The sequence below is a fragment of the Salinivibrio sharmensis genome, assembly GCF_001995985.1.
In the GTDB taxonomy this organism is placed as follows: Bacteria; Pseudomonadota; Gammaproteobacteria; order Enterobacterales; family Vibrionaceae; genus Salinivibrio; species Salinivibrio sharmensis.
The window spans coordinates 173014-230684 of sequence record NZ_MUFC01000003.1; the positions used below are offsets into that span (position 1 = coordinate 173014).

Below are 57671 nucleotides of genomic sequence, written 5' to 3' on the forward strand. Positions count from 1 at the left end.
GCCCAATGATTTTTACCCCTTGCGCCGCCAATTTATTCAAAAACTGGTGTTCGGCATAACAGGTCGGGCACCAGGTGGCCCAGACATTAAGCAGCAAGGGCTCGCCCGTGAAAATGGCTTGATCGTATTCCTTGCTCGGAGTTTGTAGGTCCTCAAGGTGAAAAGCGGGCACGGGCTTACCCACTAACACTGACTCTAGCTTGGTAGGATCGTCGCCTTTAGCATTCTTATCGAGCTGGGCAACAAAAAAACCTGCCAACGCGACAAATGCCAACAACGGCAGAAACCAGAAGAGCTTCTTCATGCCTTTGCCTCCTGCTTATAAGACAGCGTGCGACGGAACCGATAGCGCTTATCACTGATCGCTAACGCACCACCCAGCGCCATGACAATGGCACCAAACCAAATCCAACGCACAAAGGGTTTGTAGTACAGTCGCATTGCCCATGAGCCATCAGGCAACTCTTCACCCATGGCGATGTATAGGTCACGGGTTAAGCCACGATCGATAGTCGCCTCAGTCATCATCGAGCGCTGCACTGAATAGAACCGTTTTTCGGCATCCAAGTGATTGATAAAGGTGTCACCACGGTATACATCAAATGAGGCCACGTAACCTTGGTAGTTGGGGCCTTGTTTTTCCGACAAATCGGTGAAGTTAAACGTATACCCTTGCAAAGTAACACTGCTGCCTGGAGCCATTTTAACGTCGCGCTCAATGTCATAGTTCTCGACCATTGCCACCCCAATAATGGTGATGGCTAAACCGATATGGCCCAACACCATAGCCCAGTGGCTGCGTCCCAGTTTTTTGATTCCCACGCTAAATGGATGACGGTGGGTGGCACGTAAATGAAGCTCATAGCCATGTAGGAAGGTGATCCACAGCGCCATGGTCACGCCCATCGCCGCCATCGCCTTAAAGCTATCGGCTAAGATTGCGATGGCACCAACACCTAAAATGACAGCAGCAATACCACTGATAATCATCGGTTTGGCTAAGGTTGACAGCTTGTCACGCTTCCAACGAATCAATGGTCCAATCCCAAGGAAAAAGGCAAATGGCAGCATCAGCCACGCAAACAGGAAGTTAAAGAAGGGCTCGCCAATCGACACTGAGCCAAGGCCCAACTGCTTGTGCACAAGCGGCAATAAGGTACCAATCAAGACAATCACAAGCGCGGTCATCAACAAGGTATTGTTGACCAACAAGGCGTTCTCACGAGAAATGAACGACACTTTGGTTCGCCCTTTGATCTCGGAGGCACGCAGTGCATAGAGCAACAGTGAGCCACCAATCACCACCACAAGAAAGCCAAGAATGAATAGGCCACGCGCCGGGTCGGAGGCGAACGAATGCACCGATACCAGCACCCCGGAGCGCACCAAGAATGTCCCTAATAAGCTGAGTGAGAACGCAGAAATGGCGAGTAATACCGTCCACGCTTTAAAGGTGCCACGCTTTTCTGTCACCGCTAAAGAGTGCATCAAAGCGGTTCCCGCCAGCCACGGCATAAATGAGGCGTTTTCGACCGGATCCCAGAACCACCAGCCGCCCCAGCCAAGCTCGTAATAGGCCCACCAAGAGCCGAGCGCGATGCCTAAGGTTAAGAAAAGCCATGCAGCCGTGGTCCAAGGACGCGACCAACGCGCCCACGCGGTATCTAAGCGTCCCGCGAGCAATGAGCCAATGGCGAAAGCAAAGGCGACCGAAAAACCTACATACCCCATGTACAAAATAGGTGGATGCACAATGAGTCCAGGATCTTGCAACAATGGGTTCAAGTCACGGCCATCAACAGGGAAGTATGGCAGAGTGCGGTCAAACGGGTTCGAAGTCAGGATAATAAACAACAAGAAGCCGACCGATATCATGCCCATCACGGCGAGCACACGCGCGACTGACGATAACGGCATACCGCGGCTAAATACCGCCACCGCCACGGTCCAAAGCGCCTGAATCAGCACCCACAGTAACAGTGAGCCCTCGTGCGCCCCCCAAACTGCGGTTAAGCGATAGTACCAAGGCAAGGCACTGTTGGAATTACTGGCGACATAGGCCACCGTAAAGTCATTGGTATAAAACGCCCAACTTAACGCAACAAAAGAAAACAGCAGCATGGCAAACATCCCCAAAGAGAGAGGACGCGCCATTTTCATCATTCCTTCATGGCCCTGGTTGGCACCGTACAGTGGATAAAAACTGAGTAGCAGCGCCAGTCCCAATGCGAGGATCAACGCGTAATGCCCGAGCTCAACAATCATAACTGACTACCTTGTTTTTGCTCTTCTGTGTATTCAAGCGGCTGATGGCTCTTTTCCATCGCCTCTGCTATCTCAGGCGGCATGTATTCTTCATCGTGCTTAGCCAACACCTCGCTTGCTTTTACCGTGCGAGCGTCAACCAATACCCCCTGAGCCACAATACCTTGTCCCTCCCGAAAAAGGTCCGGCAAGATGCCCTCATAGGTCACGGTGACCGCTGGGCCAACATCGGCGACATCAAACTGAATAAGCAAAGACTCTTGATCGCGTTTCACCGATCCTTCCACCACCATGCCGCCAATGCGCAGACGCTGGCCGACTTCCGGCTTGCTTCCATCGGGCTTACCTTGCACGATTTCAGTCGGAGTGTAGAACAGATCCATGTTTTGATTTAAGGCATACAAAACCAGGCCGATAGTGGTCGAGACACCAATTAGCAACGCTAAAGTGATCCACAACCGTTTTTTGCGTCGAGGCGTCATAATGTGTTCTCCAGTGCTTGTGCATCTTTTATTCGCTGCTCACGTGCGATTTGTTGTTTAACCGCTTGCAGACGTTTTTTATGTGTACGCCGGTAACCAACAATGAGTGCCAACATGGCCGCCGCGGTGATACCGAATGCGCTCCATACATAGGCGGCGTAGCCTCCCATCGCTAAAAACGCACTAAAACTGTCAAAATGCATTAGTTACCCTCCACCAAAGCGCGCACCCAAGGCCGATGAGACTCTCTTAAGAGAATTTGATTTCGCAGTCCCATCAAGGTCAGGGTGACAAAAAAGCAGGCAAAGCCTAATAAACAAACAAGTAACGGCCAAAGCATCCCAGGGTCGATTGAAGGGCGAGCGAATTTGGTGATGGTGGCGCCTTGATGCAAGGTATTCCACCACTCTACGGAAAAATGGATGATAGGCAGGTTAATCACGCCCACCATCGCCAAAATCCCAGCGGCTTGTGAGGCCGTGCGCGCATCGTCGAAGGCGTTATACAAAGCCATGACGCCAATGTAGAGGAACAATAGAATCAACTCTGAGGTAAGGCGAGCATCCCATACCCACCAAGCGCCCCACATGGGCTTACCCCAAATCGCACCGGTCACTAGGGCAATAAAGGTAAACACCGCGCCGACCGGCGCGATCGCTCCCACGGCCCAATCGGCCATTTTTAGCTGCCAAACACGGCCAACAAACGCCGCGATCGCCATCGACATATACGCACCCATCGACCAAATGGCAGCGGGAACATGAATATAGATAATCCGAAAACTATCGCCTTGTTGGTAATCGGCCGGCGCGAAGGCTAAGCCCCAAACCATGCCCGTAACCAAACTCAAGCCTGCCAACACAGCAAACCAAGGGAGGAGTTTTCCACACAGCCGATAGCTTACTTCCGGCTTTGCGTAAGGGTGAAGCCACTTCCACATGACAATTGCTCTACTTCCTGATTAATAATTAGTTCACGCTCACACGCAACGCGGCGGCGATAGCAAAGGGGGCCAAGGTGACGGACCCAACCAGCATGGCGCCCAGAATAGCCAGCTGTCCATTGATGTCTGCACCGAATCCCGCCATATCAATGGCTGAGGTAGCAAAAATCAGTACAGGGATATAAAGCGGGAGGATCAGCAAGCTCAGAAGAACACCTCCCTTACGCAGCCCTACTGTCAGAGCTACCCCGATCGCACCGACAAAACTCAATGTTGGGGTCCCCAACAACAAAGTCATTACCACCGCTTGATACTGGATAACATCGAGTGACAGTAATAACGCCAACACCGGGCTGACTAACAATAAAGGCAAACCAGTCAGTAGCCAGTGTGCGATCACCTTAGCGATCACGAGTAAGGGTAAGGGAACGGGCATCAGCATCATTTGCTCAAGCGATCCGTCCAAATAATCGTCTCGGAACAAACGCTCCAAGGACAGCAGCGCAGAGAGTAATGCCGCGACCCAGATAATACCGGGTGCGATGGTCTGCAGTAACTGAGGACCTGGCCCGACACCAAGCGGGAATAAGGTGATCACAATGATAAAGAACCACAACGGATTCAGGCTATCAGCCGGCTGGCGAAACGCCACTTTCAGCTCTCGGCGAATAATCAACCACATCGCTTTGATCATTGCGCCCCCAAACGAATACGACGCAATAACGGATGGCCGACAAACATATCTTGATGAGTGGTAAAAAGTACCATCCCTCCTTGCTGTACGTGTCGCTCAAACACAGCTTCAAGCACTTTTACCCCTTGTTTATCAATCGCAGTCAGGGGCTCATCAAGAATCCACAATCGGCGGTCGCTTAGCCACAGTCGCGCGAGCGCAACGCGCCGATTTTGTCCCGCTGACAGCTGCCCGGCGGGAATATCTTCACGCCCGGCTAACCCCACTTTAGCCAGTGCTTGCCAGATCGCATCATGATCAGTGCGGCCGTGCATCTGCATGTAGTAGGCCAAGTTTTCGAAGGCCGTCAGCTCGCGCTTAACCCCTGTGGTGTGGCCTAAAAATAGAAGATCGCGATAAAAGGCGTCGCGTTGTAGGGTGATCGCCTGCTGCTGCCAACAGACCTCCCCACTGTCCGCGAGCCCCAGACCCGCGATAATTCGCAATAACGTGGTTTTGCCCGCTCCGTTTGGGCCTTCTATTTGAACAAGATCACCGGGAGACAGAGAGAATGTCAGCGCATCAAACAACACTCGGTCATCACGAACACAGCAAAGCTGTTTCACTTCCAACATGACAAATGTTGCATCCTGCTTGTGTTACAAAAGTGGACGCATAGTACCACAATGGTCAAAATGACTGTTAGTTACCACAGGGTTGCAAAGTGTGACTCGCGTAAATAATTGTGAGAAACCATGAAGATTGCCCCAACGAATCCACAACAACTGGTGATAAAGCCGGCGGGTTTAGCCTCACCGTCCTTGCCATCAATCGATGGCCGTGCACTGTCGCAAGCACAGTTTACCCTTATACATACCGCGGCCAGTACAGGGTTGGCCGATGTGTTAGCCCAGTTACATTTGTTGCCTGCACTGACTGCCACCATGAGACAACAGCCCGCGTCGAGCCAAACGTTAATGCAATCACTACTTACCGCTTGGACGCTTCCCACTCCCGGCCATCAACAGGGACCCAGTTCTGAAACAATTGCCCAGTGGCTCACCCAACGCCCTGCCGATAAGTTGCTTGCCACACTCCTAAGACAATGGCTCTCGCCCCAGTCAGAGGGCGATAATCTTACGGGGGCATTAAGACTGATGGCAGAGCAAAGAGTGGCAGAATCATCACGCCCGGGTGAGTGGCAATGGGTCTTACCCTTTTCTGACCCACAACGCCCCCCTGTTCGTGTCACTGCACGTAAACAAACCGGACAATCGGCGTCTCCCTCAGAGGATAAGGTTCAGTGGCAAGTTCGGCTTTACCTTCCTGTCGGCCATCAGTTTGTCCGGGCTGATTTATCGCTATCAAAGGAAGAAAGGGCGCTGACACTGACCGCACCGACCGCTAAGCTTAAGCAACGCATTCATCAAACACTTGATTGGCTCAATGAACGGCTTATACATCAAGCGATTACCTTGGATGTAGACGTTAATGAAGACATCGACGAAACCGGGCCGGCGTCAGAGGATGACGTGCTCGCCGCTGGCATTTCTATGAGGGTTTAGTGATGAAAGATAAAAAACGAGCGGTCGCTCTCGGATATGACGGCTACCATGCCCCCAAGGTCAAAGCAAAAGCCACTGATAGACTCGCGAATGAACTGATCGAGGCCTTAAGTGAACAAGGTGCGCTCATTCATCAAGACGCCCATTTGCTCGCCTGGCTAGATCGACTGGATAAAGATGATGAGATCCCACCCGAGCTCTATCGAGTGATTGCCGAGTTGATTGCTTACGCTTGGGTATTGGAGGGAAAGACCCCGCCAGGTTGGCAGGGACACACACCTATCGATACGTTGGTGTAGGATAGGCTTAGCGGTTAGCGCTGCTGATTGGCAGCTTGCCGCTTACGCAGATTAAGCAGCAATTCAGCCTCTGCTTTGGGGAGATCACACTCTTGCATTAACTCGTCAACATCCGCGCCCAAGTCAACCATCTTGCTCGCCCGACTATAGAGGCGACTTTCCGAGTCTTGCATCTCGAGCTCGACGTGCTTTTCTAGCAACTCATCCACATTGGTCGACAAGTCCGCAAGTTTTTGCCCCATCCCCATGCTACCTGCTCGCAATTCATTGAATTGCTTAGCAAGACTGTCATGACGCTGGCGTGCACTTTTTAGCACGGTTTCCATCGCTTGAAGCTTATTCTCGAGCCGTTGCCGGGCACGCTTTTCCGCACGCAGACGCCACAATGCAACGATGGCAAACACCACCGTTACAACTACCGGCGACCACGTCAGCACAAGCTCCATCATTACAGCATTGCCATCTCATTCCATTCTTCGTCGGTCAACAGCTTGTTGAGATCAACCAAGATAAGAAGCTCGCCATTGCGGTTGCTCACGCCTTGAATAAACTTAGCGCTTTCTTCAGTGCCAACGCTTGGCGTGGTATCGATTTCTGATGTTTTTAGATACACCACTTCCGCGACGCTATCAACCATAATACCAATCACCTGGGTCTCGGCTTCGATAACGATCACGCGGGTATTATCCGTCACTTCGGTAGAGGCTAAGCCAAAACGTGAACGCGTGTCGATCACGGTGACGACGTTACCGCGCAAGTTGATAATACCTAATACATAGTCAGGGGCGCCCGGTACGGGTGCAATTTCAGTGTAACGCAGCACTTCACGCACCTGCATCACATTAATGCCGTAGGTCTCTTCTTCAAGCTGAAAAGTAACCCACTGCAACACCTCGTCATTGACGCCTTCTTTTTGAACTTCAGCTACCTGAGACATTGATTTTCCTCTTTACGCGCTGTGTAACTAGTTATTACGCCATCGCCTTGGCGTCAATCCCCTGATTTAACATAGCAATAAATGCTTGAACATGGATCAGAGCACACATTTTTTCTTTTACCATGCCCGCTAGCCAAGGCCGTTTCCCGGCTTGCTTTCGCCAGCGAATCGCTTTGCCACTGAGCGCTTGGGTGCCGAGTAACTGATCACATGCCAGCCCCCACTTACTATCGCCCAGAATCACAATATAATTATAGTCGTCCCTATGCTGATTATCTGCCAGTTTTTCTGGCATCACCCAACGAGCAGTATCGACAACATCAAGCTGTTGTTGCTTTTCTGTCTGCAATCCTAGATACCAATCTGGCCGGCCAATAAGGCGATTGCACTCGCCTAATTGGTGAATGCCGCCAAGTTCAGCTAAAGGGACCGCATAGGTCACGCCCATACTTTCAAAGAATAATACCTGAAACTCTGCTTCCGTTTCAGCATTTTCCCACTGGGTAGGAGGAAGATCTTCGCCCGCTTGGGTGTCAGCCTCCACTGTTTCCTGCGTGTCCGCGACTTGCTCAACCTCTTCAGCCACACCGATATCAACATCGGGGGCAACGGCGTCGGCCTCTACACTGACCTCGGTCTCGGTCTCGGTCTCGGTCTCGGTCTCGGTCTCGGTCTCGGTCTCGGTCTCGGTCTCGGTCTCGGTAAGAGTTTCTACCTCAGGGACCGCCTCGTCTACCTCTACCTGCTCCTCAACATCCAGGCCCCAATCGGCCATGGTATAGGTTTCAAGGGTTTGCTCTTGTGCTTGTTCAACAACAGGGTCGGCAACGTCCTCAACCGTATCTTGGGTAACGTCTTCCTTGGTTTGGGTCGCTGTTTTCGCTTCGAGCTCGGCCTCTTCATCGACTTTCAGTTGCGCGAGCAGTCGCTCTACTTCTGCCAAATCACGCTCGGGTTCAGCATACGCCACCGGCTCAGGTGTTACCGCATCCATCACTGGCTGCGGCTGTGGCTGCAACCGTGGTGACGCTTCATCAAGATACGATGCTGACGATACATGCGGTTTATCTCGTCCAGGCTCACCAGGCTGCTCGCTTGGTTGTGCCACCTCACCTAAGTCATCCAGCAGAGCCTCAAAGTAATCGTCGAGCGCTTGACCACTGGATAGGGCATTATGCTTGTTCATCCTGCTCCAGTCGCTCCAAATAGGTTAATAGAGTTTTGTAGGCAAAGACACCGCGGCAATTTTTCGCATAGAAAGACGCTGGCATATGCTTTAAGCTCGCATCTCGAAATTTAGTATCGATGGGCACGGCTGATGCCCAGACCTGATCGCTATAGCGAATTTTAAGCTCCTGTAAGGTTTCCAGCGATGCCCGCGTACGCTTGTCGTACATGGTTGGAATGATAGTGAGATTAAAGTTAGAACTACGAGACTTTTGCATAATCTGCAACGTGCGCATCATACGCTCTAGCCCTTTCATCGCCAAAAATTCGGTCTGAACGGGGATCAATACACGGTGGCTGGCCGCCAAGGCGTTGACCATCATCACCCCTAAAATAGGCGGACAATCGATTAACACATAGTCATAATCGTCAGCCAATGCATCCAGCGCTTTTTTAAGCACCAACCCCATACCACCCCGGTTTCCCATCACACGGTCTAAGGTCGCCAGCGACATGTGTGCAGGAATTAAGTCCATGTTCTCAAACTGTGTTTTGACAATCAGCGGCTTGACCGTCTCTTTATTGACGGTTTGTAGTTGAAACAAATCAAACAAGCTCGCGGGTAGCTGCTCTGAATCAAAATTCAAATAGGTTGAGAGAGAAGCGTGTGGATCCGTATCCACTAGCAGGACACGTTTCTTACGTTCACTGATCAATCCTGCCAATGTCACCGTGGTGGTTGTCTTACCAACACCGCCCTTTTGGTTGGCGATACTCCAGACTATCAAGCCCCACTCCTTATTTTAAATTCAGCTCAACCAATATGCGTTCGGCGATCCTCTCCAGCGGCAAATCTTCTGATGATATACCCGCTTTGGCAACCGCTTGCGGCATACCATAGACCACGCAGCTTTCCTCATCTTGAGCCCAGATAGTTGCACCGGCGCTTTTTAGCATCCGCGCCCCCTCTCGGCCATCAGCGCCCATACCCGTTAACACCATCGATAGGACTTTATCGCCATATATTTTCGCCGCAGAGCCAAAGGTCACATCGACACAGGGTTTGTAATTCATTCGCTCGCCGCCGTCTAAGATTTTTAGACGTGCCGCGCCTGGCCTGCCATCAATCATCATCTGCATCCCACCTGGCGCCAGGTAGGCATGTCCGGGCTTGAGAGCGTCGCCATCTTTCGCTTCAACCACGGTAATCTTACTCAACCCATTGAGGCGCTGAGCAAATGCCGATGTGAAGGTCGCCGGCATGTGTTGAATCAAAACGATAGGCAGTGGAAAGTTGGCTGGCAATTTGGTGAGTACTTTTTGCAGCGCAACGGGGCCGCCTGTTGAGGTGCCAATCGCCATCAACTGGTAGCGTTTACCGGTTGCTGTAAATCGTGCAGGTGCTTTGGACGATGCAGCCGTACCCACCGCTGGGCGTGACGCTGGACGCGCAGGCGTGCGCACACCGCCCGATGGCGATGCCGTTTGTCCTGTTGATGGCTGCGAGGCCGGACGTGTGGCTCGGCGAAGCACGGGACGCTTGCGCGCAATTTCCAGCACCCGCTGTTGCAGCAAGCTGGTCGCCTCTTCACGGTTTCGAGCGATATCCTCGAACTTTTTCGGAAGAAAATCGAGTGCACCTGCCTCAAGCGCATCTAACGTCGCTTTCGCCCCGTCATGCGTCAGCGATGAAAACATCAAAATTGGTGTGGGCGTTTGCGCCATTATTTGACGTACCGCCGAGATACCATCAAGTACTGGCATCTCCACATCCATCGTGACCACATCAGGCTTGAGTTGCGCGGTTTTTTCCACTGCCTCTTTACCGTTTACCGCGCTATCAATGACCTCCATTCTCGGGTCGGCATTGATGATTTCACTCACGCGGCGACGGAAGAAGCTGGAGTCATCTACCACCAATACTTTTACTGCCATGGGCGTCCTTTTCTCAAATTAACCTGCGTAATGTTTCAACAGGTTGGGCACATCCAAGATCAGAGCAATATGACCATCACTGGTGATGGTCGCGCCTGCCATTCCGGGGGTCCCTTGAAGTAGTTCGTCAAGCGGCTTGATAACCACTTCCTCTTGACCAAACAAGGTATCTACCACAAACGCAATCCGTTGATGCGCGATTTGCACGATCACCACGTGGCCTTTGGTCTTGTCAATATCGGTTGCGCCTTTACACAACCAATCTTGCAGGAAGAAGATAGGGATGGCTTTATCGCGAACAATCAAGGTAAGCTGCCCATCAACCGTATTGGTTTTGGACATATCCAAACTGATAATTTCGCTGACGTTCGACAGTGGGAACGCAAACGGGTTCTCACCCACCCCGACCATCAAGGTTGGCAATATCGCCAACGTCAGTGGCACCTTAATTTCTAATACTGTGCCGCGACCAAGCTCGGAGTCGATATTGATCGAGCCATTTAGCTTGGTGATCCCGGTTTTCACCACGTCCATCCCAACACCACGACCTGAGATGTCAGAGATTTCCGTTTTGGTTGAGAAACCAGGGGCGAAGATCAAATTGTAAGCTTCGCTATTGCTCAAGCGTGCCGCGGCTTCTGCATCAAGTACGCCACGGTCAACCGCAATGCTCTTGAGCTTTTCTGCATCCATGCCGCCACCGTCATCAGCGATGGTAAGGAGAATATGGTCCCCTTCTTGTGACGCTTTGAGTGTGATGGTACCGACGCGAGGTTTACCCACTTTTTCACGCTCATCCGGCATTTCGATACCATGATCCACCGAGTTACGCACCAAGTGGACCATAGGGTCAGCCAGCGCCTCGACCAGGTTTTTATCCAGGTCGGTGTCTTCCCCCTGCATTTCCAGGACGATCTCTTTTTTCAAGCTACGTGCCAGATCACGCACAACGCGAGGGAAGCGGCCAAATACTTTTTTGATTGGCTGCATACGCGTTTTCATCACCGCGCCTTGCAAGTCGGCGGTAACCACGTCTAGGTTGGTGACCGCTTTGGCCATGCTTTCATCATTGCTGCTTTGCCCCAAGCTCACTAAGCGGTTACGTACCAACACTAACTCACCGACCATATTCATAATGCCGTCAAGCGTGGAGGTGTTAACCCTCACAGTCTGCTCTTGCTGAGGAGCGGCTGGTGGCTTTTTCTCTGGGGCTTTTTCTGTGGCTGCGGGGGCTTTAGCACCCGCGCCGGCACTTTTAGGTGCGCTTTCTTTGGCCGGCTCTGGCTTGCTCGCTTTTTGCGCAGGCGCAGGTTCGGGCTTTGGCTGCGGCTTAGGCTGAGCGTCTACCTTATCGGCATCCGCTTTCGCTTTCTCCGCTTCGGCGGCGGGGCCTTTGCCTTTACCGTGCAAATCATCCAAGAGCTTTTCAAACTCGTCGTCATCAATCAGCTCATCACCACCAGATTGGGACGACGCCGAAGCGGGCTTAGCTGCTGGCGCTGTTGGCTCTTCATTACTCGCACTATTTGACGCTGCCGCAGGGCCTTTGCCCGCACCATGCAAGTCATCGAGTAATTTTTCAAATTCATCATCGGTGATATCACCGCTATCGGCTTGCGTGCTTTCCACTACCTCAGGCTTTTCTGATGCTGAATCAGACGCCGTGGGGGCTTTGCCTTCGCCGTGGAGCTGATCGAGTAGCTTATCGAACTCATCTTGTGTGATTTCGTCCACTGAGTCGCCACTGATCGCACCGTCATCCTGACTCGATGCCTCACTTGCGGGCGCCTCAGGCTCGGGGTCTGGCTCAGGAGCTGGCTCAGGTTCAGGCTCTGGCGCTTCAGCCGCCGCTTCATCTTCACTGGCAGGCTTGGCATAACGATGCAGCGCTTCGAGCAAGGCACCATCGGCAGGCACTGGCTCTTCACGGTTTTGTACCGCCGCAAATTGATCATTCACGGTATCCAGTGCCTGCAAAATGGTGTCCATCACATCCGATGTCACCTCACGCCCGTGATTACGCAAGTTATCAAAGACGTTTTCAGCACCGTGGCAGGTATCAACCAAGGCATTTAAGCCAAGAAAGCCCGCCCCACCTTTAACAGTGTGGAAGCCGCGGAAAATACTGTTTAGTAAGTCTGCATCATCAGGGGCACGCTCCAAATCGACCAGCTGCTCAGACATCTGCTCGAGGATCTCTCCCGCTTCAATCAAAAAGTCCTGAAGGATTTCTTCATCCATCTCAAAGCTCATAGCGCACCTCTAAAAACCCAAACTCGATAATAAATCGTCAACATCATCTTGGCTGTGAACCACGTCATCGCGCTCTTCAGGGTGAATCACAGGACCCTCAGGGGCTGACTTATCGGTGGTATCATCTGCTTTTTTCGCCGATGCTGCTTCCATTGCAGCGCTATCCATGCCAAAGGCTGTCAGTATCTCAACCAGTTGTTGCTCGACTTCTTGCACTAGCTCAATCACGCGCCGGATAACTTGGCCGGTTAAATCTTGGAAATCCTGTGCCATGAGAATTTCAGTCAGGTGCGCGTGCAGCTCTGTCGCGCCCCCTTCTACTTGCGTGAGCAGATCTTCAATGTTGTGGCACAACGACTTGAACTCATCCAAGGCGATTTCACCGCGCATCAGGCTGTTCCAATTGGGGCGGACGGCTTGTAAGTTGTCTTGTAACTCGCTCGCGATTGGCATAGTGCGCTCAACCGCATCCATGGTCTTGTTCGCGGCCACTTCGGTTTTCTGCATCACATAGGTAAGCCGGTCGCGAGCATCAGGGATATCTACGTTCGCCAAGTCACTCACTCTGGGATCCAAACGAAAGTCAGTAATTGAGTCGTGTAATTGACGGGTTAGCTTGCCCACTTCGTTAAACAGTGGATCACGCGCTTCTTTCGCAATCTCGGTAAGAAGCGTATTAGCGTTATCTTGCTCTCCGTTTTCAAGATACGCGACCAATTGTTTCGCTTGGTCCAGATTGATCATGGCGGTTCCTTCTTACTGTGCGCTGGCTGTTTACATACGCTCGAAAATTTTGTCGAGCTTCTCTTTCAACGTAGCGGCAGTAAAAGGTTTCACAATGTAACCATTCACCCCTGCTTGCGCGGCTTCCACAATCTGCTCGCGTTTCGCTTCAGCGGTGATCATCAATACAGGCAGGTGCTTAAGATCGCCGTCCTTACGGATTTCTTTAAGCAAGTCAATCCCCTGCATACCAGGCATATTCCAATCGGTCACGACAAAATCAATACCGCCTTTTTTGAGGATTGGCAGCGCGGTTAAGCCGTCATCCGCTTCAACGGTATTGTTGAAACCTAAGTCACGAAGAAGATTCTTTACGATACGGCGCATTGTTGAAAAATCATCAACAACGAGAATTTTCATGTTTTTATCCAAGGTTGCCTCCGGTGAGGTCTCGTTTTATTGTCGAAACAGTTACTTACTCACTATGCCAAGCGGATAGCTTAGCTCTCAAACGTTGCGTAGCCTGACTTTGAATCTGACAGACCCGGGATTCACTGACCCCTATCACTGCTCCTATCTCTTTGAGGTTTAATTCCTCATCATAATAAAGAGATAGCACCAGCGCCTCTCTTTCAGGAAGACTTTTGATCGCCGCCGCTAATGCGGCTTTGAAACTGTCTTCCGCAACACCCTGAAAGGGAGTGTTGTCATTACGGCGACTCTCTGTTGTGAATGCATCTTCAGAGACGCCCAGATCATCCATCCCGATCAACCGCCCACAGTTTACATCGTTAAGCGCCTGATGGTACTGCTCTAAGCTCATATCAAGCTTCTCTGCAACCTCCACGTCGGTTGGATCCCGACCTAACGCTTTTTCTAGCGATGCGATAGCATCACTGATTGAACGGCTCGCCTTGTGGACAGACCGTGGCACCCAATCACCGCGGCGCATATCATCCAGCATAGCACCGCGAATTCTAATACCGGCATAAGTTTCAAAACTCGCCCCTTTGGAGGGGTCATAATTTTGCTGTGCCTCAAGGAGGCCGACCATACCAGCTTGGATCAAATCTTCTACTTGAACACTCGGTGGCAAGCGCCCCATCAAGTGATGCGCGATGCGCTTGACCAAACTCGAATAACGCTCAAGTACCGCTTGGCGATCTGCCCCTGTGCGGCTATACGTGAGCGCTCTATTCACGAACTAACTCTCCTGCGTCATCATTTTTGATAAGCAACCGCTCAACAAAAAACTCCAGATGGCCTCCCGGATTTCGCGGCACCGGCCAGGTCAGCGCTTTGTTCGCCAGCGCATTCATTGCCAATGATGCGGGCGAGCGAGGAAATGCGTCAATGACAACTTTTTGTTTTCTCACTGCTTGCCTCACCCTTTCGTCAACGGGAACACATGCTACTAATTCTAGATTAGCATTGAGAAACCTTTCAGTGACTCGCGTTAATTTTGTGAACAAGTCTCGTCCTTCACGGTAGCTTCTGACCATATTTGCAACAACTTTAAAGCGTGTCACACCATGTTCACGGCTGAGTACTTTAATCAATGCATACGCATCAGTAATTGATGTAGGTTCATCACAGACCACAATGACGACATCTTGTGCGGCGCGCGAGAAACTCAGTACCATGTCTGAAATCCCCGCGGCAGTATCCACTAAGAGTACATCAACCTCTTCTTCGAGTGTACCAAAAGCGCGAATTAAACCAGCATGTTGCGCCGGTGTTAGCTCCGTCATACCTTGAAGACCAGACGAGGCAGGTACGATTTTCATACCGTGCGGACCTTCGAGAATAATATCTTTCAGATCACAGACGCCTTGGAGCACATGAGATAGGTTTTTGCCCGCTCTTAGGCCAAGTAACACATCCACATTGGCGAGGCCAAGGTCGGCATCCAATACCATGACTTTTTTCCCTTGGCGAGCCATAGATGCGGCCATTCCCAATGTGACATTGGTTTTCCCTACGCCACCTTTCCCCCCGGTTACGGTAATAACCTTGGTGCGTGACGGATTGGTTAAACGGCGCAGGCCGCTTGCTTGATCTTGCATGCTTGTCTCAATCATAAAAGTCCGCCCCATTCGACTCTGGGACATCACTGTTCCAGAAGTGGTTGTGCTGATCCGCACCTGACTCCAACATTTCACTGGCTTTGCCAACCAGGAACTGTCCCGTGGCTTGGCGGATATCTTCTGGCACACGTTGCCCGTCAGCTAAGTAGGCCACAGGCAGGGCATTTTCGATGGTGACACACAACAGTTCACCGAGGCTGAGCGATTCATCGAGTTTAGTCAGAACACATCCCGATAACGGGATGCGGCGAAAATGTTCAATGGTTTCTTGTAAGACGCGGCGTTGTGATGTCGCCGGTAATACCAGCAAACTACGAATATGCGATCCACTATTTTGCATCAGGGTATCGAGCTGTTCCGACAAGCGAAGATCACGCTGCCCCATCCCAGCAGTATCTAGCAATATCAAGCGTCTATGACGCAGCTGATAAAGGATGTCGGCAAGCTCATCGGCATCTTTAGCCACTTTGACTGGGCAACCCAAAATACGCCCATAAGTGGCTAACTGTTCATGGGCACCGATACGGAATGTATCTGTGGTCACCAAGGCAATGTCTTCCGGACCAAATTCCATCGCGGCTCGCGCCGCCAGCTTAGCAATCGTGGTGGTTTTCCCCACCCCAGTCGGGCCAAGCAGTGCTATCACCCCGCCGGTTTCTAGCATATTCTCGTCAACCGTGATCACTTGATCGGCAACCAGGTCAAGGAGCGCTTGCCACGCCTCATTCGGTGGTGTCTCTTCTGGGATATAACAGGCCAATTGATCCGCCAGCTCGGAAGACAGTCCCATACGCTCTAAGCGTTTGATGAGCATGGCGCGTAACGGCTCTCGCCGCTCGACCTCTTGCCACATAAGCCCCGATAACTGGTGTTCTAATAGGCTTCTAATCGATGCCATTTCCTGACGCATTGCATCAATTTCTTGATGAGAAGCCTGAGATTGACGTCCCTCAAACCGGGATGGATCTAGCTTAGGCTTGGACGTTGACGGAGATGCTTGCGGACCGCTCGACTTATTGGCAGCCGTTTGCCAGCCAGAACGACTACTACTTTTAAGTTGCCGACGAGGCTCATAACCGCGTCCTAGTGCAGTGGGCCGCTCGTCAGCCCCTGATGGCGATGGGCTCCGTGTTGACTGCTTTTGTTGGCGTTGTAGCAACGCGCTCAACGAGTCAGCTTCTGTTTCTGGTTCAGCTGTCTGAGATTGCTCACGGTACTCATCCAGCATCGCGGAGAAGCGAGGTGGGCGCTTAGTAGAACCGTTTTGACGGCTACCTGCCTGTTGTCGTTGACGCAGTTGCACTTGATCATCCGCTAGTTGGCGGTGCGCCTGAGAATAAGCCTGAGCAGATTGTTGCTGCGCTTTTGGTGCGGGCTTATCAGGCATTGGCTCTGTATCCGCATCAACCGCTGCGACAATTTCTACGCCGCCTGTCACTTTTTTGTTAGACATGATCACCGCATCAGCGCCGAGTTCTTCTTTCACTTGGCTTAACGCTGCTCTCATATCCTTTGCAAAAAAACGTTTTATTTTCAAAGCACTGCCCTACTCATAAACGATGTTAATTGTTGCCAACCGCATTAACGATACGAATTTGTTTCTCATCGGGCACTTCTTGATAAGACAACACTCGCAGCGTCGGTATTGTGTTTTTGACAAATTTCGCCAATGTCGCTCGTAGCACGCCAGACGTTAGTAATACGGCCGGCTCTCCTTGCAACTCTTGCTGTTGCGTCGCCTCAGCTAACGAAGACTGCAACCGCTCAGCCAGACCCGGCTCAATGCCTGTCGACTCGCCACCCGATGCCTGCATAGTTTTATGCAACATCTGTTCCAGTTCAGGAACAAGCGTGATGACTGGTAGTTCAGGGGCGCTGCCATTGATTTCTTGAACGATCAGACGGCGCAATGCAATCCTGACCGCAGCGGTTAAAATGTCAGGATCTTGACTCTTGCCGGTATACTCGGCCATGGTTTGCACGATGGTACGAATGTCACGGATAGGGATCGCTTCACTGAGTAAGTTCTGCAGCACTTTGACTAACACACTGAGGGGAATTTGATCCGGGATCAGTCCTTCAACCAAGCGCGGTACCTGCTTACCTAGCATATCGACCAGGTTTTGTGCTTCCTCGTGACCCAATAAACGCTCGGCGTTGTTAGTCAGCATCTGGCTAAGGTGGGTGGCCAACACAGTGGCAGAGTCAACCACGGTGTAACCGAGTGCTTGCGCATGCTCCCGTTGGCTTGGCTCAATCCAAACCGCCTCAAGGCCGAAAGCCGGATCTTGGGTGGGCTCTCCGTCGATAGGACCAAACACTTGACCTGGGTTGATCGCAAGTTCATGTTGAGGGTGGACTTCGGCTTCTCCGACAGCGACCCCCATTAAGGTAATGCGATAGTTATGGGGTGGCAGTTCAAGGTTGTCGCGAATATGTACCGGTGGGATCAAAAAACCAAAATCTTGCGACAGCTTTTTACGCACGCCTTTGACTCGGTCGAGCAGCTCTCCCCCCTGATCACGATCGACCATGGCAATGAGGCGATATCCAACCTCCAGTCCGATAACATCCACCGGCTGTACATCATCCCACGATAACTCTTTCGGCTTGGCGGGCGCCGCTTCGGGAAGATCAGTTTGCTCCGGCGCTTGCTGTGCTTTTTGATACTGCTTGTACTTCCAGTATGCCAGGCCACCACAAATCACTGCCAGCAATAAGAAAGGCAAATGAGGCATCCCTGGTACTAGGCCCATCACCGTCAAAATACCAGTGGCAATCATCAACGCACGCGGATTATCAAACAGCTGGAACACCACCTGTTGGCCCATGTCTTCTTCGGTGTTTTGTCGCGTCACCATAATGGCGGCGCCTATCGACAGCAGCAACGACGGTATTTGTGCAACCAGACCATCACCAATGGTCAGTAAGGTATATACTTCCAACGCCTCGGAAAAACCCAAGCCATGTTGGCCCATCCCGATAGACAAGCCACCCACAATGTTGATGAAAAGGATCAAGATACCGGCGATGGCATCGCCTTTAACGAATTTAGACGCACCGTCCATTGAGCCATAAAAATCCGCTTCTTGCGTGACTTCTTGGCGTCGTGACCTTGCTTGCTCTTGGTCGATAAGCCCGGCGTTTAGGTCGGCATCGATCGCCATTTGTTTACCTGGCAATGCATCCAAGGTAAAACGCGCGGTCACTTCTGAAATCCGGCCCGCACCTTTGGTGACGACCATGAAGTTAATGATCATCAAAATCAGAAACACCACCAAGCCCACGGCATAGTTACCGCCAATCACCACCGAGCCAAAGGCACCGATCACTTGGCCTGCTGCATCGGGTCCTTCGTGGCCATAGAGTAAGACCACACGCGTGGAAGCAACGTTAAGAGCCAGCCGCATTAACGTTGCAATCAAGAGCACCGCTGGGAAAGCCGCAAACTCAAGTGGGCGACGTGTATAAATGGTGACCAGCAGTACCACCAGCGACAATGCAATGTTAAACGAGAACATTAAATCGAGAAGCATTGGCGGGACTGGCAGAACCACCATCGCTAAGGTCGCTAATACCAGTGCAGGCGCGCCGATAGCCGGCATCGCTCCCAATCGGTGGTAAGGCACTTTGTCAGAAAATGGCAATCGCCAGTTAGCTTTTAACATGTTAAGCGTTCAAATCCATGATTGGTGAACGCGGGCCTGGTGCCGCGTATAATCAAAACGGGAATGCAGAGGAAGCAAGTTTTACGCCAAAAAAAGGCAACAAAGTGTCAGCATTTTGGCACTACGCTGACATGACCGCGCTCAGCGACGCTCAGTCATGTTGTAAGTCGGAAGGGATAGGTAAATAAGCGTCATCAGGACGAGTGGGTCGTCGACCCCGTCCTTTTTTGTATTGCTTAAGCTGGAAGACATACGCCAAGACCTGCGCAACGGCGGTAAACAAACCATCAGGGATCTGTTGCTCAAGCTCGGTGCTAAAATACAATGCCCGCGCCAGTGGGGGGGCGGGGACGATGGCAATGTCATATTCAGCCGCAATTTCTCGTATTTTCAATGCAGTAAAGTCCGAGCCTTTGGCTATCACAACGGGCGCACTATCGATATCACTGTTGTAGCGTAACGCCACGGAGTAGTGTTCGGGGTTGGTCACGACCACATCGGCTTGAGGAACGTCCGCCATCATCCGGCGTTGCGCCATCTCTCGCTGCAACATACGAATTCGCCCTTTCACTTCTGGGCTGCCTTCGGTTTCTTTATGCTCGTCTTTTACTTCTTGCTTGGTCATTTTAAGCTGCTCATTGTGTTGCCAAATTTGAAACGGCACATCAATGACCACCACAACCAACAGCGAGCAGCACACGAGCAATATGAAATTCAGTAATATGTCGAGCGCGTGATAGAGATTACTGGGGAAGGTATCAATAGTCAGCTCAAAGAAGTCTTCCAGGTTCACATAAACCAGATAGGTCGCCACGCCCGCGACCAACAGCACTTTGAGGACAGACTTCAATAGCTCGACCAAGCCTTGGGTACCAAACATACGCTTGAACCCAGAAAGCGGACTCATTTTCGACAGTTTAGGTCTCGCCGCTTCCCAGGAGAAACTCACGCCACCGAGCCCGGCCGCGCCCACCAGACCGGAGACAAATAAGACAATCAAGATAAGCCCCAGAGGCATAATCAGGTGCAGTAACTCTCCGACCACCACCAGCATCAGCTCTGAGCTGTCGAACACCTCCGCGCGCGACAGGGAAAAGAGCCGCGTCATCAGTGCCATCAAGGCTTCGCCCAACGCCTGCCCAAACCACATCAAACTGATTGCGCCCACTACCAATACGGCAACCGAAGCCAGTTCTCTTGAGCGCGGTACTTGGCCCTTTTCCCGCGCCTGCTCCTGCCTTCGGGGTGTGGCGTCTTCTGTTCTTTCCTGACCGTCGCTCTCTGCCATCAGCTTCTATCCACAGTTAATTCGAATCAGCGAACAAACTTGGTTCAACCCTGTTTCCCAATGATTGTTGTAATGCGTCAACATACCGAACAGCAAATACCAGCTGATCAGCAACCCCATTAACAATGCAAAAGCGAAGCCAAGAGAGAAAATGTTTAGCTGCGGCGCAGCCCGCGTCATTACACCAAATGACAAATTAACTACCAACAAGGCGATGACGCCGGCTAGGGAAATACTGAGTGCAACTTTAAACATGATGCCAAACCACTGTGCCAAACTGCGGTAATCGGCAGCGCCAATCATTTCGCCAATCGGTAAGGTGTCAAAACTCATCACCACCAGGTTAAGCATTTTTAAATGGCCATCGGTGGCAAGAAACAACATCACAGCCAAAAACAAGTAAAATTGACCCAGTAAGGGTGTATTCTGCCCATTGGCAGGGTCGACCATCGACGCAAAGCCCAAACTCGATTGCATACCCAGAATTTGTCCCAATACCACAAAGGTTTGGGTGATAAACTGCGTCACCATCCCCATGGCCACGCCAATCACTATTTGCTGAGCCAACACAGTAAAACCGGCAAACGAGACCAGCTCGATATTCTCGGGGGCGGCCGGTAGCGCGGGCATCACCGCAAAGGTAATCGCTAACGAGAGGTAGAGGCGGATCCTTACTGGCACAAAGCGCGCGCCAAAGAAGGTCATCGCCATCATCATTGACGAAATACGGGTAAAGGGCCAAAAGTAGTTAGCCATCCAAGATAAAATCACCGAGGCAGGATATTCCATGGCATGCCTCGTCAATACAGAATGTTAGGGATATGGTCAATCAAGCGATAGAAATACTCCATCAGCATTCGCGTCATCCAGTGGCCAAAAAACATCAGCGCAATAAAGGTCGCGATCAAACGCGGTAAAAAGCTCAGCGTTTGCTCGTTAATCGAGGTTGCCGCTTGAAAGATGGCGACAATCAGGCCAACCAACAAACCAGGCACCACAATCGCTGAGACGAGGAGTAACACCAAATAGAGCGCATCTTGGAAAAGCTCGACAAACGCTTCTGGGGCCATCGCTGCCTCCTTTAGCCGAAACTGGCGGCTAAGGTGGAGAGGATAAGATTCCACCCATCAACCAGAACAAATAGCATCAACTTGAAGGGTAATGACACTATCATGGGCGATAGCATCATCATACCCATCGCCATCAGTACCGACGCCACGACCAAGTCAATGACCAAAAATGGCAAAAACAACATAAAACCAATTTGGAACGCGGTTTTCAGCTCTGATGTGACAAACGCTGGGATCAGTACCGTCATCGGCACTTGTTCAGGCTCATCTACTTGCGCCCCAGACATATTGACGAAGGTTTCCAAATCTTTAACCCGCGTTTGCCTAAGCATAAACTCACGCAGCGGCACCTGTACCCGAGCAAACGCTTCTCGCGCGGTAACCTGCTCATTAATATACGGCTGAATCGCCTCAGTGTTCATTCTGTCAATGACTGGCGACATGATAAACAAGGTTAGAAACATCGCGATACCGATGATCACCTGATTAGAGGGTGTTTGCTGTAACCCCATTGCTTGACGCAAAATCGCCATCACCACCACAATCCGGGTGAACGACGTCATCAGAATGACAACTGCAGGTAAAAACCCTAAAGCGGTCATGATTGCTAAGATTTGCAACGTGACCGAGTAGTCTTCACTGCCATCCGGGTTCACACGCATCGTGACCGCGGGGATCCCGCCTCCCGTATTGCGGCCCACTTCTAAACGTGCCGCCTCACCGCTTTCACTAATCGATTCGGTGGTGATGCTTTCTTGTGCTGGCGTCGCTTCTTGTTCAGCAGCAGCAAATGGCGTAAATAAGGTGGCTGTTACCCAGACCCAAGTGGCCAATAACATTCGTATGGTCATTTTCGATTCAACAATTGACTAAGCTGATTGGCAAAGCGAGAATGCTTGTCAGACGCTGGCGTCGCAGTTGGAAGAGGGTTATCAAGTGTTTTCAACAAGTTCACGCTGGTTGCCGTCACGCCGACAACCAATTGCTCACCGTGGATATCAACCACCAGAATGCGCTCCTTTTGACCCACCGCCAATTGGCTGACGATCGTGATTCCATCACCTTGCTGTGCCAGCCCCGGCACTTTTAACCGTCGCAGCAACCAAGCCAGAGCAAAGATAAGCCCCAGCACTAGCCCCAGCGACAATAGCATTGTCACTATACTGACCTCGGGCGCCGCCGCCCAAGCGGGCATTGGCACCAAGAGTACACCCCAAACGCGTCGGTTCACCGTCATCCCTATCGTAGTTTTTTAATCCGCTCAGTCTGGCTAATCACATCCGTGAGGCGGATACCAAACTTATCGTTCACGACCACCACTTCACCGTGAGCAATCAAGGTGCCGTTAACCAACACATCGAGCGACTCACCCGCTAATCTGTCTAGTTCGACCACCGAGCCTTGGTTAAGTTGGAGCAGGTTACGGATGTTTATTTGTGTGTGTCCGACTTCCATGGAAATGGTGACCGGAATATCCAAGATAGCATCCAGTTTCCGCTGTTCATCCGCCCCCATTTTTTGCTCGCTGTCATCAGTGAGCTCTTCTAGTGGTGCCGCTTGTACATCATCTGAGCCCTCGGCATCAGATTGCTCAGCCAGGGCTGCAGCCCAATCATCATCTACATCATTTTGATCCATGACGTCTCACCCTTTTTTACTGGTTCTGATCACTGAGCATTACCTTGTTTATCATCAATGGGTAAGTCTTCCTCGAGATCATCAAGTAGCTCAGGTTTGTCCTGCAACAACGAAATATCAGACTTCGCCATTTCAGGGCGTTTAAGTTTTTCCACAATTTTTAGCGCCAGTTTATCGCTAGACTGCCCCATTTTCGCCCGATAGGTCGGCAAGTCCTCCACGAACACGGTACACGCATCCGGCATATCAACCGGGATCACATCGCCTTTTTGCAGCTCCATCAGATCGCGCAACGATAAGGTGACATCCAATAGCTTGGCACTCAATTCAACATTCACATCCAAGATCTCATCCCGCAGCGCTTTACTCCAACGCACATCGGTATCCATCTTGTCACTTTGCACCCCAGCATCGAGCAGTTCGCGAATCGGCTCCAGCATTGAGTAAGGCATGACCATGTGAATATCACCGCCACCACCATCAAGCTCAATGTGGAATGAACTCACCACAATCACTTCTGAGGGGCTGACAATGTTGGCCATCGCCGGGTTTACTTCCGAGTCTAAATACTCAAACGCCACTTCCATCACCGGTGCCCAAGCGTCTTTGTAATCCTCAAACATCAACTTAAGCAGCATCTGGATCACACGTCGCTCGGTTGGGGTAAACTCTCGCCCTTCAATACGCGCATGAAAGCGCCCATCACCACCAAAAAAGTTTTCCACCAAAATGAACACCAGACGAGCTTCCATGGTGATCAAGCTGGTGCCTTTTAACGGGCGAAAACGCACCATATTCAAACTGGTCGGCACGTACAAGGTATTTTGATACTCGCCAAATTTCATCATCTGCACGCCGTTGATTGATACCTCGGCAGTTTTCCGCAGCATGTTAAACAAGCTAATGCGCATATGACGGGCAAAGCGCTCATTGATAAGCTCGAGCGTCGGCATCCGCCCACGTACAATGCGGTCTTGTGACGAGAAATCAAAGGAGACGGCACCGTCTTTATCGGCCTCGGGCTCGTTATCTTCCTCTTCGACGTCATCAACACCGTGTAAGAGCGCATCAATCTCGTCTTGGCTGAGTAAGTCTGTCACATCATCACCTATTGCATCACAAATCCAGTGAAGAGCACCCGCTCCACCACCGGCTCGCCCGTTACTTTGATTAAGGCCGCGCGCACATTTTCTGCCGACTGACGACGAATTTCGAGTTGGCCTTGTGGTGTGCGCAGTTGCTCCACCGTGGCCGCACCAAACGTATTAAGAAGCGCGTGCTCAATCAGAGGTAAGTTATCCTTCGCTAGGGTTTCCATCTCACTACCACGCACTAACAACTGGGTGTTGACTTGCACCAGTCGCTGTTGTTCATCCCCAGTGACATTAAAGACAAACGGTTTAGGTAAGGTGACATAAATCGCCGGCAGCGCATTGCTTTGCTCCTCGAGCACAATGTCTTCTTGGCCGCCATCATCACCAGAGAGGAAAAAGAACGCCGCACCGCCTGCCGCTGCGAGCAATACAACGGCGGCCACAATGATAATGATCAGCTTTTTCTTGCTCCCACCTTGCTCTGGGGTTGCGTTATCATCTGCCATGGCTGGTCTTGCTCCTTGTTATTTAAGCGTAGTAATCGACGGCGCGATCACTGTGTGAGACGTTCAGCGTTTGTCCGGCTAGCATGATATCATCGCCATCATCCGGCCCTGTCTTGCCACGTGGTGCCCCACCTGCATTGCCAGCACCATCACCATGCTGGCCAGAGGCCATCTGTTGTGCGCCACTGTCTTGCTGTTGAACCGACCCCTGGGCTAACTGTAGCCCTTGTTGCTGCAACATATCGCGCAATCTTGGCATCGCTTGCTCGACAGCATCACGCGCTTGCTGGTTCGCCACCGTGATATGCACAGAGGCTTGGTCGTTGTTTATCCCCAACTTAATTTGCATGCGTCCAAGCTCGGGTGGGTCGAGACGAATATCCACTTGCTTCAGGTTTTTGGACAACATCACATTGATTCGCTCAGTCAATGCCGCGCCAGCTTCGCTAGGCGTTTGCCCCAAAGGTAGCGGGGCCTGCGCACTTTGAGCTACCTGGATATCTTGTCGTGCTGTCGCCGCATTCGCGCTTGGTGTGCCTAGACTGCTTGCCAGCTGCTGGGCCAAGTTCTCTCCTCGTGAGGCACCTTCCGCCGCGCTTGCTGCGCTGCCTGCAGCCAAGGCTGCGTCAGTTTGAACGGCTTGTTCTGCCATCGCTTTTAATGCCGCTTTGCTCAGACTGTCTGACTGACTGTTTTGCCCTGCCAACAACGAAGAAGCACTAGGGTTCGCCACATTGGCTTTAGCATCTAGCGCGGTTGCATTTTGTTGTGTCCCCGCGACCTGACGCAATTTATCAGCCAACTCATTGGCTTTGCTAGCCGACGCTTCTTTGGCTAACAAATCTTTGAGCGCAGACTCTTTATTGACTGACGCAGCATCGCCTAAGGCAGACTCACCGGGCGCCATCTTATCGGCGGCAGCCCCATGTTGACTCTCCTGCTGCGCCTTCATGGCCGCCCATTTGATCGCCGGCCCATCCACTGGGAGAGATTGCCTCCCTTTAGGCTCCTCACCACTGCTATCAAGCGCCACTTGGCGCCCAGCACCTCGTTCCAATGCGGCGCCACGATCTTGCGTGGCTTTAACCTGGGCGACTAACGCGGCGAGTTGTTCGGGCGATAACTGTGCCAATACCTCCTCCGCGGAAACCTCATCCGGCAGCGCTTTAGAGAGTTCGGCAAGCAGTGCTTGTTTGTCTACCTCATCCTCTTGACCCTGGAGATCTACTCGAGCGTTGCTGTCAGCGTCGCTCATCGGTAATGCATCGGCAGATAATGCCGTGGTATCCCCACCGGCAGGCAAGGTTTTGCCAGTAAGCATGTCCGCCGCTTGATTCAAACGCATTAATAAGGATTGGCTTTCTTCCATTGCCGTCATATCGGCAATTTTTTCCATCTCAGCCTCGCTGAATACACCGTCAGCCAACATGGCTTCCGCATCAATGGCCTGACCATCGACGAGTAAGGTTTTGCCATCAGAGGTAAGCTTGATTGACTCCTCTTGTCCTTCACTTCCATTGAGGGATTGATGCAAAGCGGACAAAAAGCCGGCACTTTGCTCTCCTTTCACCTCACTGGACGCGCCCTCATTAGGCGCAGACGGGGTTTTACTCGAAACATTGGAAAGTGTCAGCATTGACTGCGTCATAAGTTTCTCATCATTACCTATGGGTACCTATGCGTCAGCTTGCCATCAGCTGGCGCGTCAGTAATGAGAAAGCAATTATCGCGCCATTTTATTGTCAAGAGAAGGGCGAGGGGCGTCGACGTGCGATAATCGCTGCCATTTCATCCATTTGTCGCTGTTCTTGATAGCGAGCACGCTCTGCTTCCTCACGTTCTCGTTTTTCTATCAGCCACTCTAGTGATTGCCGGTGCTGGCGAGTTTGTTGCCATGTCTGACGGCACTGCTCTAAATGGTCTTTAAATTGATGCTCCGCATCACGTTGTTTTGCAAGAGTTTCATCAAGCTGAACAATGAATTTATTTAAATGACCAAAGGCGCTGGCCGATAGTCCTGACTGACCACGCTCAGACATCTGACGGCAATACTCGAGCCGGTACTGTTCAATTTGCTCCAACTGGCGGTAGTAATCATCAAGCGATTGCTGAGCCGCGCTCACACTGAGTTGGGCTTGCTTTTCATCTTCTTGGGCTTTTTCTAGTAAAAGTTGAAGCGCATGATCTGCCATACATTAGCTCTGCAACGTTGAACGCAACATGTTGACACACATGTCGAAAGGGACCACTTCTTTAATACCTTGCTGTAAATAGTTGTCTAGCTTAGGTTTTAAGTTGAAAGCCTGATCAACCGCTGCGTCGCTACCCGGCTTATACGCGCCAATGGAGACCAAATCTTGGTTTTTTCGGCACACGGACAACACTTGCCGCACCGCTTTCGACATCAATATTTGCTCATCACTGGTAATGTTCGGCATCACTCGGCTGACCGAGCGCTCCACATCAATCGCCGGGTAATGACCGCTATCTGCGAGTTCACGCGATAACACTATGTGCCCATCTAATATTGCACGCGCCGCATCGGCGATGGGATCTTGTAAGTCGTCCCCTTCGGTGAGGACGGTAAAGAAGGCCGTGATCGATCCTTGGCCCACGGCCCCGTTTCCGGCTCGCTCCACCAGCGAGGGCAAACGTGCAAACACCGAAGGTGGATACCCTTTGGTTGCGGGCGGCTCACCTACTGACAATGCAATTTCACGCTGCGCTTGGGCAAATCGCGTCAATGAGTCCATCAACAGAAGAACATCGAGACCGAGGTCGCGGAAATATTCGGCAATGGTTAACGCCGTTTGGCAGCCTTTAAGCCTTACCAAGGGTGATGAGTCCGCTGGCGCGGCAACAACCACCGCCCGTGCACGGCCTTCTTCGCCTAAAATATCATCAATAAACTCTTTTACTTCGCGGCCACGCTCACCGATCAAGCCCACGACCACCACTTGTGCGGTGGTGCCGCGTGTCATCATCCCCAAGGTGACAGACTTACCCACCCCGGAACCGGCAAACAAACCAATACGCTGGCCTTTCCCCACCGTCAGTAGGCCATTAATGGCTTTTATCCCGACATCGAGCGGTTCACGAATCGGTTGGCGCGATAAGGGGTTTATCGGCATACCTTCTAAGCTTGCTTGCTTATCCGTGTAGATATCGCCCTTACCATCCAGCGGATTCCCCATGCCATCAATAACACGCCCCAACAGCTCCATACCAACGGAAAGCTGGCTACGTTCGGACAAGGGCGTCACTCTTGCCCCTGGCAACACCCCTGATACTTGCTCGTTGGGCATCAGATATAAAAGCTCACCAGCAAAGCCCACCACTTCAGCTTCAATGGTGCCATTAAGGGTTTCAACCGAGCAAACAGACCCAATGGGCGCGCGGCAGCCTATCGCTTCAAGTGTCAGCCCAACCATACGCACCAATTTTCCCGACGCCACTGGCTTGGGGGCTAAATTATCAAGCTGACATTGTTTTAACCGCTCAGCGAGTTGGCTCATGATGATTGTCCTGGATCCTCAGTCGATGTGGCTTCATCTTGCGGCGTGGCCGTGGTGTCTTGCTCAACGGGTTCGTCATTCGACGGCTCTCGCTCGGGGGCCGCCGGTTCGCTGGCATAGGCGCCGGTATCAACAGGCTCTACCGTTGCGCCGTCTGATGGTGCGGATTGTCGGGGTTGATTCTGCCCTTGAAACTCTCTTAATAACGCGTCCACGCGGTCAGCATAGCGATAGTCAACGACTGAGTCTTTGGCTTTTACATGGACGTCTCCACGCGAGAGTGCGGGCTCTGATTGCAAGGTCCAGTCGCGGGCGGCCAGCATATCGTCGTCATACGCGTCGGTAACAATGGCATAGTCATCTGGATGCAAAGCGGCAGTAACCGGATGCTCGGCCACTGGCAAAGCGGCAATGGCGGCCCGTAAGGTGTGTAGAATCACCTGCGGGTTGGTCTCAAGCTCAACCCCAGTCAATGATTTGGTCAAGGTCTGGACCATCACCAACAATTGTTGCTCGACATCGATATCGAGCTTTTCTAACGGATGACTTAGTTGATTGAGAATACTGTCAAGCTGCTGGCAACGCGCTTCAATCAGTGCTTGTCCATCGGCGAGGCCTTGCTCAAATCCCGCCTTTTTTCCTTCTTCATGGCCTTTCTCATGCCCTTGTTCTAAACCGGCCTCTAGGCCCTCGGCATGCCCCAGCTGCTTGCCTTCTTCATACCCTTCGTCATAGCCCTGCTGGCGAATAGCCTCGAGGGCATCGGCGGTTAAAGGCTCGGGGGCTGGCTCGTTTTCCTCCGGCTCCACCTCAACGTCCGGCTCCCAACTGGGATCGTAATTGAGTGCGGTGTCTTTGGGCAGGTTTTCGCCTTCGTTGTAAGGGGGCAATGCCCACTTATCAATGCTTTCGGCATCGGCCTCATCAACACGGATATAGCCTCGGCGTTTTTCTAAACTCATCAGTGCCCCTTACAAATACGGCTTAGACGAATTCATCGCCGCCGCCTCCGGTAAGCATAATTTCACCGGCATCGGCAAGACGACGCGCAACCGATAAGATTTCTTTCTGCGCCCCTTCCACATCAGAGACACGGATTGGCCCCATGGCTTCGATATCGTCTTGCAACATTTCTGCTGCACGTTTAGACATGTTGCGATAGATTTTCTCGCGCAAGTTATCTTCCGCCCCTTTGAGCGCTTTTTGCAGCACTTCTTGTGGTACATCACGTAGCAAGGTCTGCACCCCACGGTCGTCCACATCAATCAAGTTATCAAACACGAACATCAAGTCTTGGATTTGTGAGGCCATCTCTTCGTCTTGATCGCGAATCGAGTCCATCAACACCCCTTCGACGCTGTTGTCCATGTAGTTCATGATTTCCGCTGCCGCTTTCAAGCCACCAATTTTGGCCGCTTGTGCCCCCGCTTGACCTGCAAACTGCTTCTCCATGATCTCATTCAGTTCATGCAGTGCTGCCGGTTGCACTTCTTCAAGGTTGGCAATCCGCATCATTAAATCGAGGCGGTCACGCTCTACAAATTGCGAGAGGATCTCTGCTGAGTGCTCGGGATCCAAATAGGATAAGACGATGGTTTGGATTTGCGGGTGCTCGTTAATAATAATGCTGGCCACTTGGCGCGGATCCATCCATTTCAATGAGTCCAAGCCTTTCGACCCACTGCCCAACAAAATCTGATCGACCAAGTTATTCGCTTTGTCCTCACCCAAAGCTGCCACCAGGGCGTTGCGCACAAAGTCTTCACTCCCCATCCCAATCGAGGTGTATTTTTGGATTTCCTCTAAAAAGGCACGGTGGACGGCGGCCACTTTGTCCGAGTTAAGGTCGGTCATCGAGGTCATGGCCGCGCCCACCCGTTGAACCTGTTTCGGCTCAAGGTGGCGAATGATACTTGCGGCGTCTTGTTCACTTAAACTGAGCAGCAAAATGGCGGCTTTTTCAATTCCACTCAACGAGCTGATATCGAAGTTTGAGCCAGCTTGCTCATCACCGCCTGTGGTTGCGACTTCATTTGCCATCTTCGGTTACCCAATTTTTCACCGCTTGTGCGGCCAAGTCTGGCTCATTGGCCACCAGCGCCCGCACCGCTTTTAACAAGTCTTCATCTTTATGTAAGTTTGGCAGCTCAACATCCGACGCTGACATCGCAAAGTTGCTGGAACCGTCAAGCTCAGAGCCTATCAAGCCAACATCATCCCCATCTGGGGTGATAGGTAAGCCATCTGGGCCAAGGATTTCGCCATTGGGACCCACTGTATTGCCATCTTCGTCGGTATTTGGATAAAGCAACTTTTTCATCGCTGGACGCACCAAGACCACGATTATCACAATGATCACCAAGGCGGCCGCTAACCAACGTACCCAGTCATTAAAGTTGGGGTGATCCCAAATCGGCACATCTTGCTCTGCTGCTTGCTCTGGCTCAACAAACGGGACGGCGATGACTTCAAGTACATCCCCACGTTGTTCGCTAAAGCCGACCCCACCCATTAAGAGACGGCGGATTTTGGCTAGTTCGTCATCTGACAAAGGCTGCTTAACCGTGTCTCCCGTTTCAGGGTCGACACTTTGTTTAAAGTTCACCGCCACAGAAACAGTTTGCCGATCAATAACGCCTGACTGTGCGCGGCGGTGGCGAATGGTGGTATCGAGTTCAAAGTTGCGGGTGGCTTCACGGCTCACTGACCCGGTACCGCCTGCACCATTTTTAAGATCCCTAACGTCTTCCGGAATAGAGGCATCAGCCGGCGGTTGGTTGCTTAACGCCCCTGGAATACCCGCTACACGATCCGAGCCATTATAATCTTCGCGCGTATATTCGCTGCGTGTTGCCGGTGTGTTGGGGTTAAACTGACGCTGCGTTTCTTCTAGCGAACTGAAATCCAGTGACACGTCGACTTGCGAGGTATAATTGCCCAGCCCTAGTACGGGGATCAGTATTGAGTCGATTTTTTCGCGCAATTGACGTTCTTGTTTACGTTCCAATTCGTACTCTTTGCGTCGCGCCGCTGACGCAGGATCTTCACTGCCAGAATTTAGCAAGCGACCATGTTGGTCGGTAACGGTGACGCGCGTGGGTTTTAGCGAGGGGACGGCAGAGGCGACCATATCAACAATGGAATCCACTTCCTCTTGACCCAAGGTGTTCGTCCCTCCCAAGGTTAAGAATACCGTGGCCGATGCCTCTTGATTGTGGCGCACAAAGACACTCTGTTTGGGCATCGCTAACAAGACACGTGCTTTTCGCACTTGCCGCACTTCTTCAATCGCGGCGGCGAGCTGTCGCTCACGGCTGAGTTTTAAGCGTTCTTGCTCGAGTTTTTGCGAGACGCCAAACCCCATGTCATTGAGCAAGATTTCATCGCCCTCGGCCGTGCTGGTATTCAGCCCCACCCGGGTTAAACCGAGACGAATCGAGGAATAGTCGCTTGAGGGGACACGGATGGTATTACCATCCAATTGGTATTCAACTTTGTTTTGGTCAAGGTGATCCAAAACAGGGATCAGTTCTTCTGTTTCGTACGTGCCCAGTGGCCGCATTTCGGGCTCCTGCACCCAAAAAAACAGCATCATGATCAGTGCGACACAAATCGCAACCGCTAACACCAAGATCAACTGGCGCACCATGTCAAGATCGCCAAATATCGAGTTTGACGATGCTGACTGTTCTGATGCGTCCGGATCTTGCGTGCTTTGCTCTGCGTCTAATGCCGCATCGGTTGATGGCAGTGCTGCTGCGCCATCTGAAACCGCCAGATCGGTGTTTTGGTTCTCTTCAGCCACTGATTAATTCCTACATTAAACAGGCATATTCATGAGTTCTTTATACGCCTCAACGAGCTTGTTGCGCGTTTGCACGGTGGCATCAAACGCCACACTCGACTTGTTTCGAGCAATCATGACATCCGATAAGCTTACATTGCGGTCACCTTCATCGAACCGTGTGGCAAGCTCACCCGACGTCTTTTGTAATCCATTTACATGGTTAATCGCACTGGCAAGCATATCGCCAAATTCTTGGCTGACTTGTTGACCGGTTGCAGGCTGAGAGACATTCTTCGCCGCTGCCGCCATGGCTTGCATCTCTTGCGTCAAGGCATTCGCTTTCATCGTCGATCCTTCCTGTGTCAATATTTTGTCAATTCAGTCAGATTTTCATCAGTCAGCTTACTATGTGCAACTTTGAGACCACTTTCGCAAAGGCTGACGACTTTGGGTGATTACTGGGGAATATCAATCCCGGCGTCGCGCATTTTGGCGAGCTTATAGCGCAGTGTCCTGGGGCTGATCCCTAAGCGCTCCGCTACATCTTTACGCCGCCCCTCACAGGCTCGAATGGTCTCCAATATGATGGAAAACTCCTGATCGCGTAATTCATTTCCTAACCCTACACCATTAGACTGCGCTTCCATCGCATCATGACTGGGTCCGGAAGATGGCGTTGCCGTCGAAACGGTTGATTGGCTATCCATCACCTTGCTTTGTAAACTCGAGGCATCTTGCCAGTCTTGCCCTTCGAGTAAAATGTCTGTCGCTTGAATATGAGATTGGGTTGCCAGTATCAAGGCACGTTGCATCACGTTGTCCAGCTCCCGCACATTACCCGGCCATGCGTAACTCAATAATTTTTGCTCTGCATCTGGGTGTAACGTCGGGCAAGGCAACCCTTGCTTTTGACAATGCCGTGATAATAAATAGTTTGCCAGCGGGATGATGTCACCTGGGCGTTCATATAACGCGGGCCACGTGATGGGAAACACATTCAGACGGTAATATAAGTCTTCACGAAAGTGTCCTTGGGCAACATAGTCTTTTAGATCGCGGTTGCTAGTGGCAAGCACGCGCAAGTCAAGCTGAATGCTTTTGCGCCCCCCGAGGCGTTCCACCTCTCGCTCTTGTAACACACGGAGCAGTTTGGCTTGTAGCCCCAAATCCATCTCACTGATTTCATCCAATAAGATAGTGCCACCTTGGGCTTGCTCAAATTTTCCCGGGCACGCTTGCACGGCCCCGGTAAATGCCCCTTTCTCATAGCCAAAAAGTGTCGCTTCTAACATGTTCTCCGGAATAGCAGCGCAATTAATCGCGACAAAAGGCGCACTTGAGCGTGCCGAATGCTCGTGAATATAACGTGCCATCACTTCTTTCCCTGAGCCAGATGGACCAAGGATCATCACGTTGGCGTCAGTACTGGCGACTTTGTCGGCGAGCGCTAATAACGCCACACTTTTCGGGTCTTCTGCGATAGCGTCCGAGTCATCGTTTTTCACCGGTGCATACCGGCTAACCATATTAAGCAAGACCTCGGGCGCAAACGGCTTGGCCATGTAATCAATGGCCCCTTCTTTCATCGCTGCTACCGCATCTTCAATGTTGGCATAGGCCGTCATCAGCAAAACAGGTAAATTGGGCAAATGCGTTTTGATAGAACGTAGCAGAGCCAGGCCATCCATCCCCGCCATCTGCACATCTGAGACAACGATATCAATCGGCTCGGATTTTAAAGTGACCAAGGCTTGTTCCGCACTATCAGCCTCACGCCAATGGTATCCAGCCAATGCCAGGGTATCGACAAGCGCTTCGCGCAAGCCTTCATCATCTTCAACAATTAGCACTGTGGTTTGGCTCATTGTGTTTCTCCTACGCTCTTACCCTGCTCTGCCGCCGCGCCTTTGGCGATCGGCAAACACAATGTAAAACAGGCCCCTTTTTCAGGCTCTGATTGTAAGGTGAGTTTGCCATCATGGGCATGACACACCATTTGCACAACGGCGAGGCCAAGACCTGTACCTTGCTGTCGTGTGGTAAAAAAAGGCTCCAACACTTTCGCTTGCAGTTCAGGGGCAATGCCGGGGCCGTTATCCGCCACTGATAACAATAAATTATCCCCCTGCTGGCGTGCATCGACCACCACCTGGCATCCCTTCCCGGCCACTTGCACAGCGTTAACCACTAAGTTACTCAGCGCACTCGCCAGCGCATTGGGATTGCCGAGTAAGGATAGGCTTTCGTCATCGCTGTTGATGGCGAAGTCAACATCGTGACCTTGAATCACCGCATCCACCATCGGCTCGAACTCGTTAAACAACTGCTCAACGGTAAACACTTTAACCACTTTGTTGTCGCCACCCTTCGCAAACAACAACATATCATTCACTTGCTTTTCCAAGTCATGTAGCCGGTCTAACAGTTTGAATTGAAAGCGCTGCCGTGTCGCATCGTTGAGGTTGGGCGCGCCAAGATTCGACGCATATAAAATCGCGCTAGATAGCGGCGTACGCACTTGATGTGCCAGCGACGCCACCATTTTCCCTAATGACGATAATCGCTGCAGATCGCTAACACGAGATTGCAATAGACGGGTTTCTGTCATGTCGGTGATCAAGATAAGCTGCCCCGAATCGGACGCTGAGATAGCCAACTTTACACGACGGCCATCTTTTAGAGACACTTCGTGCCCATCATCATCTCGTGGCGAGAAGGCACGCTGAATGACATCAAACCAGCGCTGCTGAGTAAGCGGTTCCCCAAGGAGACGATGCGCCTCTGGGTTGGCTTCAGCGACACGACCATTCGCATCAAGCAAAATAACGCCTGCTGGCATCACATCGAGAACTTGCTTATACCGAGTGACTTGTTGATCCACTGATCCCAGTGGCGAAGATTGGGTTTCCATTTAGGCAACACACGTTTCGATCAAGGTTTTACTCACTTAAGCAGAGATTATGCCATAAAAATCGCCAATACTATCAGCTAGTTGAAGACAAAAAAGCGAAGTCATTTTTTTGACTCCGCTTTTTGACGCCTCGCCGATTTAGATTAACTCTTCCTTATTCAATCCGTACTTTCGCATTTTCTCTACCAAGGTCGTTCGCCGCATACTTAGCATGTCAGCGGCTCTGGCAACCACGCCGGCTTGTGCCTCGAGGGCCTGCTTAATCAAATCAATCTCGACCTCGGCGAGGGTTTCTTTCAAATTCACCCCCTCAGGTGGCAAGCTTGTAAACCCTGGACTGTCGGCAAAACCTGGCATGTCCTCTTCAAATGCAGGTTCATCCGGCTCATGAAACATCGCCGTTAGCGCATCACGCTCCGCCATTTCAGTATCTTCGACCGAGTAGGCCTCAGGCTGGAATTCAGGGATATCACTGTAGCGATATTTAGCTGGCAAATGGTTCACATCGACCATTTGCCCAGGATACAAGATAACCAAACGTTCAATGAGATTAGCCAGCTCGCGAACATTGCCTGGCCATTCATGTTCCATCAACGAATTAATCGCCCGAGGGGAAATATGGATCCGGCCATTGCCTTCCACATCAAGCCTAGACATTAGCTCATGGATTAATAGCGGGATATCATCAATTCGCTCGCGTAGCGCCGGCATTTCGATCGGGAAGACATTGAGTCGGTAATATAAATCTTCCCGAAAATCGCCCTCTTTGATCATCGTCTCTAATGTACGGTGAGTCGCAGCGACCACGCGAACATTAGCACGAATACTTTTATTGCCTCCCACGCGCTCAAACGTACGCTCTTGCAACACGCGTAACAATTTGACTTGCATTGACATCGGCATGTCACCGATCTCATCCAAAAACAGCGTTCCGCCTTCCGCCAGCTCGAAACGCCCTTTGCGCGCAGAAATTGCTCCCGTGAAGGCGCCTTTCTCATGGCCGAAAAGTTCACTTTCCAACAACTCGCCTGGAATCGCGCCACAATTAACAGGCACAAAGGGGCCAGATGCCCGTGACGAGGCATGGTGTACATGGCGCGCCACTACTTCTTTTCCGGTACCAGATTCACCGAGGATCAAAACACTGGCTTCGGTAGAAGCGACCTGATCAATAAGGTGACGGACCTGTTCGATGGCGTCGCTTTTGCCCACCATATTATGAAAGGCGGTATTATCGCCAGACAACTGTGGAATACTGAACGCCTGTTTACCGGCAAACTCGCGGCAATGATGGAGTGCATCGAATAATTGCGGGTAGTTCAAAGGTAGCCCAAGTTCACCCACATAGTTAGGTAACCCTGAAAGCTCACGATCGTGGCGCCGAATCGCAATCACAGGCACGTGATGATAGGTAGCAAGCTGCTCAAGTACTTTTTCAAGTAAAGGGGTTGAGCGGACGTGACCAAGAAAACATGCGCCCCAGTTTTGCTCCCAAAGTGCATCACTGACATCCGCGGTCGAGTGAAGCGCGTAACGCTCGCCGATAAAGTCGAGTATCACGCCGAGATCGTGACGAAACTGGTCATCGTCATCGATAACAAGGATCTTTGCTAAATCTTGCATGTGTGAGATACGTCTGCCCTGATAACTTTTTATAATTGTGTCGCTTTGAAGCAACAACAATCTCAATTTTAATCAAGACATTGTAATAGAGAACGCGCATAAGGCAACCGGAGACACAGTAAACCTGTGACTCCAGTGCCATGTCAGTCGTTTGATAGGCAGTTTAACTGGTCGCTTGGGTCATATTATGGTATTTGGAAGGAATTTGATCCCAAGCGGATTTTATTTCTCTTAATAGCTCAATCACATCGTCGATGGGTTCCGGTTTGTTTTCCAAATTCGCGGTACTCACCTGACGAATCATAAAGTCATAGATGGCGTCTAGGTTATCAGCAATATCGCCGCCATCATCCATTGATAGACATGCGCGCAGATTAATAATGATATCTAACGCTTTACCTAACCGCTCACCTTTGACGGATAAGTCGCCTTGTGCCATGGCGGCTTTGCCCTGAATTAAGCGCTCAATGGCCCCGGCCATCAGCATTTGGATAACCTTATGAGGCGACGCGGCGCTTAATTGACTGTCAACAGAGACCTTTTTATAGGCCTGTAGTGAGCCTCTCATAGTCTTCCTCACTTATTGAAATTTCTTATACAGCTGCACAGACTGCTTCCCCTTGCGCTGCTGTAACAAGCGCTTGGCAGCATCGGCTTTCTGCCCCTCGAGTGCATCAATGAGCGTTTCTGTTCTTGCTAGCGCCTGAGACCATTGCTGTTGATTCGGCGCTTGTGGCGACGCTGCAATCTGCTCAAGCAACGCTTGTCTGTCATGCAATTGCTGAGCCAGTTTTTCTGAATCAATGTCACTCATGTTCAATTGCTGCGCAATTGCTTCATCAATTTGCTCGAGTGCGTCGAGCCATTCGGATACCTGGGTCATCATTAACCCGGCATAATGTTTTGCATAGCTTGTAACTGTGAACGCATTTGCGATGTCGCTTCTTCCATCGCAGAAAAACGCTGCATGGTGCGCGACTCTAAATTTTCCATGCGTCGGTCTAACTCTCGCTGGTCATCACGAAGGCGAAGCTTTTGCTCTGACAACGTGCTCTCACGATTACTGATCGCGCCACCCGCACCGGTAAAGCCGCCGACGACTTGTTCAAGCTGACGCGCAAAGCCATCATTACCACCAAAAAAACCTTCCAATGCGTTAAAGTTTTGACGCAGTTGCCGATCAAGCACCTTGTTGTCGACTTCTAGACGACCGTCCATAGTGGTAGTGACACCAAGCTCACTCAGGGTTTTCATTCCCTCCGGGGCTTGCTCAATCGGTGACGAGAAAAGATTGCGCAATCGACTAGTTGCCGTTCGAATAACACTTTCCCCCACCAAAGGGCCACCTTGCTGGGTCTCAGGGTCATACTTACTGACCGCTTGCGAGACACGGAAAAACGCATTGTAATTGTCTACAAACGACGTAATTGTCGAGCGCACAGATTCTCGATCATGTTCAACGGCGAGTGCCAGCGGTTTATCACTGGTTTGCGCAACTTCCAGTGATACGCCTTCAATCGCATTATCAAAGGTGTTCGTGGCACTGGAGACTGACGCGATACCATCAATCAGTATCTTGGCATCTTGTGCGGCTTGCATTTGTGCCATGCCATTATTGGCTTGACCTGCTTTGAAGCCTAACTGATGAAGCGCACTCCCCACTTGCGCATCAACATTGACTTCCACCTGATTCTCCGCCCCCGTTTTGTTGCCATTCAACACCATGCGTGCACCGCTATCATCTTGGATCAGCGACGCTTGTACACCAGGATTTTTAGGGTCGCTATTAATCGCACGCACGATGTCTGCCAAGCTGTCTTTGCCTTGGGGAACATCGATCACACTGGTGCGATTACCCATGGTGATGGTGAGCTTGCCACTACCGAGAGACGCGTCAGCATCAACACCGGGTGACACAAGTTTATGTGCACCCGCTAATTGCTGAACATCGATTTGATAACGACCGGGGATGGCATCTGGCGTCGCGCTCGCGCCAAGTGCGTCTGGATTGCTAACGGATGTGGTTCTCGCCGCAAAACCTTCGTTGCGACGAAAGTCATACATTTGGGTTTTGAGTTTATCGAGAGATTCTTTTAAGCGGCCAAACGCACTGATGTCGGTTTCGACATCATTCATGCGTTTGACGATACGCTCTTGTTTAGGTGCACGCTCAGCATCCACGATTTTAGTGACCATGGAGTTGATATCCATGCCACCGCCCATGCCTGCTGCCTTAACACTCATAACGACTCTCTCACCTCGTTATACCTTTTCTGTGACAAGCCCTCGCGCGTGTTGCGACAATTGCTTAGCAAGCTCTAACATTTCCTGCTCTGGGATCTGACGGATAATGTCACCACTATTCATTTCATAAACGGTGATCACACTGCGTCCTGTGTCTTCATCCAAACGGAATGCGAGCCCCTTATTAAAGTCGGACATAAACTCATCTAGCCGCTCTACCAACTTCTCCAGTTGTTTGCGTTGTAACTGACGATTTTCCTCAATGCGCTGTGACTGCTCTACACGGCGTTGTTGCATTGACTCTCTCGCCTCACGACGCTCTGCCTGCTGGTGCTGGCTGACCGGATCTGGGCGTACTTTTCCAACTCTTACATCTCTAGCAACCTTTGTGCCATCAGAGTGAGCTGAGTGCGGCAGGGATGAATTTGTAACGGATGAAATGTCCATTGCTATTCACCTCCCAAAACGTAGCGGCGGCGATTAGGCCGCCACTCGTGAATGGTTTAACCGAGCAAGCTCAGTGCGGCTTGTGGTGCCTGCTTGGCTTGCGCCAAAATAGAGGTACCAGATTGCTGCAAGATTTGTGACTTGGTCAAGTTGGTTGTTTCTTTGGCAAAGTCAACATCACGGATACGGCTGTTAGAGGCCGACACGTTTTCATTAACGTTATCCAAGTTGGCAATGGTGTGACTCAAGCGGTTTTGCTTCGCACCCAACTCTGCACGGTGAGAATCGATAAACTGCATCGCGTTATCAATCATACCCACGGCTTTTTGCGCACCACCCATAGACGAAACATCAACATCTTTAATGGTTTCGTCCACTTTAGTTCCCATCGCTAGCGATGTGGCTAATGCACCCGTGAAAGTCGCATCTGAACCAGCACCGGTCACAATTTGCAGCTCACCATCTTCAGTCACAGACGCGCTCAGTTTATCTTGAGCTTGACCATTGATGTAAGTGGCGATTTCTTCAATATCGTCGCCACCTTTGGCCGTCACATTGATAGACGTTGATGTACCGTCAGCGTTAGTGATACTGATTGCCATGGTGGCACCGGCAGTCGCTGTCCAGCCTGCTGATTTGGCGTTAGCTGCCGTGAAGCTTGCCCCACCCATTTCGCTGTGGTCAGCACGGATGTTTTTAAACTCCATCATCACCGCTTCACCGGCGTCAGCACCCACTTGGAAAGAGCGCGTACCGAAGGTACCGTTGAGCAGTTTAGCACCACCGAACGAGGTCGTTTCTGCGATACGGTTCAGTTCGTCTTTCAGCGCGACAACCTCTTCTTGGATTGCGCTACGCTCAGCATCACCGTTGGCACCGTTAGCCGATTGCAGTGACAAGTCACGCATACGTTGCAAGATGTTGCTTGACTCTTCCATCGCACCTTCAGCGGTTTGCGCCATTGAGATGCCGTCGTTCGCATTTCGAACAGCCACGCCCAAACCACTGCTTTGAGCCATCAAACGGTTAGAAATCTGAAGGCCTGCCGCGTCGTCTTTAGCACTGTTAATGCGAGAACCGGATGACAAACGCTCCATCGAGTTGTTCAGCGCATCGGTTGAGTTATTCAAATAACGCTGAGCAGTCATCGCAGGGACGTTAGTGTTAACAGTAATAGCCATAACTATTCTCCTTTGGTTCTAGGTCCGGCTTCGCCCAGCTGACCAGGGAAAACCAGTATCAAAATTGTTCACAACCCATTTAGCGGCGCACGTTGAGAAAGCTTTAGCTTTTTTTGTCGGTGCTTAGCGGTGCATTTACACCACTGCCGTAAGGCGCTATGGAGGTTAACGCCCAAAGGAGAAATATCTTTAGGAAGATTTTGCGAAAAAATGGCACAAAAAAAAGCGGCAACCCATTGCCGCTTTTAGTGTGTTGATATGAATAGAATTATTGCAGAAGGTTCAGTGCCGCTTGCGGCATCTGTTTCGCCTGCGCCAGCATCGAGGTACCGGCCTGTTGCAGGATTTGCCCTTTGGTCATTGCCGTGGTTTCTCGAGCAAAGTCGGTATCACGGATCCGGCTATTCGATGCCGCCACGTTTTCCTGAATATTCGACAGGTTGCTAATGGTGTGGCTGAGTCGGTTTTGTTTCGCACCCAAGTCCGCACGCTGGCTATCAATATAACGCATGGCCGAGTCAATCACCCCCACTGCCATTTGCGCGCCACCGACATCCGATACATCAAGGTCGGCGGCGGTGACCAAGTCACCATTGCCAGACACCATCCCCAATGACGTTGCCAGCCCACCGCCAAAGGTTACCGCGCCTTCAACTTTGTGTTCTTCAATAAAGACTTGAAGTTGACCCTCTTCATCCACCGATGCGGTTAACATTTCGCCAGACTGACCATTGATATAACTGGCCAGCTCTTCGACATCATCACCCGCTTTCGCTGCGATTGCCATGCTCACGTTTTGGCCATCTTTGGTAGTAAACTGCAGCTGCAACGTTGCCGCCGCCGGATCCACTTGCCACCCTGCCGATTTGGCCTGGGTACCTGTGAACTCGACCCCGCCCATGCGGAAATCATCAGCGCGAATACTCGATAAGCCCATGATGATCGCTTCACCGGCATCCGCACCAATTTGGAATGAGGCCTCACCAAACGAGCCATTAAGCAATCGACGGCCACCAAACGCAGTGGTTTCAGCGATCCGGTTAAGCTCATCTTTCAGTGCTTCTACCTCTTCTTGGATAGCGACACGCTCAGATTTACCATTGGCACCGTTTGCAGACTGGAGGGAAAGATCCCGCATACGCTGCAAAATGTTGGTCGATTCCTGCATTGCCCCTTCGGCAGTCTGCGCAATAGAAATACCATCATTGGCGTTTCGCATTGCCACATCAAGGCCTCGTGTTTGGGCAACCAAACGGTTAGAGATCTGCAAACCCGCCGCGTCGTCTTTAGCACTGTTAATTCGGCTACCTGACGACAGACGTTCCATTGAATTATTCAACTCATCGGTCGCTTTATTCAGGTAACGCTGCGCAGTCATCGCAGACACGTTGGTGTTAACTGTTACACCCATTTTGCTCTCCTTTGACTTTCGCTTGCTTTGCGAAACAGCCTACCCGCGACGTGTTGCACTGTGTTTGGCGGTGCTGCGGGAACAGCTTGTTAATCAGTTTCAAAATCAGCCCGTTCAAAAACTGGCCGCTTGCTCGAATAAATACAATATGTGTGCCAACTTTTACAATTAATTAAAAATCAATAACTTAAAGCTGTTGAATTGTCCTATCAGCCAAGATTGACTCGAAAAATCCTGCCGCTTATCTGTGCTTAGCGGCAAGGTGCGGCAATGCCTCGCCTTGCTTTTTGCCGTCTATGTGAGCGGTGGCCTGCAAGTTAGCGGCCAACTTCGCTCAACAGCCGGACGGAAGGCATATTTTTTGCTAAATTATTGGCTTATCGATGCTCGCCAGCCTCTTGCTATAATGCGCGAGGCTGTCACGGATAACAGGACGATGTAACCGATGACGCAAGACAATGACGGCCACACTAATATGACGCTGGATGACGCCTTCCAGCTCGGGATTCGTCTTTACCAAGAAGGGAAGAAAACCGACGCGCGGCAAGTGTTCGAGCAAATACTGAGCCACGCACCCGATACCGTGCAGGTGCGGCAAGTACTGGCCGTGTTGGATGCGGAAGCGGGGCAACACACGCAAGCAATGGCTCACCTTGACCACGCGCTTGAGCATGCCCCTCACGATCTGTCTTTGTTGTTTGATAAAGCACAGTTATTAACGCAACAAGGGCATAATCACGCGGCTATGGAGCTGGTTGAGACATTGTTTGCCGCCGCTCCGACAAACCAAGACATCCTTAATTTGCGTGAGCAGTTAACGGCTAAACTCGGTCTACAGGGAGAAAGTCGTCGAACGCACGCTTTGCGTGACGAGCTCCACCAGCTAAAAAACCAAGGGCTGGCCGATGAAATAAAAAAAACCTTGTCAGTAGCAGCTGATTTGGTCGCTGATGGGCACAGTGACCAAGCCGAGCAGCTTTACCAAACCATACTCACGCTGGAGCCGGATTACCCACCGGCGCTGATGGCATTGGCGCAACAAGCATTGGATCAGAAAGCGTTCGGCAAAGCACAACAATTGCTACTACGTGGCAGTGAAAAAGCACAGGCTCATCCAGTTTGGCAACTACTACTCATCCGCGCAGAAGCCGGACTGGGCGAGTACGCCAGCGCGCGCCAGCGCTGTTTAACGACCTATAAGCAAACGCAAGACACGGCATTTTTGCGTCAACTCCTGGTGGTTTATCTCAATGAAGCTAACTGGCTGGAAGCAAGCAAACTGGCCAAACAATGTTTGCGTGATGAACCTGAGCGCGGTGAATTACACTATGCCTACGCTCGTGCGACCTTCGAACTGCTCAAGCAGCACCATCAATTTACCCAAGATAAACTAACCGATTGCTACCAGATCCACCTCAAGGCGCTCAATCATGTCAAGGATAAGCAAGCCAATACGTTAAATGCCCAACTAGGCGAACTGGATTGGTATATGGGCAATATTGACCAAGCGCAGCAGCGCCTCGAGGCCCTGCTAGCCTCCCAGCCCGACGATCAGGCACTACGGTTTAACCTGGCGTTTGTCTACCGCACGCAAATGGCATGGGAGAAGTTCTATCAAGCCAATGAAGCTGGGATTGAGTGCGGACGCCGCCTCAAATATCACGGCAACTTACCCCGTTGGGACTTGTCTCGGCCAGAGACGGATGCCGTGCTTATCATGCCCGAGCAAGGGGTTGGGGATGAACTGGCTTATTTTCACAATGTCGCCATGGTGGTTGAACGCGCTCGGAAAGTGTATGTCGGCTGCGACCCCCGCTTAGAGCCCCTATTACGCCAAGCTTTCCCCAGTACGGAAATTGTGCCCATTTCTCGCACTGACGGAAAAGATATTTTTGTGCCAGAGCATGTCCTGGCCGATATGGATAGTTGGGTTGCCGGTGGGTCGTTGGCAGGCCTGTGCTACCACCACTTTGGGCGCCATCTCTATCACCAAACCTACATTGTCCCAGATGTCGCCGCCGATGCGCCTTGGATCGCCCCGTTAGCCGAGCTACATCAACACGGGCCTGTGTTTGGCGTGTGTTGGCGAAGTGGCCTCGCCGCCGCCACCCGTAATATTCACTATTTAGTAGCTGACGAATTGGCTGGCTGGATAAAAACCATGCGCCAGCGTTGCCCCAATGCCCAATTTGTCAATTTGCAATATGGCGAGTGTGATAAAGAACTGAGTAAAATCAAGAAGCAAACGGGGGTTGAGATCGTCACCTTGCCTGGCCTGGATCTTAAAAATGATTTTATGGGAACTGCAGGCGCCATACACCAGCTGTCTGGTGTATTTACCGCCGGGACAGCGGTACATCGGCTGACCGTCGCCGTTGGCACACCCTGTTATGTGTTTTTTGCCGGCCATCAGAATAGTGATACACAAACCCCTGATGTGATGCCGGGGAACAATGAGTACGCGTTCAGTTATCCGCCCATGCTCAAAGATAAACAACCCCTACTCGATGCCATGGCGGACCGCATGGTAAACGATCTTTGCCCCTAGACAGGGGAACAGCAAACCCAAACACAAAACGGGGTCGCTGATGCGACCCTGTTTTTTCTCTTACCCTCGGTACCTTGTAGTAACCAAACACCTACGCAATGGGTTAGATATAATTGAACAGTGAAAGATCTTTGGTTTTGGCGAACGCTTGTTGGGAGGCTTGCAGCGCTAGCATGTCCTCATTCATATCAATGGCCGCCTGGGTATAGTCCAAGTCTTCCATGGTCCCCAGTGAACGGTTCAATACCAACTTAAAGTCTTTGTGCATACTTTCTTGCCGATCTAAGGTGGTAAGTCGCGTGCCCACTTCTGAGCGTGCTTTGTTTAAATGCTTGAAGGCTGCCGCAAATTGTTCGGTCACTTGGTGGAGTTCTGCCGTGGCAGACGCATCATCAATATCGGCATACGACAGCGCGGCACCATTTTTGAACGAATCGAAAATGTTAAAGCTGTCTTGCCTTTCAAGGTTAATGGTATCACCTGGCTTCATCTCACCCTCGAAAGTCATTTTCAGCGTATTCCACTCAACGCCGTTTTGCGGGTCATAGAGCCCGGCACTGACCTCAGTACCATCTTGCATCAAGGAGTAAGTGGTGTCCCCATTGGCATTAACGTCAAAAGACACCGAATAGTTAGAGGTATCCGCATCATTGGTATTTTCCGCTTTTGCCATCAGCAACAAAGAGCCATCTTCGAGATCGTATTCAGGCTGATAGTCACCAAAGGGGTTATCAATCTCCATGAACAGTTTATCGCCCGGGTCAGATGTGGGCACTTCGACAGCCGGAGCCACTTGAGCGGTACGAAAGTAACTGTCACCCGCGTAGCGCACGTTGCCCTGACTATCGCGGTAAAAAGGCTGCGTACTGGTTTGGGTACCGGAAAACAGAAAGTTGCCAGATTCATCCTTAGTGTTTACCAAGTCCATAAAATTATCAAACATCCCTTGTAAGTCTTGCCGATGCGCGGTGCGGTCTTCAACCGATAACGAGCCGTTGATCATCGCCATCACTTTGCGTTTCGCCCCGTCCATGATTTGCTCAGACTCGTCAATGGCGATTTCTTCACGGGTTTGCCGGTTTCGCGCCAAGGTGATCGAATCAATAAACTGGTCAATCTGCTCATCTTGCTGGCGAAAATTTTGAATGTAGATCGACGACACAGGGTCATCACCGGATGTAATTACACGTTTCCCCGTCGCCATCTGCTCTTGGTTATCCTGCACCTTCACATTCTGACGCATAATGTCGTTGGAGACCGACTGGTAATTGTGAAAGCTGGCAATACGACTAATCATACTGTCCTACCTTATCGCGTTGCATTGAGCAGAGAGTCAAATGTTTCGTTAGCGGCGGTCATAATCCGTGACGCGGCCATATACGCGCGCTGAAACTTCATCATATTGGCCGCTTCTTCATCCAGGTTCACCCCAGACACTTCCGCCACACGACTTTCTGCGGCATCGTGTTCAACCATACTCACATCTTGCAGACGCTCATAAGAGGCTTTTTGCACCCCAAGATCGGTACTGAGTCCCTCATAGACATCGAGCACCGTCGAGCGACCGTTATCCATCAGCTTTTCCGTTTGCAGCTCCTGCATACGGATGAGATTACTATTGTCACCATCAGCCGGGATAAGGCTGATAGCCAGCACATCATCCGGTGCCGCTTTATCATTGATCTCAATGATGGTGCCGTTGACMTCAATCGGTCCTCCCGGCGGGTAGGCCTGTGGTGCGACCAAAACTTGCCCCTTAGGATCGGTCACCGCAAATTGGCTGCCATCAGGGGAGACCCGAACTTGAAATTCTTTTTGTCCACCAGCTTGTAAAATTCGCACATCACCGTCGCCATGGCTCACCGAGCTTGCACTGACATAGCTTTGTGCCGCGATATCGGCCGGATCCTCCATGGTCACACGCATTTGCCCTGCCGCTGAGCGAGCGGGGCGAATCAATACGCGTTCATTGGCCGCCAAGCCGGCATCCACTTGCACTCGCATGCCGTCGACATTAAAACTAGGCGGAGTGCCACTCGGTGTCACCGTCGATTGCTTTCCATCCGGTGATGTCAGGGTATATTGGGTGCCATCAAATTTAAGTTGATAATCTCCCCGCTTGAGCTGCTGAAGATCATCGATATAGACTTTTAAGTCAGCGGTAGAGTCGCCGTTTTGGATCACTCGGGCGCTGGCAATACGATCACTGTTATAGTCGGTGAAAATGTTCTTTCCAACCTCACCGTTAAGGTCAAACCCTTGCCCTTGCAAGTCATTCAGCGCTTGAGAAAAACCAATCGCCATCCGGCCTAATTCGTCTCGCGCTTGTCCTAAGGTATCATCACGGTATTCAAACAATGCCCCGAGTTTGCCGCGGATGTCTTGATTAGAAATCGCTTTCACTGTCTTCCCTTCCACCAACGCCAAACGACGCTCTTGATGGTCAGGCTTACCCGGCAAGGTGGTCAGTTCACTGCTGTTCATGCCAGACACCAACATATGGCCACTGCCGATAATCACGTTGAATAGCCCATCCTCACGCGCGTTCACACTCACCTGTGTGTATTCAGAGAGCTCTCGGATCAGCTTGTCATGTCGGTCTAACAAGTCGTTGGCTTCGGCGGGGGTTTTGAGTATGGCTTTATGCACATCCACCAACTCTTGGCCAATGTCATTCATCCGTTTGACGGTGGCATCAATTTGCGAGGACGTATCAATCGATTGTTGCTGCAACACACCATAAACATCGTTCATACCAGCAGCGACCATACGCGCTTTCTCAAGCACGACCTTCCGAGCGCCCATATCACTGGGACTATCCGCCAGTCCTTTGACCGCCCCATAGAATTCGTTCATGTTTTCTGGAATTTTCTTGGCGGAGTGCGCCATCATATCGTCAAGCCGCCCAAGCTGTTCATTGCGGGCAGCAGCATGAGAAAGGTTTGACGTCGAGACATTTAGTTCGTTGACCGCAAACTTGTCATAGTTGCGGCGTATTGCCGCGGCATGGACACCGGTGCCGTAGTTATTGCCGCCCCAAAACTGGACATCATTGGTTTTTTGCTCAACCGACTGACGACTATATCCCTCCGTATTCACGTTAGAGATATTGTGACCTGTTGTATTCAGCTGTCGCTGCGCAGTCAGTACGCCTTGCGACCCAAGGGAAAGCAGGTCCAAGCCCATTGTGCCTCCAAATAACCCGGCAATTAAAACGAGATACTAGGGGTTAAGCAAAAATTGAGCCAAGGAGGAAACCTGGATTATTATCTAATTAAAACAATGCATTAAGGGTTTTGAGAGTGCAATTGAAACAAGGTGAGGTAAAAACGGCAAGCTCTTGCCTGCCGCTGCCTTAGTCCATCATGCCACGCACTTGGTCGAGCACACGAATGACTTTATCGGCATATTCCGGATCGGTGGCATACCCGGCTTGATGAAGCTCCCGAATAAACTGTTCAGGTTGCGCAGATTGCGATAAAGCTTGCTCATAGCGCGGGTTGTCACGCAAAAATGAGACGAAATCGTCAAAACTCTCTTGATAGGAGGGATACGACCGAAAGCTTGCCGTTTCTTTGACCGGGATCCCGTCATACACTTCCAGGGTTTGTGTGGCGACTTTATCGCCTCCCCAACGTTGATCCGCTTTTATATTAAACAAGTTATGACTGTTATCGCGGGCATTGGCGATAACCTTTTTCCCCCAACCGGTTTCTAGTGCTGCTTGAGCAAGAATAATCGCCGGATCCGTGCCTAACGCTCGGGCCGCGCGACGAGCATGCGGTGCCAGCGTGTTCACAAAGGAGTCAGGCGAATCGAAGCCTTGTGAACGTTGGGGCGTAGGGGTGCTGGCGACTGGCGGCGCGATAGACTGACTATCGAGCGCCGCAATCGCTTTTTCTGCTGCCTCTCGACTACGGTTTTGATCCAACGGCAAAGATTGCGCCGACGCGCGAGCCGCTTCATTCATATCTGGCTGGCTGTCGCCTTGCGCTTTGCCTAATTGTTCAACAATCATATCCGCGAGGCCCAGTGAGCCCTCTCGGCTTAGTTCACTGGCCATTTGTTCATCGGCCATCTGCTCATAAAACTTCGAGGTACGATCGTCGATTAAGTCAGACTCAAACGCCTCATTGGCATCACGCATTGACTTGAACAGCATCTGGGTAAATAAGGACTCGAACTGCTCGGCGGCTGAACGCAACGCCGCTTGCTCATCCCCTTCTTCCCCTTTCACGGCTTGGCGACGTAGTGAGTCGAGCTGGCTTATATCGTGTACAAATTGACTATCAACAGGAGATTTCATGCGTTGCCCTATATCACTATCAATTGACCATCGATGGCCCCGGCTTGTTTCAGCGCTTGCAGAATCGCCATGAGATCCGAGGGTGCAGCACCAACGCCATTCACGGCGCGTACTAAGTCGTCTAATGTCACGCCAGGTTTAAAGTGGAACATCCGCCCTTGCTCTTCCTCAACATTGATCTCGGTATCAGGCGTGACCACAGCTTCACCGCCACCTAATGGATTAGGATGATCAACATTGAAGTCTTCTTGAATGGAAACCGTCATCCCCCCATGGGTGATCGCCGCAGGACGAAGACGAACATTTTGCCCGACCACAATCGTGCCAGTGCGCGAATTAACGATTATTTTCGCTGCCGCATCACCCGGCTGAAACTCAATATTTTCAACCGTTGATAAGAAAGCCACACGCTGGCTAACATCACGCGGCGCTCTGACTCTCACTGAGGTCGCATCCATAGCTGATGCGGTTGACGGACCAAGAAAGCGATTAACCGCATCCGCCATACGCTGTGCGGTAGTAAAGTCGGATTGGAATAAGTTGAAAGTCAGGTAATCACCACGACCAAAAGGATTAGGGACTTCCCGCTCAACGGACGCGCCATTAGTGATCCGTCCAACGGTTGGGGTGTTGCCCACCAACTGAGAGCCATCAGCACCGGTGGCGCTAAAGCCGCCCACAATCAAGTTCCCTTGTGCGGTGGCATAGACATTACCATCCAAGCCTTTGAGAAAAGTTTGTAGCAAGGTGCCACCACGTAAGCTCTCTGCCGAACCAATCGACGACACGGTAACGTCAAGTTTTTGACCTTGTTTGGCAAACGCGGGCAAGTCAGCGGTGACGGCAACGGCGGCAATGTTAGCTGATTGAGGATTGATATCTGGCGGCAATTGGATGCCAAAGTTTTCCAGCATCGATTTAAAGCTTTGATCGGTAAAGGGCGTGCTTTCACCTGTACCGGGTAACCCCACCACCAAGCCATAGCCGGTTAGGGTGTTACTGCGTACCCCAGCGACCTCCGCCACATCTTTGATGCGCGCGGCAAGGCTTGGCATCGCCACCATCAGCAAGACTATCGATAACAACCACTTTTTCACGTCAACTCTCCGACACATTGTAGGGCTACAAAGTGACATTAAAGAATCGTGCCAACCAGCCTTGCTCTTGGGTATCTTGTCGCTCCCCGGTGCCTGAATACTGAATTCTAGCGTTGGAAATACGGGTCGAAGCTATGGTGTTGTCAGGGCCAATATCGGCCGGACGAATGGTACCGCTGAGGCGGATATATTCATCCCCTGAATTCAAGGTAAGCCACTTTTCACCGCGTACCATCAAATTCCCATTTGCGAGTACATCCACCACCTGCACAGAGATAGAGCCTTGGAGACTGTTGCTCTGATCCGCCGAGGTGGAGCCGGTTACTGAGTTATCGTTACTGACCTCGTACGACAGTGTTCGCTCACCAATGGTGATCTCCTCACCGCCGAGCGACAAGGGATCCATACTGAGATCATTGGATTTAGCCAAGTCAGAACTGGCACTTTTTTGCGCTTGGGTGTTTTCTTCCAGCATCACGGTCACAATGTCACCCAGACCACGTGGTTTTGAGCCATCGTACAGGTCGCGCTGGTCATTCACGTTGAATAAGGAGCCTGTCGCCGTGGCGTAATGCTCAGGCGCTTGTTGGGGCCGGATCGGTGACCACGCTGGGTCATCCGCTTTGGGGTCTTCACGTTGACGCAATAAGCCAATCAAGCCTTCGCTGTCCGGTGTGGTGTCCCCTTCGACCGCGTCGGTGGTCGAGGTCGCTTGGTCAAGATCACTGCCTGTGTCTTGTTGCCCCGGCAATGAACAGCCACCTAGCCCCAACAAAGTGGCAAGGAAAAGGCCTGGGATTAATATACGTTGCACCGTCATCATTGCCTCCTTAACCCTTATTACAGCTGCTGATTGACGTAGCTGAGCATCTGGTCGACCGACGAGATCACTTTGGAGTTCATTTCATACACACGCTGAGCCTCAATCATATTCACCAGCTCTTCGGTAACATTGACGTTAGAGGTTTCCAGCATCGATTGCTTCACTTCACCGAAACCATCAAGTCCAGGTACCCCTTCTTGAGGATCACCACTCGCGCCAGTGGGTAGGTAAATATTCTGGCCGATAGGCTCCAACCCACCTGGGTTAATAAAATCAACCGTGGTAATTTGGCCGAGTACTTGGTTCTCTTGCTGACCACGTAATCGCACAGACACTTCACCATCCGTTCCGACCGTAATTTGTACCGCGTCTTCAGGAACAGTAATTTCTGGCTCTAGCGTATAGCCCGCCCCTGATGTCACTATCGTGCCTTCGTCATTCAGGGTAAATTGGCCGTTACGCTGATAGCCAATGTTGCCATCAGGCAGCAATACTTGGAAAAAGCCATCCCCTTCAATCATCATATCAAGGGCATTGTCTGTGGTTTGCACATTACCATTGGTGTGCACGCGCTGAGTGGCCACCACTTTTGAACCAGCACCGAGCATCAACCCACTTGGCAACTCAGTGTTCTGTGAGGATTGCCCACCCGGTTGGTTGATGTTCTGGTAGAAGAGATCTTCAAACACCGCGCGTGATTTTTTAAACCCGACCGTAGATGCGTTGGCTAGGTTATTCGAAATCGTCGAGATATTGGTCTGCTGCGCATCAAGTCCGGTTTTACTGACCCATAATGCTGGATGCATAATTACTTCCTCTTAATAAACCTTAGCCAAGCCGTAATAACGATGAAGACGACTCGTCCATTTTTTCCGCGGTTTTCATTAACTTCACTTGCATTTCAAAATGACGTTGCAAGTCGATTAACCCAGTCATCTCACCCACAGCGTTGACATTACTGCCTTCTAAGGCGCCCGTTTGCAAGGTCACACCGGCATCGGCCGGAAACACAGTGCCGGGCTCTTTGGGTTTGAACACGCCGTCTTTGTCTTTAAAGAGATCTTGATTATCTGGGCGAACCAGTTTGATTCTATCCACCACTTCCATCGCATCAGCTGGCGCACCTTGGGGGAGTACCGAGACACCGCCGTCTTTGCCCACTTCAATTTTGGCTGCAGGGAGGGGAATAAATATCGGGCCCCCACTCTCTCCGAGAATGAGATTACCATTACTGTTTTGGAGTAAACCGGTTTGATCTACTTTGAGATGGCCCGCACGGGTGTAGCCTTCTTGCCCTTGGCTGTCTAGCACTGACATCCAGCCTTCACCTTGCACCGCCACGTCTAAGTTTCGGCCAGTGGTGATCGTCGAGCCTTGCTCAAAGCTATATCCAGGTCGCTCAGTCATGTTAAACACACGGCTGGGTAGTCCTTCACCATAGGCCTGCATGGAGCGAGATTGCTCCAAATCTGCTCGAAAGCCTGTGGTGCTGACATTGGCCAGGTTATTGGCGCGCAGTTGCATAGCTTGCATATCTTGCTTTGCGCCACTCATGGCTAGGTATAACGAGCGATCCATAATTGGTTGCCTCCACAATCGTTCTATCTAGAACAAAGCAAAGAGCGTGCCAGTAATTTTGATCCCTTATTATCAGAGTGTTATGTGGAATTATAACGTTGAAAAGGAATAACAATGAGGAGGAATGGAAAAGCCTTGCCGCCCTAAGAGTCGGCGGCAAGGCTTGGATCACTAACGGATTTGTAGGATATTTTGTTGCATCTGGTTGCTCACTTCCAAGGCACGTGAGTTCGCTTGGAAGTTTCGCTGCGCGGTGATCAAATCAACCAACTCTTGGGTCATATCGATATTGGACTGCTCGATCGTCCCGCTTTTTACCTGACCAAAGGCGCCTTGCATCGCTTCACCAAAAACGGGGTCACCCGAATCTTGAGTCACATCCCATTGGGTATTGCCTACTTGGGCTAAGCCTTGCTGGTTGGCGACGCGCACCATCGCAACCCGCCCCAACGCGACATTTTCACCGTTACTGTAGGTCGCCATAATGGTGCCTTTAGGATCAATATCGACCTTGGTGAGATACCCCGTGGTTGCGCCATCATCGGTGAATTTTCGCATCTCAAACGGTGCCGCATACTGGGTCGGATTATCGAAGTTGAGCGTAAGCTGCTGATCACCATTCGCGCCGTTCATTTCCAATCCCGCCCCTGCAGGCCCTAGGGTATCGGTCACGATCGGATTACCACCATTGACATTGTTCACTGAGCCATCAGAGTTAAAGTCGATGGTGTGGCCAACCTGTCCAGCGGCATTGGTAGCATTACCGCCTTGAATATTAACCGGTTTCTCACCTTCAGGGTCGGTCATGGTGTAGTACACCGACCAACTGTTCGGGTTCGCCGGATCGTTGCCTTTTACATAATAGGTCGACAATTTGTACGGCTGCCCAAGCGAGTCATAGACCGTGGCAGAGGTTTGCTTGTTATAGGTTTCTGGGTCTTCAAAGTTAAACTGCGCTGGGTCTTTTTCTTCCCCGCCGGCAGGCAAGTTCAAGCCGATATCAACATTTTGTGACGCACGAGGCTGGCCAAACTGATCCGGGACATTGAGCGACTGCGGCTCATAAGACGAAACCTGCTGAGTATCAGGGTCGACATTATAACCGAGCAGATACTGGCCTTCAGAGTTGATAATGTCGTTGTTTTTATCAAGGTGGAAGGCACCGTTGCGCGTTAAGTGGTAATCGTTGTTTTGCAGCTTGTCATTTGAGACGCCGAAAAAGCCATTACCGCTAATCCGCAAATCAAGCGGGTTGTTGGTGTAGATACTCGAGCCTTCGTGGAACTGCTGTGCCACGGTCGACGTTTGCACACCGGTCCCGTTTGTGGTCTTCGAATTTGAGAAGATGGAGGTTGAGTAGACATCACCAAACTCAGCACGTGACTCCTTAAAGCCATACGTATTGGCATTCGAGATGTTGTTACTGGTGGTGTTCATGTCTTTCTGGGCCGCACCAAGGCCACTTAACGCAATATTAAAACCCATTGCTTTTCACTCCTAATAAATCGGTTAGCCTTTCGTCACATTTCCGACGTCGGCATTACCGACCTCTAGCACTTCAGCAAGCTTAAACGGTGAGGAGAAGCCGGCAAGATTTAGCATCACGTTGCCATCGCCATTCCCCAGCAAGACACTATTGACATTGGCATAGGTCGACACATCAAACTCTTGAGTTTGGCCATCAACCAAGCCGCTAACTTTGAGCTTATAGGTCCCTTCCGGCATAGGATTGCCGTTATCGTCGAGCCCATCCCATTCCACACGGTGATCGCCCGGCGGTTTGGCACCCATACTGAACGTTCTTAATAGCTGTCCTTGTTCGTTTTCAACTCGGACACTGACGTTATCGAGCGCACGCGGCAACTTCACCATACCAGCCACACCGCCAGTCTCTCCTTTCACACCTGTCGATCCAGGCACAAGGACATCACGTCCGACCAAGGATGACGCTTGCAGTGCTTGGTTGGAAGTAATCGACTCGTTGAACGTATCAAATTGATTGTTCATTTTGCCGATGCCTTCTACCGTCGCAAAAGACGCCATCTGCGAGATCATCTTGTCATTATCGACAGGTTTAAACGGATCCTGTTGTGACAGCTGTTTGGTGAGCAGAGAAAGAAAGTCTTCTTGCTTGAGGGCCTGCTTGCCTGTTGTACTATCTTGGCTCTCTTGCAGTTTTTTCTCTTGCTGCGCCTTTAGCTGGTCAATGTAGGACAGTCCGTTACTCGAACCTGTACCGTCGATTCCGGCCATCTTCGCCTCCTACATTACTGCCCCATCTGAAGCGTACGCATCAGCATTTGTTTACTGGCATCGGCAACCTGCACGTTGGTCTGATAGGCCCGCGATGCCGAAATCATGTTCGCCATTTCTTCCATGACATTTACGTTTGGTTTGAAGATATACCCTTCTTCATTCGACATCGGATGATCAGGGTTATATTCCGCCCGTAATGGCTTTTGGCTTTCCACAATACCGTCAATGTTGACTGGCACACTTTCCCCTTGCTGTTTGAAGCGGTTAAGCTCCGCAGAGAAAATCGGATGCCGAGCTCGATAAGTTTCTTCCGCAGAACTGCTCACCGAATTGGCATTGGCCAGGTTGCTTGATGTGGTGTTCAATCGTACTGACTCGGCGCTCATCGCCGATCCCGACACGTTAAAAATATTAAACAAACTCATCGATTATTTCCCATTCAATGCCTTCTTCATGTTCTTGAACTTAGAGCCAAGAAAGTCCAGTGAGGCTTGGTATTCCAGTGCGTTCTGCATGAACAAATTCTTTTCTAATTGCGCATCAACCGTGTTGCCATCGCCAGTGTCTGGCTGCGTGGGGATACGGTATTTCTTTTCCCCCATCACCTGGCTAGAGGCAGCAATGTGCCGCTCATTGGTGCGGCTTAGGCCAATACTTGCCTCGGATGTTGCCGCTTTTAAGGCGCGTTGAAAGTCGATGTCTTGCGCCTTGTAACCTGGCGTGTTGGCATTCGCAATGTTGCTAGACAGGGTTTCTGCCCGCTTGCCTCTAACGCCAACTGTGTGCTGGTGCACACCAAGTGCATTGTCAAATGTGATCGCCATGGACAACCTCCGAGTTCTTACTGCATGTAATAAAGCAAACAGGGTGCCAAGTTTTCAACAAGGCCTTGTTTTTGTCTTGAGCTCAGGTAGGACGCGGGGTGAGAGACAGGAATATCTATCGATAAAAAGTGAGAGAGCGGCAGAGAGATGTAAAAAGCGGCAAACAATGTGCCGCTTTGCCGCTTACTATTTGAGCTTGTAAATGATGCCGGGGTTACAGCGGATCATCTCAAACTTGTCGGTTAACCCCGTGAGTGACTCCGACGCGCCCAAGATCAAGTAACCGCCGGGGTTTAGTGCCCCCGCCATTTGATTCAATACTTTGGCTTTCATATCAGGGGAAAAATAGATCAGCACATTACGACAGAATATAATGTCAAACTTGCCTAACAGGCTATAGCTTTCCATTAAGTTTTGCGGGCGGAACGTCACCATGCGCTTGATGTTTTCTTTCACCCGCATTTTGCCGTCTCCCACATCTTCGAAGAAGGTACGTCGACGTTCCGGTGACAGCCCGCGTCCCAGTGCCAAGTTGTCGTATATCCCCTGGCGACACGCCTCCAGCATGGATGTCGATATATCGGTCGCGGTGATACTCACACTTCCAAGCATGCCAGGTTTGCGCTGCTGGGTTTCCGCCACCGTCATGGCAATGGAGTAAGGCTCCTGTCCTGAAGAGCTTGCTGAGGACCAGATTTTTATCGGCTTACGAGATTTGGCTAGCTCGGGTAAAAAACGATGTGCCAACACTTCATACGGATAGGTATCGCGAAACCACAGGGTTTCGTTAGTGGTCATCGCATCAATTGCCGCAACCGCGAGTTCACGATTACGCCCCGTAATCACCGACTTTATCAATTCTGACAGCGACCCCACGCCAAATTTATTCACCAGCGGGCTCAAGCGGCTGCGTACCAGGTACTGCTTGCTATCTCCCAGTACGATCCCACACTTGGCTTCGAGATGTTTGCAAAAGTCTCGATATTCTTGGTCACTGATTGCTACATTTGTCATTAATTAACTCAATCGCTCTGGTTGGGTTACGACTTAACCGCCTCGAGTACGGCAGAGCCCAGTTCATCTGGATCGAACTTCGCAATAAACGAGTTAGCCCCTACACGCTGAACCATGGCCTCGTTGAATACCCCACTCAATGATGAGTGCAATACTACATGAAGATCCTTGAGACTCGAATCTTTTCTAATCTCTGTTGTGAGGGTATACCCATCCATTTCAGGCATTTCGATATCAGAAATCACCAAGGCAAGCTGACTGTAGATATTTCCCTCGGCGGCCATTTCTTTCAGTTTTTCTAGTGCTTCTTTGCCATCTTGAACCAAGATAACGTCGTAGCCGACGCTTTCAACCGCGCGCTTCACCTGCCGGCGTGCAACGCTGGAATCATCGGCCACTAGCACTTGACTCGGAGCACTTTCTTCCCGTTCTTCACGTTTCGAAAGCACTTCCTCACTCACATCTTCGTTCACAGGTGCGATTTCATTGAGAATTTTTTCAACATCGAGCACTTCCACCAACTCGTCATCAATTTCAGTGACCGCCGTGAGGTAGTGAGATCGCCCTGTCCCTTGAGGAGGGGGAAGAATTTTTTCCCAGTTCATATTAACGATACGCTCGACCGAGCCCACTAAAAAGCCCTGCATCGAACGGTTGAATTCTGCAATGATCACAAAACGATTTTCTGGATCGGGAATTGCTGGCCCGCCTGTTGCTAGGCTCATGTCAATGACAGAGACAGTTTGACCGCGGATGTGTGCCACCCCTTTCACCAAAGGATGCAAGTTTGCCATTGCGGTGAGTCGTGGGCACTGCAGCACTTCTTTGACTTTAAACACATTAATGCCAAAGCGCTGTTTTCTCATCAGGCGGAAAGTCAACAGCTCTAACCGGTTTTGTCCCACCAACTGTGTACGCTGGTTGACCGAATCAAGAACACCACCTGTCATAAGATAAACTCCATATTGCCCCGTTTTTTTAGTAGAGTAGCATGGTAATCATAGTGGGTAATCACATGACTCTCGAGAAAGAAGGGAAAAAAATTTTCTTAACATCCACTACTGATGGATTGGAACTATGTCCAAGATATTGCGTTTATTTATCGTCATTTTGCTCACAAGCTTTAGCGTAAGTATAGCCGCTGCCACTGTAAGTCAAATTGAAGCGGTGCAAGAAGCCGCGGAAGCGCATGTTGCCAGTATTATTTCGCTGCCTGAAAATGGCGAACTCAACATCGCAGCGGGGAACCTTGATTCGCGCATGCGCCTAACCGATTGCCCCGTGCCACTCGACACCAAAGTGCCAGGCCGTCAACAGATTAATACCTCCGTCACCGTGATGGTGTCTTGTGATCGAGACAACTGGCAAGTGTATATTCCGGTTAAAATCGAGTTGATGACTCCCTCGGTCGTGGCAAAACGACCGCTCAATCGTGGCATGACTATTGCTTCAAATGATCTAGCCGTTCAGATGGTAAATAGTCGGTTTCAACGCGGGCACACCTATACGCAAC

At 51.1% G+C, this 57671-nt stretch carries 59 protein-coding genes and 2 pseudogenes (2 of these 61 only partly in view); 4 read left to right on the top strand and 57 right to left on the bottom strand.

Translation table 11 applies throughout. The features are described from left to right. The 7 genes in view from BZG74_RS04285 to ccmA are tightly spaced (at most 28 nt apart) and all read right to left on the bottom strand, a layout consistent with a single transcriptional unit that may run on beyond the window. A protein-coding gene (locus BZG74_RS04285; protein ID WP_077771496.1) for a DsbE family thiol:disulfide interchange protein crosses the window boundary here: on the bottom strand, positions 1-304 show its 5' portion. It extends 248 nt beyond the left edge of the window; only the first 304 of its 552 coding nucleotides appear in the window; it begins with the start codon at positions 302-304; the stop codon falls past the left edge of the window. Beyond that, positions 301-2265 (bottom strand): heme lyase CcmF/NrfE family subunit, encoded by a 1965-nt coding sequence (locus BZG74_RS04290; RefSeq protein ID WP_077771497.1) that lies wholly within the window; start codon positions 2263-2265, stop codon positions 301-303. The genes BZG74_RS04285 and BZG74_RS04290 overlap by 4 nt, the downstream gene beginning before the upstream one ends. Then, on the bottom strand, positions 2262-2747 hold the full coding sequence (gene ccmE, locus BZG74_RS04295; RefSeq protein ID WP_077771498.1) for a cytochrome c maturation protein CcmE: 486 nt from the start codon (positions 2745-2747) through the stop codon (positions 2262-2264). The genes BZG74_RS04290 and ccmE overlap by 4 nt, the downstream gene beginning before the upstream one ends. Then, the gene (ccmD, locus tag BZG74_RS04300) at positions 2744-2950 is read right to left on the bottom strand and encodes a heme exporter protein CcmD (protein WP_077771499.1); all 207 of its coding nucleotides are present in this window, start codon (positions 2948-2950) and stop codon (positions 2744-2746) included. The genes ccmE and ccmD overlap by 4 nt, the downstream gene beginning before the upstream one ends. Further along, a complete protein-coding gene (locus BZG74_RS04305) occupies positions 2950-3687 on the bottom strand; it encodes a heme ABC transporter permease (RefSeq protein ID WP_077771500.1) in 738 nt (245 codons plus the stop codon). Before BZG74_RS04305 ends, ccmD begins: the two co-directional genes overlap by 1 nt. A 28-nt stretch (positions 3688-3715) precedes the next feature. Beyond that, complete coding sequence (ccmB, locus tag BZG74_RS04310) at positions 3716-4384, bottom strand: heme exporter protein CcmB (protein WP_077771501.1); 669 nt, start codon at positions 4382-4384, stop codon at positions 3716-3718. After that, entirely contained in the window at positions 4381-4998 is a 618-nt protein-coding gene (gene ccmA, locus BZG74_RS04315; RefSeq protein WP_077771502.1) for a cytochrome c biogenesis heme-transporting ATPase CcmA, read from the bottom strand. The genes ccmB and ccmA overlap by 4 nt, the downstream gene beginning before the upstream one ends. Positions 4999-5118: 120 nt before the next feature. Here ccmA and BZG74_RS04320 point away from each other — a divergent pair, with 120 nt between their 5' ends. Then, positions 5119-5928 carry a hypothetical protein gene (locus BZG74_RS04320; RefSeq protein ID WP_077771503.1) on the top strand — a complete coding sequence of 270 codons (810 nt, stop codon included), beginning with the start codon at positions 5119-5121 and terminating at the stop codon, positions 5926-5928. Positions 5929-5930: 2 nt separating this feature from the next. Continuing rightward, entirely contained in the window at positions 5931-6227 is a 297-nt protein-coding gene (locus BZG74_RS04325; RefSeq protein ID WP_077771504.1) for an EscU/YscU/HrcU family type III secretion system export apparatus switch protein, read from the top strand. Between the two features lie 14 nt (positions 6228-6241). Here the strand turns inward: BZG74_RS04325 and BZG74_RS04330 are convergent, their stop codons facing one another. From BZG74_RS04330 to BZG74_RS04505, 37 genes and pseudogenes are all read right to left on the bottom strand, one after another. Next, entirely contained in the window at positions 6242-6676 is a 435-nt protein-coding gene (locus tag BZG74_RS04330) for a DUF2802 domain-containing protein (protein WP_077771505.1), read from the bottom strand. Beyond that, entirely contained in the window at positions 6676-7164 is a 489-nt protein-coding gene (locus BZG74_RS04335; RefSeq protein ID WP_046074925.1) for a chemotaxis protein CheW, read from the bottom strand. Before BZG74_RS04335 ends, BZG74_RS04330 begins: the two co-directional genes overlap by 1 nt. 34 nt (positions 7165-7198) lie before the next feature. Further along, positions 7199-8350 carry a chemotaxis protein CheW gene (locus BZG74_RS04340; protein WP_077771506.1) on the bottom strand — a complete coding sequence of 384 codons (1152 nt, stop codon included), beginning with the start codon at positions 8348-8350 and terminating at the stop codon, positions 7199-7201. After that, entirely contained in the window at positions 8337-9119 is a 783-nt protein-coding gene (locus BZG74_RS04345) for a ParA family protein (RefSeq protein ID WP_077771507.1), read from the bottom strand. Before BZG74_RS04345 ends, BZG74_RS04340 begins: the two co-directional genes overlap by 14 nt. Positions 9120-9129: 10 nt before the next feature. Further along, positions 9130-10266, bottom strand: a complete 1137-nt coding sequence (locus BZG74_RS04350; RefSeq protein ID WP_077771508.1) for a protein-glutamate methylesterase/protein-glutamine glutaminase — start codon at positions 10264-10266, stop codon at positions 9130-9132. 18 nt (positions 10267-10284) lie between these two features. Beyond that, positions 10285-12519, bottom strand: coding sequence for a chemotaxis protein CheA (locus tag BZG74_RS04355; protein ID WP_077771509.1), 2235 nt, complete (start codon positions 12517-12519; stop codon positions 10285-10287). 9 nt (positions 12520-12528) lie between these two features. Continuing rightward, the gene (locus BZG74_RS04360; RefSeq protein WP_077771510.1) at positions 12529-13263 is read right to left on the bottom strand and encodes a protein phosphatase CheZ; all 735 of its coding nucleotides are present in this window, start codon (positions 13261-13263) and stop codon (positions 12529-12531) included. 30 nt (positions 13264-13293) lie between these two features. Next, complete coding sequence (cheY, locus tag BZG74_RS04365) at positions 13294-13662, bottom strand: chemotaxis response regulator CheY (RefSeq protein WP_046074931.1); 369 nt, start codon at positions 13660-13662, stop codon at positions 13294-13296. Between the two features lie 55 nt (positions 13663-13717). Further along, entirely contained in the window at positions 13718-14443 is a 726-nt protein-coding gene (locus tag BZG74_RS04370; RefSeq protein ID WP_077578014.1) for an RNA polymerase sigma factor FliA, read from the bottom strand. Beyond that, complete coding sequence (locus BZG74_RS04375; protein ID WP_046074933.1) at positions 14436-15323, bottom strand: MinD/ParA family protein; 888 nt, start codon at positions 15321-15323, stop codon at positions 14436-14438. The genes BZG74_RS04370 and BZG74_RS04375 overlap by 8 nt, the downstream gene beginning before the upstream one ends. Beyond that, positions 15316-16866 carry a flagellar biosynthesis protein FlhF gene (gene flhF / locus BZG74_RS04380; RefSeq protein ID WP_077771511.1) on the bottom strand — a complete coding sequence of 517 codons (1551 nt, stop codon included), beginning with the start codon at positions 16864-16866 and terminating at the stop codon, positions 15316-15318. The genes BZG74_RS04375 and flhF overlap by 8 nt, the downstream gene beginning before the upstream one ends. Positions 16867-16891: 25 nt before the next feature. Beyond that, entirely contained in the window at positions 16892-18997 is a 2106-nt protein-coding gene (gene flhA, locus BZG74_RS04385; RefSeq protein WP_077578012.1) for a flagellar biosynthesis protein FlhA, read from the bottom strand. A 151-nt stretch (positions 18998-19148) separates the two neighbouring features. After that, positions 19149-20285: a flagellar biosynthesis protein FlhB gene (gene flhB / locus BZG74_RS04390; protein WP_077771512.1), complete on the bottom strand. Its 1137-nt coding sequence runs from the start codon at positions 20283-20285 to the stop codon at positions 19149-19151. Positions 20286-20291: 6 nt separating this feature from the next. Continuing rightward, entirely contained in the window at positions 20292-21074 is a 783-nt protein-coding gene (fliR, locus tag BZG74_RS04395; protein ID WP_077771513.1) for a flagellar biosynthetic protein FliR, read from the bottom strand. 11 nt (positions 21075-21085) lie between these two features. Continuing rightward, complete coding sequence (gene fliQ / locus BZG74_RS04400) at positions 21086-21355, bottom strand: flagellar biosynthesis protein FliQ (protein WP_046074938.1); 270 nt, start codon at positions 21353-21355, stop codon at positions 21086-21088. Positions 21356-21366: 11 nt separating this feature from the next. Continuing rightward, complete coding sequence (fliP, locus tag BZG74_RS04405; RefSeq protein WP_077771514.1) at positions 21367-22206, bottom strand: flagellar type III secretion system pore protein FliP; 840 nt, start codon at positions 22204-22206, stop codon at positions 21367-21369. Further along, on the bottom strand, positions 22203-22586 hold the full coding sequence (gene fliO / locus BZG74_RS04410) for a flagellar biosynthetic protein FliO (protein ID WP_158020628.1): 384 nt from the start codon (positions 22584-22586) through the stop codon (positions 22203-22205). The genes fliP and fliO overlap by 4 nt, the downstream gene beginning before the upstream one ends. Before the next feature lie 8 nt (positions 22587-22594). Beyond that, on the bottom strand, positions 22595-22993 hold the full coding sequence (fliN, locus tag BZG74_RS04415; protein ID WP_046074940.1) for a flagellar motor switch protein FliN: 399 nt from the start codon (positions 22991-22993) through the stop codon (positions 22595-22597). A gap of 29 nt (positions 22994-23022) precedes the next feature. Beyond that, entirely contained in the window at positions 23023-24093 is a 1071-nt protein-coding gene (gene fliM, locus BZG74_RS04420) for a flagellar motor switch protein FliM (RefSeq protein ID WP_077771516.1), read from the bottom strand. 8 nt (positions 24094-24101) lie between these two features. Continuing rightward, entirely contained in the window at positions 24102-24593 is a 492-nt protein-coding gene (gene fliL / locus BZG74_RS04425) for a flagellar basal body-associated protein FliL (RefSeq protein ID WP_077771517.1), read from the bottom strand. Between the two features lie 22 nt (positions 24594-24615). Further along, positions 24616-26241, bottom strand: coding sequence for a flagellar hook-length control protein FliK (locus BZG74_RS04430; RefSeq protein WP_077771518.1), 1626 nt, complete (start codon positions 26239-26241; stop codon positions 24616-24618). A 94-nt stretch (positions 26242-26335) separates the two neighbouring features. After that, positions 26336-26785 carry a flagellar export protein FliJ gene (gene fliJ / locus BZG74_RS04435; RefSeq protein WP_077771519.1) on the bottom strand — a complete coding sequence of 150 codons (450 nt, stop codon included), beginning with the start codon at positions 26783-26785 and terminating at the stop codon, positions 26336-26338. Positions 26786-26788: 3 nt separating this feature from the next. Further along, positions 26789-28108, bottom strand: a complete 1320-nt coding sequence (gene fliI / locus BZG74_RS04440; protein WP_077771520.1) for a flagellar protein export ATPase FliI — start codon at positions 28106-28108, stop codon at positions 26789-26791. After that, complete coding sequence (locus BZG74_RS04445) at positions 28105-29070, bottom strand: flagellar assembly protein FliH (RefSeq protein WP_077771521.1); 966 nt, start codon at positions 29068-29070, stop codon at positions 28105-28107. Before BZG74_RS04445 ends, fliI begins: the two co-directional genes overlap by 4 nt. A 22-nt stretch (positions 29071-29092) precedes the next feature. Next, complete coding sequence (gene fliG / locus BZG74_RS04450) at positions 29093-30148, bottom strand: flagellar motor switch protein FliG (RefSeq protein ID WP_046074947.1); 1056 nt, start codon at positions 30146-30148, stop codon at positions 29093-29095. Then, a complete protein-coding gene (gene fliF, locus BZG74_RS04455; RefSeq protein ID WP_077578003.1) occupies positions 30138-31913 on the bottom strand; it encodes a flagellar basal-body MS-ring/collar protein FliF in 1776 nt (591 codons plus the stop codon). The genes fliG and fliF overlap by 11 nt, the downstream gene beginning before the upstream one ends. A gap of 15 nt (positions 31914-31928) precedes the next feature. Further along, positions 31929-32240, bottom strand: a complete 312-nt coding sequence (fliE, locus tag BZG74_RS04460) for a flagellar hook-basal body complex protein FliE (RefSeq protein WP_046074949.1) — start codon at positions 32238-32240, stop codon at positions 31929-31931. A gap of 110 nt (positions 32241-32350) precedes the next feature. Further along, positions 32351-32524 (bottom strand): annotated as a pseudogene (locus tag BZG74_RS15950) (helix-turn-helix domain-containing protein); the annotation flags it as partial. Positions 32525-32602: 78 nt separating this feature from the next. Further along, positions 32603-33760, bottom strand: a pseudogene (locus BZG74_RS04465) (sigma-54-dependent transcriptional regulator); the annotation flags it as partial. Then, on the bottom strand, positions 33757-34806 hold the full coding sequence (locus tag BZG74_RS04470; protein ID WP_077771523.1) for a sensor histidine kinase: 1050 nt from the start codon (positions 34804-34806) through the stop codon (positions 33757-33759). The gene BZG74_RS04470 and the pseudogene BZG74_RS04465, both read right to left, overlap by 4 nt. Before the next feature lie 138 nt (positions 34807-34944). Next, entirely contained in the window at positions 34945-36429 is a 1485-nt protein-coding gene (locus BZG74_RS04475) for a sigma-54 dependent transcriptional regulator (RefSeq protein WP_077771524.1), read from the bottom strand. Between the two features lie 163 nt (positions 36430-36592). Continuing rightward, positions 36593-36997: a flagellar export chaperone FliS gene (gene fliS, locus BZG74_RS04480; RefSeq protein WP_077771525.1), complete on the bottom strand. Its 405-nt coding sequence runs from the start codon at positions 36995-36997 to the stop codon at positions 36593-36595. Positions 36998-37009: 12 nt separating this feature from the next. Further along, positions 37010-37315, bottom strand: coding sequence for a hypothetical protein (locus tag BZG74_RS04485; protein ID WP_077606536.1), 306 nt, complete (start codon positions 37313-37315; stop codon positions 37010-37012). After that, positions 37315-38673: a flagellar filament capping protein FliD gene (gene fliD, locus BZG74_RS04490; protein ID WP_077771526.1), complete on the bottom strand. Its 1359-nt coding sequence runs from the start codon at positions 38671-38673 to the stop codon at positions 37315-37317. The genes BZG74_RS04485 and fliD overlap by 1 nt, the downstream gene beginning before the upstream one ends. Before the next feature lie 18 nt (positions 38674-38691). Next, positions 38692-39120 carry a flagellar protein FlaG gene (locus BZG74_RS04495; RefSeq protein WP_077665896.1) on the bottom strand — a complete coding sequence of 143 codons (429 nt, stop codon included), beginning with the start codon at positions 39118-39120 and terminating at the stop codon, positions 38692-38694. A 56-nt stretch (positions 39121-39176) separates the two neighbouring features. Then, positions 39177-40301: a flagellin gene (locus BZG74_RS04500; protein ID WP_077771527.1), complete on the bottom strand. Its 1125-nt coding sequence runs from the start codon at positions 40299-40301 to the stop codon at positions 39177-39179. Positions 40302-40569: 268 nt separating this feature from the next. Further along, positions 40570-41712 carry a flagellin gene (locus tag BZG74_RS04505; RefSeq protein WP_077771528.1) on the bottom strand — a complete coding sequence of 381 codons (1143 nt, stop codon included), beginning with the start codon at positions 41710-41712 and terminating at the stop codon, positions 40570-40572. A 445-nt stretch (positions 41713-42157) separates the two neighbouring features. Here BZG74_RS04505 and BZG74_RS04510 point away from each other — a divergent pair, with 445 nt between their 5' ends. Next, a complete protein-coding gene (locus BZG74_RS04510) occupies positions 42158-44260 on the top strand; it encodes a tetratricopeptide repeat protein (protein ID WP_077771529.1) in 2103 nt (700 codons plus the stop codon). Positions 44261-44363: 103 nt separating this feature from the next. On the opposite strand, the gene flgL is transcribed toward BZG74_RS04510, so the two are convergent. From flgL to BZG74_RS04575, 13 genes are all read right to left on the bottom strand, one after another. After that, a complete protein-coding gene (flgL, locus tag BZG74_RS04515) occupies positions 44364-45557 on the bottom strand; it encodes a flagellar hook-associated protein FlgL (protein WP_069363206.1) in 1194 nt (397 codons plus the stop codon). Between the two features lie 11 nt (positions 45558-45568). Next, positions 45569-47446 (bottom strand): flagellar hook-associated protein FlgK, encoded by a 1878-nt coding sequence (flgK, locus tag BZG74_RS04520; RefSeq protein WP_077771530.1) that lies wholly within the window; start codon positions 47444-47446, stop codon positions 45569-45571. A 169-nt stretch (positions 47447-47615) separates the two neighbouring features. Then, on the bottom strand, positions 47616-48566 hold the full coding sequence (gene flgJ, locus BZG74_RS04525; protein WP_077771531.1) for a flagellar assembly peptidoglycan hydrolase FlgJ: 951 nt from the start codon (positions 48564-48566) through the stop codon (positions 47616-47618). Between the two features lie 8 nt (positions 48567-48574). Further along, positions 48575-49630 carry a flagellar basal body P-ring protein FlgI gene (locus BZG74_RS04530; RefSeq protein WP_392397583.1) on the bottom strand — a complete coding sequence of 352 codons (1056 nt, stop codon included), beginning with the start codon at positions 49628-49630 and terminating at the stop codon, positions 48575-48577. 58 nt (positions 49631-49688) lie between these two features. After that, entirely contained in the window at positions 49689-50483 is a 795-nt protein-coding gene (locus BZG74_RS04535) for a flagellar basal body L-ring protein FlgH (RefSeq protein ID WP_101494655.1), read from the bottom strand. A 20-nt stretch (positions 50484-50503) separates the two neighbouring features. Then, on the bottom strand, positions 50504-51292 hold the full coding sequence (gene flgG, locus BZG74_RS04540) for a flagellar basal-body rod protein FlgG (RefSeq protein ID WP_046074963.1): 789 nt from the start codon (positions 51290-51292) through the stop codon (positions 50504-50506). Positions 51293-51314: 22 nt separating this feature from the next. Then, positions 51315-52064 (bottom strand): flagellar basal-body rod protein FlgF, encoded by a 750-nt coding sequence (gene flgF / locus BZG74_RS04545; RefSeq protein WP_077771533.1) that lies wholly within the window; start codon positions 52062-52064, stop codon positions 51315-51317. 171 nt (positions 52065-52235) lie between these two features. Then, positions 52236-53549, bottom strand: a complete 1314-nt coding sequence (gene flgE / locus BZG74_RS04550; RefSeq protein ID WP_077771534.1) for a flagellar hook protein FlgE — start codon at positions 53547-53549, stop codon at positions 52236-52238. 24 nt (positions 53550-53573) lie between these two features. Continuing rightward, the gene (gene flgD, locus BZG74_RS04555; RefSeq protein ID WP_046074966.1) at positions 53574-54317 is read right to left on the bottom strand and encodes a flagellar hook assembly protein FlgD; all 744 of its coding nucleotides are present in this window, start codon (positions 54315-54317) and stop codon (positions 53574-53576) included. Positions 54318-54331: 14 nt separating this feature from the next. After that, a complete protein-coding gene (gene flgC, locus BZG74_RS04560) occupies positions 54332-54745 on the bottom strand; it encodes a flagellar basal body rod protein FlgC (protein ID WP_046074967.1) in 414 nt (137 codons plus the stop codon). 3 nt (positions 54746-54748) lie between these two features. Continuing rightward, complete coding sequence (flgB, locus tag BZG74_RS04565; RefSeq protein WP_046074968.1) at positions 54749-55144, bottom strand: flagellar basal body rod protein FlgB; 396 nt, start codon at positions 55142-55144, stop codon at positions 54749-54751. A 186-nt stretch (positions 55145-55330) separates the two neighbouring features. Further along, a complete protein-coding gene (locus tag BZG74_RS04570; RefSeq protein ID WP_077771535.1) occupies positions 55331-56158 on the bottom strand; it encodes a protein-glutamate O-methyltransferase in 828 nt (275 codons plus the stop codon). Between the two features lie 26 nt (positions 56159-56184). Beyond that, on the bottom strand, positions 56185-57108 hold the full coding sequence (locus BZG74_RS04575; protein WP_077771536.1) for a chemotaxis protein CheV: 924 nt from the start codon (positions 57106-57108) through the stop codon (positions 56185-56187). Between the two features lie 127 nt (positions 57109-57235). On the opposite strand from BZG74_RS04575, the gene flgA reads away from it, so the two are divergent. Further along, positions 57236-57671, top strand: partial view of a flagellar basal body P-ring formation chaperone FlgA gene (gene flgA, locus BZG74_RS04580; protein WP_077771537.1) — the 5' portion only. It continues 257 nt past the right edge of the window; 436 of the gene's 693 nt are visible here — the first part of the coding sequence; it begins with the start codon at positions 57236-57238; its stop codon lies beyond the right edge, outside the window.

What these genes read in the sequence shown, in the direction of transcription:
- BZG74_RS04340 (WP_077771506.1), bottom strand. Translation starts at nt 8,350, where the DNA reads ATGAACAAGCATAATGCCCTATCCAGTGGTCAAGCGCTCGACGATTAC.
- BZG74_RS04430 (WP_077771518.1), bottom strand. Translation starts at nt 26,241, where the DNA reads ATGACGCAGTCAATGCTGACACTTTCCAATGTTTCGAGTAAAACCCCG.
- BZG74_RS04500 (WP_077771527.1), bottom strand. Translation starts at nt 40,301, where the DNA reads ATGGCTATTACTGTTAACACTAACGTCCCTGCGATGACTGCTCAGCGT.
- flgC (WP_046074967.1), bottom strand. Translation starts at nt 54,745, where the DNA reads ATGAGTTTGTTTAATATTTTTAACGTGTCGGGATCGGCGATGAGCGCC.
- cheY (WP_046074931.1), bottom strand. Translation starts at nt 13,662, where the DNA reads ATGAAAATTCTCGTTGTTGATGATTTTTCAACAATGCGCCGTATCGTA.
- fliD (WP_077771526.1), bottom strand. Translation starts at nt 38,673, where the DNA reads ATGAGTGTTAAGGCAGCAGGCATGGGCGGTGGCATGGATATCAACTCC.
- BZG74_RS04305 (WP_077771500.1), bottom strand. Translation starts at nt 3,687, where the DNA reads ATGTGGAAGTGGCTTCACCCTTACGCAAAGCCGGAAGTAAGCTATCGG.
- flgF (WP_077771533.1), bottom strand. Translation starts at nt 52,064, where the DNA reads ATGGATCGCTCGTTATACCTAGCCATGAGTGGCGCAAAGCAAGATATG.
- BZG74_RS04575 (WP_077771536.1), bottom strand. Translation starts at nt 57,108, where the DNA reads ATGACAGGTGGTGTTCTTGATTCGGTCAACCAGCGTACACAGTTGGTG.
- flgJ (WP_077771531.1), bottom strand. Translation starts at nt 48,566, where the DNA reads ATGAAATCTCCTGTTGATAGTCAATTTGTACACGATATAAGCCAGCTC.
- fliJ (WP_077771519.1), bottom strand. Translation starts at nt 26,785, where the DNA reads ATGGCAGATCATGCGCTTCAACTTTTACTAGAAAAAGCCCAAGAAGAT.
- ccmB (WP_077771501.1), bottom strand. Translation starts at nt 4,384, where the DNA reads ATGATCAAAGCGATGTGGTTGATTATTCGCCGAGAGCTGAAAGTGGCG.
- flgB (WP_046074968.1), bottom strand. Translation starts at nt 55,144, where the DNA reads ATGGCGATCACATTTGACAATGCACTTGGTGTGCACCAGCACACAGTT.
- BZG74_RS04470 (WP_077771523.1), bottom strand. Translation starts at nt 34,806, where the DNA reads ATGGAAACCCAATCTTCGCCACTGGGATCAGTGGATCAACAAGTCACT.
- BZG74_RS04530 (WP_392397583.1), bottom strand. Translation starts at nt 49,630, where the DNA reads ATGGTGGCGATGCCAAGCCTTGCCGCGCGCATCAAAGATGTGGCGGAG.
- flgD (WP_046074966.1), bottom strand. Translation starts at nt 54,317, where the DNA reads ATGGCCGGAATCGACGGTACAGGTTCGAGTAACGGACTGTCCTACATT.
- BZG74_RS04475 (WP_077771524.1), bottom strand. Translation starts at nt 36,429, where the DNA reads ATGCAAGATTTAGCAAAGATCCTTGTTATCGATGACGATGACCAGTTT.
- BZG74_RS04325 (WP_077771504.1), top strand. Translation starts at nt 5,931, where the DNA reads ATGAAAGATAAAAAACGAGCGGTCGCTCTCGGATATGACGGCTACCAT.
- BZG74_RS04445 (WP_077771521.1), bottom strand. Translation starts at nt 29,070, where the DNA reads ATGAGTTTAGAAAAACGCCGAGGCTATATCCGTGTTGATGAGGCCGAT.
- BZG74_RS04335 (WP_046074925.1), bottom strand. Translation starts at nt 7,164, where the DNA reads ATGTCTCAGGTAGCTGAAGTTCAAAAAGAAGGCGTCAATGACGAGGTG.
- ccmE (WP_077771498.1), bottom strand. Translation starts at nt 2,747, where the DNA reads ATGACGCCTCGACGCAAAAAACGGTTGTGGATCACTTTAGCGTTGCTA.
- fliS (WP_077771525.1), bottom strand. Translation starts at nt 36,997, where the DNA reads ATGAGAGGCTCACTACAGGCCTATAAAAAGGTCTCTGTTGACAGTCAA.
- BZG74_RS04505 (WP_077771528.1), bottom strand. Translation starts at nt 41,712, where the DNA reads ATGGGTGTAACAGTTAACACCAACGTGTCTGCGATGACTGCGCAGCGT.
- BZG74_RS04495 (WP_077665896.1), bottom strand. Translation starts at nt 39,120, where the DNA reads ATGGACATTTCATCCGTTACAAATTCATCCCTGCCGCACTCAGCTCAC.
- BZG74_RS04570 (WP_077771535.1), bottom strand. Translation starts at nt 56,158, where the DNA reads ATGACAAATGTAGCAATCAGTGACCAAGAATATCGAGACTTTTGCAAA.
- fliI (WP_077771520.1), bottom strand. Translation starts at nt 28,108, where the DNA reads ATGAGCCAACTCGCTGAGCGGTTAAAACAATGTCAGCTTGATAATTTA.
- BZG74_RS04485 (WP_077606536.1), bottom strand. Translation starts at nt 37,315, where the DNA reads ATGATGACCCAGGTATCCGAATGGCTCGACGCACTCGAGCAAATTGAT.
- BZG74_RS04510 (WP_077771529.1), top strand. Translation starts at nt 42,158, where the DNA reads ATGACGCAAGACAATGACGGCCACACTAATATGACGCTGGATGACGCC.
- BZG74_RS04330 (WP_077771505.1), bottom strand. Translation starts at nt 6,676, where the DNA reads ATGATGGAGCTTGTGCTGACGTGGTCGCCGGTAGTTGTAACGGTGGTG.
- BZG74_RS04290 (WP_077771497.1), bottom strand. Translation starts at nt 2,265, where the DNA reads ATGATTGTTGAGCTCGGGCATTACGCGTTGATCCTCGCATTGGGACTG.
- BZG74_RS04535 (WP_101494655.1), bottom strand. Translation starts at nt 50,483, where the DNA reads ATGACGGTGCAACGTATATTAATCCCAGGCCTTTTCCTTGCCACTTTG.
- fliL (WP_077771517.1), bottom strand. Translation starts at nt 24,593, where the DNA reads ATGGCAGATGATAACGCAACCCCAGAGCAAGGTGGGAGCAAGAAAAAG.
- flgL (WP_069363206.1), bottom strand. Translation starts at nt 45,557, where the DNA reads ATGATTAGTCGTATTGCCAGCTTTCACAATTACCAGTCGGTCTCCAAC.
- BZG74_RS04360 (WP_077771510.1), bottom strand. Translation starts at nt 13,263, where the DNA reads ATGATCAATCTGGACCAAGCGAAACAATTGGTCGCGTATCTTGAAAAC.
- fliP (WP_077771514.1), bottom strand. Translation starts at nt 22,206, where the DNA reads ATGACCATACGAATGTTATTGGCCACTTGGGTCTGGGTAACAGCCACC.
- fliQ (WP_046074938.1), bottom strand. Translation starts at nt 21,355, where the DNA reads ATGGCCCCAGAAGCGTTTGTCGAGCTTTTCCAAGATGCGCTCTATTTG.
- BZG74_RS04350 (WP_077771508.1), bottom strand. Translation starts at nt 10,266, where the DNA reads ATGGCAGTAAAAGTATTGGTGGTAGATGACTCCAGCTTCTTCCGTCGC.
- fliE (WP_046074949.1), bottom strand. Translation starts at nt 32,240, where the DNA reads ATGAAAGCGAATGCCTTGACGCAAGAGATGCAAGCCATGGCGGCAGCG.
- flhA (WP_077578012.1), bottom strand. Translation starts at nt 18,997, where the DNA reads ATGTTAAAAGCTAACTGGCGATTGCCATTTTCTGACAAAGTGCCTTAC.
- fliN (WP_046074940.1), bottom strand. Translation starts at nt 22,993, where the DNA reads ATGGATCAAAATGATGTAGATGATGATTGGGCTGCAGCCCTGGCTGAG.
- BZG74_RS04355 (WP_077771509.1), bottom strand. Translation starts at nt 12,519, where the DNA reads ATGAGCTTTGAGATGGATGAAGAAATCCTTCAGGACTTTTTGATTGAA.
- BZG74_RS04320 (WP_077771503.1), top strand. Translation starts at nt 5,119, where the DNA reads ATGAAGATTGCCCCAACGAATCCACAACAACTGGTGATAAAGCCGGCG.
- ccmA (WP_077771502.1), bottom strand. Translation starts at nt 4,998, where the DNA reads ATGTTGGAAGTGAAACAGCTTTGCTGTGTTCGTGATGACCGAGTGTTG.
- BZG74_RS04375 (WP_046074933.1), bottom strand. Translation starts at nt 15,323, where the DNA reads ATGATTGAGACAAGCATGCAAGATCAAGCAAGCGGCCTGCGCCGTTTA.
- flgG (WP_046074963.1), bottom strand. Translation starts at nt 51,292, where the DNA reads ATGCATCCAGCATTATGGGTCAGTAAAACCGGACTTGATGCGCAGCAG.
- fliR (WP_077771513.1), bottom strand. Translation starts at nt 21,074, where the DNA reads ATGGAATATCCTGCCTCGGTGATTTTATCTTGGATGGCTAACTACTTT.
- ccmD (WP_077771499.1), bottom strand. Translation starts at nt 2,950, where the DNA reads ATGCATTTTGACAGTTTTAGTGCGTTTTTAGCGATGGGAGGCTACGCC.
- fliG (WP_046074947.1), bottom strand. Translation starts at nt 30,148, where the DNA reads ATGGCAAATGAAGTCGCAACCACAGGCGGTGATGAGCAAGCTGGCTCA.
- flhB (WP_077771512.1), bottom strand. Translation starts at nt 20,285, where the DNA reads ATGGCAGAGAGCGACGGTCAGGAAAGAACAGAAGACGCCACACCCCGA.
- flgE (WP_077771534.1), bottom strand. Translation starts at nt 53,549, where the DNA reads ATGGGTTTTAATATTGCGTTAAGTGGCCTTGGTGCGGCCCAGAAAGAC.